General features: G+C 65.0%; 46 protein-coding genes and 1 riboswitch (1 of these 47 running past the window's edge). Of the genes, 23 read left to right on the forward strand and 23 right to left on the reverse strand.

What is annotated here, in order from left to right; all coding sequences use genetic code 11:
• A protein-coding gene (gene rlmN, locus D8Z78_RS07565) for a dual-specificity RNA methyltransferase RlmN (protein ID WP_121629528.1) crosses the window boundary here: on the forward strand, positions 1-72 show its final stretch. It extends 1,107 nt beyond the left edge of the window; only the last 72 of its 1,179 coding nucleotides appear in the window; the start codon falls outside the window, past its left edge; its stop codon occupies positions 70-72.
• A gap of 4 nt (positions 73-76) precedes the next feature.
• Here the strand turns inward: rlmN and D8Z78_RS07570 are convergent, their stop codons facing one another.
• The 3 genes from D8Z78_RS07570 to D8Z78_RS07580 are packed head-to-tail and all read right to left on the reverse strand — an operon-like array spanning position 77 to position 2,316.
• Complete coding sequence (locus D8Z78_RS07570; RefSeq protein ID WP_121629529.1) at positions 77-772, reverse strand: GntR family transcriptional regulator; 696 nt, start codon at positions 770-772, stop codon at positions 77-79.
• 42 nt (positions 773-814) lie between these two features.
• Positions 815-1,432: a 2-dehydro-3-deoxy-6-phosphogalactonate aldolase gene (locus D8Z78_RS07575; protein WP_121629530.1), complete on the reverse strand. Its 618-nt coding sequence runs from the start codon at positions 1,430-1,432 to the stop codon at positions 815-817.
• The gene (locus tag D8Z78_RS07580) at positions 1,429-2,316 is read right to left on the reverse strand and encodes a 2-dehydro-3-deoxygalactonokinase (protein WP_121629531.1); all 888 of its coding nucleotides are present in this window, start codon (positions 2,314-2,316) and stop codon (positions 1,429-1,431) included. The genes D8Z78_RS07575 and D8Z78_RS07580 overlap by 4 nt, the downstream gene beginning before the upstream one ends.
• Before the next feature lie 407 nt (positions 2,317-2,723).
• Here D8Z78_RS07580 and D8Z78_RS07585 point away from each other — a divergent pair, with 407 nt between their 5' ends.
• Positions 2,724-4,106 (forward strand): polysaccharide biosynthesis/export family protein, encoded by a 1,383-nt coding sequence (locus D8Z78_RS07585; protein ID WP_240672040.1) that lies wholly within the window; start codon positions 2,724-2,726, stop codon positions 4,104-4,106.
• 89 nt (positions 4,107-4,195) lie between these two features.
• A complete protein-coding gene (locus tag D8Z78_RS07590; RefSeq protein WP_121629532.1) occupies positions 4,196-4,972 on the forward strand; it encodes a metallophosphoesterase family protein in 777 nt (258 codons plus the stop codon).
• A gap of 18 nt (positions 4,973-4,990) precedes the next feature.
• On the opposite strand, the gene D8Z78_RS07595 is transcribed toward D8Z78_RS07590, so the two are convergent.
• Complete coding sequence (locus D8Z78_RS07595) at positions 4,991-5,563, reverse strand: sugar transferase (RefSeq protein ID WP_255446342.1); 573 nt, start codon at positions 5,561-5,563, stop codon at positions 4,991-4,993.
• A gap of 381 nt (positions 5,564-5,944) precedes the next feature.
• On the opposite strand from D8Z78_RS07595, the gene D8Z78_RS07600 reads away from it, so the two are divergent.
• The 6 genes from D8Z78_RS07600 to D8Z78_RS07625 are packed head-to-tail and all read left to right on the forward strand — an operon-like array spanning position 5,945 to position 11,376.
• On the forward strand, positions 5,945-6,700 hold the full coding sequence (locus tag D8Z78_RS07600; protein WP_206169651.1) for an HpcH/HpaI aldolase family protein: 756 nt from the start codon (positions 5,945-5,947) through the stop codon (positions 6,698-6,700).
• On the forward strand, positions 6,697-7,410 hold the full coding sequence (gene modA, locus D8Z78_RS07605; RefSeq protein ID WP_121629534.1) for a molybdate ABC transporter substrate-binding protein: 714 nt from the start codon (positions 6,697-6,699) through the stop codon (positions 7,408-7,410). Before D8Z78_RS07600 ends, modA begins: the two co-directional genes overlap by 4 nt.
• Positions 7,407-8,093, forward strand: a complete 687-nt coding sequence (gene modB / locus D8Z78_RS07610) for a molybdate ABC transporter permease subunit (protein WP_121629535.1) — start codon at positions 7,407-7,409, stop codon at positions 8,091-8,093. Before modA ends, modB begins: the two co-directional genes overlap by 4 nt.
• Complete coding sequence (gene modC / locus D8Z78_RS07615) at positions 8,090-9,163, forward strand: molybdenum ABC transporter ATP-binding protein (RefSeq protein WP_121629536.1); 1,074 nt, start codon at positions 8,090-8,092, stop codon at positions 9,161-9,163. The genes modB and modC overlap by 4 nt, the downstream gene beginning before the upstream one ends.
• A gap of 30 nt (positions 9,164-9,193) precedes the next feature.
• Positions 9,194-9,859, forward strand: coding sequence for an SDR family NAD(P)-dependent oxidoreductase (locus D8Z78_RS07620; RefSeq protein WP_121629537.1), 666 nt, complete (start codon positions 9,194-9,196; stop codon positions 9,857-9,859).
• Positions 9,853-11,376 carry a cryptochrome/photolyase family protein gene (locus tag D8Z78_RS07625; protein ID WP_121629538.1) on the forward strand — a complete coding sequence of 508 codons (1,524 nt, stop codon included), beginning with the start codon at positions 9,853-9,855 and terminating at the stop codon, positions 11,374-11,376. Before D8Z78_RS07620 ends, D8Z78_RS07625 begins: the two co-directional genes overlap by 7 nt.
• Positions 11,377-11,419: 43 nt before the next feature.
• Here the strand turns inward: D8Z78_RS07625 and D8Z78_RS07630 are convergent, their stop codons facing one another.
• Positions 11,420-12,862: an MORN repeat-containing protein gene (locus D8Z78_RS07630; protein ID WP_121629539.1), complete on the reverse strand. Its 1,443-nt coding sequence runs from the start codon at positions 12,860-12,862 to the stop codon at positions 11,420-11,422.
• A 159-nt stretch (positions 12,863-13,021) separates the two neighbouring features.
• Here D8Z78_RS07630 and D8Z78_RS07635 point away from each other — a divergent pair, with 159 nt between their 5' ends.
• Positions 13,022-14,686 carry an NAD+ synthase gene (locus tag D8Z78_RS07635; RefSeq protein ID WP_121629540.1) on the forward strand — a complete coding sequence of 555 codons (1,665 nt, stop codon included), beginning with the start codon at positions 13,022-13,024 and terminating at the stop codon, positions 14,684-14,686.
• On the forward strand, positions 14,670-15,479 hold the full coding sequence (locus D8Z78_RS07640) for a hypothetical protein (protein ID WP_121629541.1): 810 nt from the start codon (positions 14,670-14,672) through the stop codon (positions 15,477-15,479). Before D8Z78_RS07635 ends, D8Z78_RS07640 begins: the two co-directional genes overlap by 17 nt.
• A gap of 65 nt (positions 15,480-15,544) precedes the next feature.
• Here D8Z78_RS07640 and D8Z78_RS07645 read toward each other — a convergent pair whose 3' ends face one another.
• The 3 genes from D8Z78_RS07645 to D8Z78_RS07655 all read right to left on the reverse strand — a co-directional run bounded on the left by D8Z78_RS07645 (position 15,545) and on the right by D8Z78_RS07655 (position 17,469).
• Positions 15,545-15,928, reverse strand: coding sequence for a metallopeptidase family protein (locus tag D8Z78_RS07645; protein WP_121629542.1), 384 nt, complete (start codon positions 15,926-15,928; stop codon positions 15,545-15,547).
• A complete protein-coding gene (thpR, locus tag D8Z78_RS07650) occupies positions 15,925-16,461 on the reverse strand; it encodes an RNA 2',3'-cyclic phosphodiesterase (RefSeq protein ID WP_121629543.1) in 537 nt (178 codons plus the stop codon). Before thpR ends, D8Z78_RS07645 begins: the two co-directional genes overlap by 4 nt.
• Positions 16,462-16,527: 66 nt before the next feature.
• Positions 16,528-17,469: a 1-phosphofructokinase family hexose kinase gene (locus D8Z78_RS07655; RefSeq protein ID WP_121629544.1), complete on the reverse strand. Its 942-nt coding sequence runs from the start codon at positions 17,467-17,469 to the stop codon at positions 16,528-16,530.
• A gap of 121 nt (positions 17,470-17,590) precedes the next feature.
• Between D8Z78_RS07655 and gltX the strand changes: the two genes are divergently transcribed.
• Positions 17,591-18,925 carry a glutamate--tRNA ligase gene (gltX, locus tag D8Z78_RS07660; RefSeq protein WP_121629545.1) on the forward strand — a complete coding sequence of 445 codons (1,335 nt, stop codon included), beginning with the start codon at positions 17,591-17,593 and terminating at the stop codon, positions 18,923-18,925.
• A gap of 30 nt (positions 18,926-18,955) precedes the next feature.
• Here gltX and D8Z78_RS07665 read toward each other — a convergent pair whose 3' ends face one another.
• Complete coding sequence (locus D8Z78_RS07665; protein ID WP_121629546.1) at positions 18,956-20,170, reverse strand: DUF2254 domain-containing protein; 1,215 nt, start codon at positions 20,168-20,170, stop codon at positions 18,956-18,958.
• 14 nt (positions 20,171-20,184) lie between these two features.
• Positions 20,185-20,745: a gamma-glutamylcyclotransferase family protein gene (locus tag D8Z78_RS07670; RefSeq protein WP_121629547.1), complete on the reverse strand. Its 561-nt coding sequence runs from the start codon at positions 20,743-20,745 to the stop codon at positions 20,185-20,187.
• A gap of 89 nt (positions 20,746-20,834) precedes the next feature.
• Between D8Z78_RS07670 and D8Z78_RS07675 the strand changes: the two genes are divergently transcribed.
• The 4 genes from D8Z78_RS07675 to gcvP all read left to right on the forward strand — a co-directional run bounded on the left by D8Z78_RS07675 (position 20,835) and on the right by gcvP (position 25,948).
• On the forward strand, positions 20,835-21,326 hold the full coding sequence (locus D8Z78_RS07675; RefSeq protein ID WP_121629548.1) for an RrF2 family transcriptional regulator: 492 nt from the start codon (positions 20,835-20,837) through the stop codon (positions 21,324-21,326).
• 6 nt (positions 21,327-21,332) lie between these two features.
• A riboswitch (glycine riboswitch) is annotated at positions 21,333-21,419 on the forward strand.
• Between the two features lie 141 nt (positions 21,420-21,560).
• Complete coding sequence (gene gcvT, locus D8Z78_RS07680) at positions 21,561-22,664, forward strand: glycine cleavage system aminomethyltransferase GcvT (protein WP_121629549.1); 1,104 nt, start codon at positions 21,561-21,563, stop codon at positions 22,662-22,664.
• A 14-nt stretch (positions 22,665-22,678) separates the two neighbouring features.
• Positions 22,679-23,038, forward strand: a complete 360-nt coding sequence (gene gcvH / locus D8Z78_RS07685; RefSeq protein WP_240672043.1) for a glycine cleavage system protein GcvH — start codon at positions 22,679-22,681, stop codon at positions 23,036-23,038.
• Positions 23,039-23,104: 66 nt separating this feature from the next.
• Positions 23,105-25,948, forward strand: coding sequence for an aminomethyl-transferring glycine dehydrogenase (gene gcvP / locus D8Z78_RS07690; RefSeq protein ID WP_121629590.1), 2,844 nt, complete (start codon positions 23,105-23,107; stop codon positions 25,946-25,948).
• A 47-nt stretch (positions 25,949-25,995) separates the two neighbouring features.
• Here the strand turns inward: gcvP and D8Z78_RS07695 are convergent, their stop codons facing one another.
• The 6 genes from D8Z78_RS07695 to D8Z78_RS07720 all read right to left on the reverse strand — a co-directional run bounded on the left by D8Z78_RS07695 (position 25,996) and on the right by D8Z78_RS07720 (position 33,383).
• Complete coding sequence (locus D8Z78_RS07695) at positions 25,996-27,414, reverse strand: UdgX family uracil-DNA binding protein (RefSeq protein ID WP_121629551.1); 1,419 nt, start codon at positions 27,412-27,414, stop codon at positions 25,996-25,998.
• Positions 27,414-28,649, reverse strand: a complete 1,236-nt coding sequence (locus D8Z78_RS07700) for a putative DNA modification/repair radical SAM protein (RefSeq protein WP_121629552.1) — start codon at positions 28,647-28,649, stop codon at positions 27,414-27,416. Before D8Z78_RS07700 ends, D8Z78_RS07695 begins: the two co-directional genes overlap by 1 nt.
• Positions 28,650-28,760: 111 nt before the next feature.
• Entirely contained in the window at positions 28,761-29,207 is a 447-nt protein-coding gene (gene rpiB / locus D8Z78_RS07705; protein WP_121629553.1) for a ribose 5-phosphate isomerase B, read from the reverse strand.
• A gap of 18 nt (positions 29,208-29,225) precedes the next feature.
• A complete protein-coding gene (locus tag D8Z78_RS07710) occupies positions 29,226-30,155 on the reverse strand; it encodes an inositol monophosphatase family protein (RefSeq protein WP_121629554.1) in 930 nt (309 codons plus the stop codon).
• Positions 30,156-30,192: 37 nt separating this feature from the next.
• Positions 30,193-32,697, reverse strand: a complete 2,505-nt coding sequence (locus D8Z78_RS07715) for an ABC transporter permease (protein ID WP_121629555.1) — start codon at positions 32,695-32,697, stop codon at positions 30,193-30,195.
• Positions 32,694-33,383 carry an ABC transporter ATP-binding protein gene (locus D8Z78_RS07720; protein ID WP_121629556.1) on the reverse strand — a complete coding sequence of 230 codons (690 nt, stop codon included), beginning with the start codon at positions 33,381-33,383 and terminating at the stop codon, positions 32,694-32,696. Before D8Z78_RS07720 ends, D8Z78_RS07715 begins: the two co-directional genes overlap by 4 nt.
• A 13-nt stretch (positions 33,384-33,396) precedes the next feature.
• Between D8Z78_RS07720 and D8Z78_RS07725 the strand changes: the two genes are divergently transcribed.
• Entirely contained in the window at positions 33,397-34,077 is a 681-nt protein-coding gene (locus D8Z78_RS07725) for an arylesterase (RefSeq protein ID WP_240672044.1), read from the forward strand.
• Here the strand turns inward: D8Z78_RS07725 and D8Z78_RS07730 are convergent.
• The 3 genes from D8Z78_RS07730 to D8Z78_RS07740 all read right to left on the reverse strand — a co-directional run bounded on the left by D8Z78_RS07730 (position 34,066) and on the right by D8Z78_RS07740 (position 36,088).
• A complete protein-coding gene (locus tag D8Z78_RS07730; RefSeq protein WP_128910746.1) occupies positions 34,066-34,278 on the reverse strand; it encodes a hypothetical protein in 213 nt (70 codons plus the stop codon). The two genes, D8Z78_RS07725 and D8Z78_RS07730, sit on opposite strands and share 12 nt — an antisense overlap.
• 95 nt (positions 34,279-34,373) lie before the next feature.
• The gene (locus D8Z78_RS07735) at positions 34,374-35,534 is read right to left on the reverse strand and encodes a geranylgeranyl reductase family protein (RefSeq protein WP_240672046.1); all 1,161 of its coding nucleotides are present in this window, start codon (positions 35,532-35,534) and stop codon (positions 34,374-34,376) included.
• Complete coding sequence (locus D8Z78_RS07740; protein WP_121629558.1) at positions 35,531-36,088, reverse strand: L,D-transpeptidase; 558 nt, start codon at positions 36,086-36,088, stop codon at positions 35,531-35,533. The genes D8Z78_RS07735 and D8Z78_RS07740 overlap by 4 nt, the downstream gene beginning before the upstream one ends.
• Between D8Z78_RS07740 and D8Z78_RS24550 the strand changes: the two genes are divergently transcribed.
• Together D8Z78_RS24550 and trxC are read left to right on the forward strand one after the other, a co-directional pair.
• Positions 36,087-36,239, forward strand: coding sequence for a hypothetical protein (locus tag D8Z78_RS24550; RefSeq protein ID WP_164932912.1), 153 nt, complete (start codon positions 36,087-36,089; stop codon positions 36,237-36,239). The genes D8Z78_RS07740 and D8Z78_RS24550 overlap by 2 nt on opposite strands.
• A complete protein-coding gene (gene trxC / locus D8Z78_RS07745; protein WP_121629559.1) occupies positions 36,227-36,658 on the forward strand; it encodes a thioredoxin TrxC in 432 nt (143 codons plus the stop codon). Before D8Z78_RS24550 ends, trxC begins: the two co-directional genes overlap by 13 nt.
• Here trxC and D8Z78_RS07750 read toward each other — a convergent pair whose 3' ends face one another.
• The 3 genes from D8Z78_RS07750 to D8Z78_RS07760 are packed head-to-tail and all read right to left on the reverse strand — an operon-like array spanning position 36,659 to position 38,223.
• On the reverse strand, positions 36,659-37,327 hold the full coding sequence (locus tag D8Z78_RS07750; protein WP_121629560.1) for a MotE family protein: 669 nt from the start codon (positions 37,325-37,327) through the stop codon (positions 36,659-36,661).
• A gap of 3 nt (positions 37,328-37,330) precedes the next feature.
• On the reverse strand, positions 37,331-37,684 hold the full coding sequence (locus tag D8Z78_RS07755) for a hypothetical protein (RefSeq protein WP_121629561.1): 354 nt from the start codon (positions 37,682-37,684) through the stop codon (positions 37,331-37,333).
• A gap of 11 nt (positions 37,685-37,695) precedes the next feature.
• Positions 37,696-38,223 (reverse strand): flagellar basal body-associated FliL family protein, encoded by a 528-nt coding sequence (locus D8Z78_RS07760; RefSeq protein ID WP_121629562.1) that lies wholly within the window; start codon positions 38,221-38,223, stop codon positions 37,696-37,698.
• A 117-nt stretch (positions 38,224-38,340) separates the two neighbouring features.
• Here D8Z78_RS07760 and fliF point away from each other — a divergent pair, with 117 nt between their 5' ends.
• The 4 genes from fliF to fliP are packed head-to-tail and all read left to right on the forward strand — an operon-like array spanning position 38,341 to position 41,552.
• Positions 38,341-39,936 (forward strand): flagellar basal-body MS-ring/collar protein FliF, encoded by a 1,596-nt coding sequence (gene fliF, locus D8Z78_RS07765; protein WP_121629563.1) that lies wholly within the window; start codon positions 38,341-38,343, stop codon positions 39,934-39,936.
• Positions 39,933-40,544 carry a FliH/SctL family protein gene (locus D8Z78_RS07770; protein ID WP_121629564.1) on the forward strand — a complete coding sequence of 204 codons (612 nt, stop codon included), beginning with the start codon at positions 39,933-39,935 and terminating at the stop codon, positions 40,542-40,544. Before fliF ends, D8Z78_RS07770 begins: the two co-directional genes overlap by 4 nt.
• Positions 40,537-40,824: a FliM/FliN family flagellar motor switch protein gene (locus D8Z78_RS07775; protein ID WP_121629565.1), complete on the forward strand. Its 288-nt coding sequence runs from the start codon at positions 40,537-40,539 to the stop codon at positions 40,822-40,824. Before D8Z78_RS07770 ends, D8Z78_RS07775 begins: the two co-directional genes overlap by 8 nt.
• 2 nt (positions 40,825-40,826) lie before the next feature.
• Entirely contained in the window at positions 40,827-41,552 is a 726-nt protein-coding gene (gene fliP, locus D8Z78_RS07780; protein ID WP_121629566.1) for a flagellar type III secretion system pore protein FliP, read from the forward strand.
• Between the two features lie 104 nt (positions 41,553-41,656).
• Here the strand turns inward: fliP and D8Z78_RS07785 are convergent.
• A partial coding sequence (locus D8Z78_RS07785) for an aminotransferase class III-fold pyridoxal phosphate-dependent enzyme (protein WP_128910747.1) occupies positions 41,657-42,736 on the reverse strand: 1,080 nt, incomplete at its 5' end.

Consider the following 42,736-nt stretch of genomic DNA (forward strand, 5'->3'; position numbering starts at 1 on the left):
GGCCAGCTGAAATCCGCGACGGAGCGGGCGCGCAAGTCGCGCGCGGAAATCGCCGCTGAGACTGGGCTGTAAGCCGTCAGGCTGTGAGTTTTTCGGTTGGGTCCGTGGGCAACGGGTCGGGCTGAAGGGTGGAGGTCAGGCGTTCGCGCGACATCTCCCACAGGGCAAGCACGGCGTCGGCGGCCCCCTGCGCATCCTGCGCGGCGATGGCGTCGGCAACGGCCTGCTTGGCTTGCACGGTCTTCTTCAGCGCCTTCTTTTCCTTTTTGGAACCGGGCGAGAAGTGCCCCTCGTTGAGGCGCGTCATGTCCAGCGCAAGACGGGTCAGGCCCGGTGCCAGATAGGTGCTGGCGGCCAGATCGCGCAGCGCCTCCCAAAACCCATGGGCGGCCAGAGCGGTCGCTCGGCGGTCGTCCCCGTCGAAGGCCGCGCCCAACGTGGCCAGTTGCACCATCAGCGTATCGGTTTCGCCGGGGGTCGCGCGGGCGGCGGCCAGACGTGCGGCGCTGGTCAGCAGCACGGGCGCGGTCAACATGAAGTCCTGCAGCCGCGGCAGGTCAAGCGGCGTCACCTGCGCGCCCTTGTTGGGGCGCAGGTTCAGGTAGCCCTCACCGGCAAGCCCTTGGAAGACCTCGCGCAGCGGCGTGCGGGACAGGCCGAATTCGCGGGCGAGCCGGGTTTCATCCAGCTCGGCGCCGGGGACCAGATCGCAGCACAGGATGCGGGCGCGCAGGTCCTCGCGCAGGGCGGCTTTGGGTGTCGGGTTGGGCATGGCGGGCCTCCTCGTACACGCAGTGTGTACGAGAGGCGATCATCACGTCAACCGTTGGCCATGAAAGGCGGCGTCATAGGCCGCCACGATGTCGCGCGCCCGCGCCGCCGTGTCGGCGACGCTGCGCCCGGGTTTATACAGCGCCGAGCCGATGCCGAATCCGGTGATGCCCACCGCCTGCCATTGGTCGAAATTCTCCGGCCCGGCACCACCCACCGCATAAGTCCGTGTCTCGGGCGGCAGCACCGCCTTGAGCGCCGCCACGCCCGACGGTCCCAGATGCGAGGCGGGAAAGAACTTCAGCCCATCAGCGCCATTGCGCAGCGCGGTGAAGGCCTCGGTCGGGGAGAAGACACCGGGATAAGACAGCATCCCCGCCTGTTTCGTCGCGACGATCACGCGCGGATTGCAATCGGGCGAGACGACCATCTGCGCGCCCATCCCGGCCAGCCGCAGCACGTCCGCCGGGTCCAGCACGGTGCCCGCGCCGATCACCGCGCCCTCACCGACGCGCAGCATCGCGGCGATGCTGTCGAACGGGTCGGGCGAGTTCAGGGGCACCTCTATCTTGGTGATTCCGGCGTCGATCAGGGCCTCGGCCATGGCGGGGGCCTCGGGCGGGGTCAGGCCGCGCAAGATGGCAATCAGTTCACGGGTCATGTCGCGTCCTTCCATGCGGCGATGAGGCCGCGCAGGGTGATGTCTTCGACCGGGGCGGTGCGGCAGGTGGCCGACTGCGCCCGAAGTGCGGACAGATAGCTTTGCGACAGCGTCTCGGCACCGAGGATCACCACCTCCTGTCCCAGCCAATAGGGGCGGGCGGCGGCCAGTTCCATGCCGATCAGCAGGCCGGACAGGCGCGCGCGCGCGCTGTCGGTGGACTGGCCGTGCAGCAAATGCGCGGCGCGCAGGGTGAACAGGTCGGCGGCCACTTGCGCGGGGCGCCCCATGGCATCCGATACGGCAGACAGGAAGGCGTCGCCGTCCCAGCCGGTTCCGATGGAGTGACGCAGCACCGAGGCGGTGCTCAGCAGGGCAAAAAGCTCACCCGTCATGAATGTGCGGAAGGAGACGACCTCCCCGGCGCTGACATGCACCCATTTGGAATGGGTGCCGGGCAGGCAGATTATCCCGTCGAATCGCGGCTCGGTGGCCATGAAGCCCGCCACCTGTGTTTCCTCGCCGCGCATGACATCGGCGGGCGCAGCTTGTGACAGACCCGGCAGGATGCGCACGTCGAGCCGGTCATCGGCAACCAGCGGGCGCAGGGCGCGACCGATCGCAGGCGGTTTGGTGGGGACGGATAGGTAGGGCGCTTCGGCCCAGCCCTGACGCGCGCCCGCCATGCCGCAGACCAGCACCGGCAGCGGGCCGGGTCCGGGGTCGCCGATCAGCGACAGCAGGTGCGGTTCGAATTCATCCGGGGCGAGGCTGGCCATCCCCTTGTCCGAGGTCATCGCCTCGGTGACCGTGTCCCCCGACATGCGCCAGAGGCGCAGGTTCGAGGTTCCCCAGTCGACGGCAATCCAATTTTCTGGCGGCATGGTTGATCCCTGTTGGCTATCCCCAGAATTGCGTGAACCGCCATCCAAGGGCAAGGGGCCGGGATAGAGCATTGTTTTCGCGGCGGAAACCCGAGCGGGTCGGACCAGCGGTCGGATGGGGCCGTCGGCAGGCCAACACCCGAAGGGCGACGGGGCGTCGCCAATCCCGCGAAAAAGCGATGCTGATCAGGGAGTTATGTGGTTCGAGGTGGCATGGCGCTGAGCGTGCACATGTGTTGCGGATTTGCCCCAGACTGGGGCTCTCGGGGTGAGGGCCATAGCCGACTTGTGACCGCACTGATAGTGTTCGTGCAACGATCGAGGGAACTGCGTTTGCGCGGGGTCCGGGGCTGCGTATGTCCAGAAGGATGCGGCCCGCCATGCGTGCGTATTTGAGGAAGAACGATATGGGCTCCAACGGAAGTTTTGCTTTTGCGATGGTCAAACGGGCGGCAGTCATCGGCCTGCTGACGCTGGCCAGTGCCTGCGGCGTGAGCTACATCAGCCCGTCGGTTCAGAAGGAAGTCGATGGCGCGCCGGTCACGGTCGTGCCGATGACGATGAAAAGCATCGCTGCCGCAAATGCCAGCACCTATGTCCCGCGCCAGCTGCCCGCCGCCTTCTTTGCCGCGGCCGGGACGGGGGGCACGATGTACGGGGCCGGTGCCCTGCCGAGCCAGCCTTACATCCCGACCGAAGGCCGCAAGGCCATGGATTTCCGCCCGCTTCCCGATGCGGCGCGCGTGCCCTACCGGATCGGCGTCGGCGATGTCGTTCTGCTGGCGACGCGCAGCTCCGGCTCCACCATCGAGCAGCTGTCGGGCCTGTTGGCCGCGCAGAACAGCCGCCAAGGCTATACCGTGCGCGATGACGGCACGATCGCCATTCCGGAAATCGGCAGCGTCGCGCTGGCCGGTCTGACCGTGAAAGAGGCCGAGGACCAGCTGTTCGACGTGCTGGTGCGCAACCAGATCGACCCGTCCTTCAGCCTCGAAGTGGCAGAGTTCAACTCGCAGCGCGTCGCTGTTGGCGGGGCCGTCAATGCCGCGCGTCTGGTGCCGATCACTCTGAACCCAGTCACGCTGGGCGAGGCGATCACCGCCGCTGGCGGGATGGCCGTCAAGGACGAGGAATTCGCCTCGATCCGGATCTATCGCGACGGAACGCTGTACCAGATCCCGGTGGAAATCTTCAAGGATCGCCCCGACCTTCAGAAAAAGGTCCTGCTGGGGGGCGACGCGGTGTTCGTCGATACGACCTATGACCTAGACCGCGCACTGGCCTTCTACGAATCGCAGTTGTCGGTGATCGAGATGCGCAGCGCCGCCCGCGCGCAGGCGCTGACCATGTTGCAGACCGAAATCGAGATTCGCCGCTCTGCACTGGACGAGCAGCGCTCGACCTTCCAGGCGCTCGAAGACCTCGGCGCAACCGATCGTGACTATGTCTATCTGTCCGGCGAGGTGAACAATCAGGCGCGCTTTGCCCTGCCTTATGGACAGACCGCGAGCCTTGCCGATGTGCTGTATGGCGAGGGTGGCTTTGACACCACCACCGGCAACCCGCGCGAGATCTATGTGCTGCGCGGAACCAACGCGCCGGGCAAGGTCGGTCAGATCCTCGCTTACCATCTGAATGCCGAAAACGCGGCTGCGCTGATCGTGGCCACCCGCTTCGAGATGCGCCCGAACGATGTCGTCTTCATCGAAGAGCAGCCGATCACCAAGTGGGGCCGCGCGTTGCAGCAGGTCTTCCCGACGATCCTGCAGGCCGCCAGCCGCGGCATTTAACGTTAACCGGCGAAATCCGGCACAATGAGGGCGCTTCGACGTGCAGGGAGGCTTGCATTTCGGAGCGCTCTGCGCTCAAGACTTTTCCCATGAACCTCTTCAAGAAGATACTGGGGCGCAGGTCCTCAGGCGCCAGGGCCGAGGCGGCGCCCTTTGATGCGCCCTTGGCGCCCGAGAAGCCCTTTTTCGCGATCGGGGACATCCATGGCACGCTGGACCCGTTTCATGACCTGCTCCACGTGATCGAGCAGGTCGACGAATGTCCCACCGTGATCTGCGTCGGTGACTATATCGACCGGGGCGAGCGGTCTGCCGAAATTCTAGGCTTGCTGCGTCGGCTGACGCAGGAATTCCCCGACCTCGTGTTTTGCCTGCGTGGCAACCACGAACAGATGTGCATCGACTTCCTGAACGACCCCGAACGGTCGGGACCGCGCTGGATGCGCCATGGTGGCTTGCAGACGCTGGCCAGCTACGGCGTGGCCAAGACCCCGGACACGACGATGACCGATCTGCGCGACGCTCTGGCCGAGGCGATGGGCACGGGGATGATCGCTTGGTTGGAAAGCCTGCCGACGCTGTGGCAAAGTGGCAATGTCGCGGTTGTCCATGCCGGGGCGGACCCGGCCCTGCCGATCACGGAGCAGTCGGACAAGACATTGATGTGGGGGCACGCGGATTTCCATTCGGTGCCGCGTCAGGACGGGATCTGGGTGGTCCACGGCCATACGATCGTGCCGCAACCGCAGGCGCGGGATGGCCGCATCGCGATCGATACCGGCGCATACGCAACAGGCACCCTTTCGGGTGCCTATATCTGCGAGAACGATCTGGTTTTCATCGATCAGAAGCTGAAATTCGACTGACCGTAAAGGGCGGCGCGATCAGGCGCCGCCTCGCTTGACCACGACGGAGATGGTGCGCCAGACAATCCAGGCTTCCATCAGCAGGTCGGTATGGGTGATGTAGTAGAGGTCTGCGCTGACCTTGCGCTTGGTCGCCTCGACACCTTCGATATAGCCCAGTTCGGTTTGTGCCAGACCGCTGATCCCCGGACGCACCGCATGGCGCTGGCGATAGCCGCGGACCTGCTCAAGATAGTGCACCGCGTGATCGTAATAGTCCGGACGCGGGCCGATCAGGCTCATGTCACCGCGCAGAACGTTCAGGATCTGCGGCAGTTCATCGATGCGGCTTTTCCGCAGGAAGCCGCCCAAGGGCGTGATGCGATCGACTTCGAGCGGGCAATCCGCCGAGCGGCTGACCTGCGGCACGTCCGTCATCGAGCGGAACTTGATCGCTTGGAACGGCTCGCAGTTGCGACCCATGCGGCGCTGTACGAAGAACAGCGAGCCCTTGTTGTAGAACGGGTTCAGAATCAGCAGAGCAACGGCCAAAATTGCCAAGAACGGCAACAATGCCAAGCTCATGATGATGTCGAACGACCGCTTCGTCACGGCAAAGCCGAACTTTCGCAGACGGGAAACCGAAAGGAAAGCGCGTTGCCCTGGAAACTCCGGTGCGCGTGCGCTGCTACGAGTAAGCAATTGTCCCTCCAAAGGGTAAATTTTCAACTTGGATACAAAACATCCGGACACGACCAACTATACTTTCGGACAGGTACACCACTCCTTCCGGACGGGTTCTGGATAGCTATGGCCCCTGAACGTGTCAAACCAATTAACAGGAGGTTAAAAGCTTATGGCAAAAATATGATGCGTTTGGTTAAAATTGAGCCGTTCCTTGCCGATATGGCAGGGCTTTCCAGCACTTGCAGAGCGCAGTAGGGTCCGTTCGACAGGCTGCGGGACGCGGTCATGCAACAGGGACGGGAACGGATGCCAAGCTTGCCAAAGAACCGATTCAAGGACGCGATTGCCCGTATGGAGCTTCAGCACGGTTTGTGGGTCGGCCTGTCCGATCCGTTGGCGGTCGAGATGATGGCGGGCTGCGGCTATGACTGGATGCTTCTGGACACCGAACATTCGCCCACCGATGTCCGCACCGTCCTGCCGCTTTTGCAGGCGGTCGCGCCTTACCCTGTGTCGCCGATCGTGCGGCCCACCTCGTTGAACACGTCGGAAATCAAGAAGATCCTCGATATCGGCGCGCAGACGATCCTGATTCCCTATGTGCAGAACGCCGAAGAGGCCGTGCTTGCGGTGCAGGCGGTGACCTACCCGCCAGAGGGCATACGCGGGGTGGCGGGGATGACACGGGCCTCGCGCTTTGCCACGGTGCCGGGCTACCACAAGACCGCCGGGCAGGAGATCTGCCTGCTGATACAGGCCGAAACCCGCGAGGCGCTGGATCAGATCGAGGCGATGGCCGCCGTGCCCGGCATCCACGGCATCTTCATCGGGCCGGCCGATCTGGCCGCGTCGCTGGGCTATCCGGGCGAGCCGGGCCACCCGGAGGTCAAGGCGATCATCCTCGACGCGATCCGCCGGATTCGCGCCGCCGGGCTGCCGCCGGGCATCCTGACGCTGGATCACGGCTTTGCCGACGAGGCCATCGAGGCCGGGGCGGTGTTCGTCGCGCGCGACTTCGATCTGGTGGCCCTGCGCAAGGGGCTGTCCCGTCAGGGGTCATGATGCGGTTTGCGCTGGTCCTTGCCATGTGGCCGGTTGCGGCGCTTGCCGACATCACGGTCTTTGCCGCGGCCAGTCTGAAGACCGCGCTGGACGAGGCCGTCCGCCTGTACGAGGGCGAGGCGGTGACGCTGTCCTATGCGGGGTCTTCGGCGCTTGCACGGCAGATCGGATATGGCGCGCCCGCCGACCTGTTCATCTCGGCCAACCCGGACTGGATCGACTGGCTGGACGCAGAGGGGCTGGTGACGCAACAGGCCCCCCTGCTGGGCAACCGGCTGGTGTTGATCGGGCCTGCAGGCGCCGAGTCGGGCCCGCCCGAGGCGCTTTTGCCGGGGGCAGAGCGCATCGCCATGGCGCTGGTCGACGCGGTCCCGGCGGGCATCTACGGCAAACAGGCGATGACGTCGCTAGGCCTGTGGGATCAGGTCGCGCCGCGTGTGGTGCAGGCGGACAATGTGCGCGCGGCGCTGGCCTTGGTCGCGTTGGGCGAGGCGCCGTTGGGCGTGGTCTATGCCACGGACGCACAGGCCGAGCCGCGCGTGACGGTGTTGGCCGAATTTCCAGAGCACAGCCATGCGCCGATCCGCTACCCGGTGGCCTTGCTGGACGGGCACGGAACGGGCGCGCAAGCGTTCTATGACTGGTTGCAGGGCGATGAGGCCGCGCAGGTCTTTCAGACGCATGGGTTCTCCGTGCTGGGCGCGCAATGAGCTGGCTCTCGCCCGAGGAATGGCAGGCGGTGGCCCTGTCGCTGCGCGTGGCGGTCTGGGCGACGGTTGTGGCGCTGCCGCTGGGCCTGTTCACGGCCTATGCCTTGGCGCGGTGGTCCTTTCCGGGCAAGCAATTCGTCAACGGGCTGGTGCACCTGCCGCTGATCCTGCCGCCGGTGGTCACGGGCTACCTGCTGCTGATGACCTTCGGCACGCGCACGCCGGTGGGGGCGTTTCTGGCGGAGTGGGGCATCGTCTTTGCCTTTCGCTGGACGGGGGCGGCGCTGGCGGCGGGGATCATGGCCTTCCCCTTGATGGTGCGCGCCATGCGCCTGTCGATCGAGGCGGTGGACCCGAAGCTGGAAGAGGCGGCCGCGACGCTGGGGGCCTCGCGCGTGTGGGTCTTCGTCACGGTGACCTTGCCGCTGGTCTTGCCGGGGGTGCTGGCCGGGTCGGTGCTGGCCTTCGCCAAGGCGATGGGGGAATTCGGCGCGACGATCACCTTTGTCTCGAACATTCCGGGACAGACGCAGACCTTGCCCTCGGCGATCTATGCCTTCCTTCAGGTTCCGGGCGGCGAAAGCAGCGCGCTGCGGCTGGTGGTGGTGTCGGTCGTGGTGGCGATGGGTGCGCTGCTGGCGTCGGAATGGCTGGCGCGGCGGGTGCAAAGGCGCATGTCATGACGCTGTCGGTTCGGTTGCGCCACCAATTGCCGGGCTTCGCGCTGGATGTGGATTTCGAGGCTCCACCGGGGCTGACGGTGCTGTTCGGGCGATCCGGGTCGGGCAAGACGACGATCATCAACGCGGTGGCCGGGCTGATGCGCCCCGATACGGGGCGGATTGCGGTCGATGGGCGCGTTCTGTGCGACGAGGGTGTCTGGCTGCCGCCGCATCGCCGACGGCTGGGCTATGTCTTTCAGGAGGCGCGGCTGTTTCCGCATCTGACCGTGCGGCAGAACCTTCTTTATGGCCGGTTCTTTGCGCGGCGGGCGGGGGCGCGGTTGGACGATGTCGTCGAGATGCTGGGTATCGGCGCGCTGCTGGATCGCCGCCCCGGCGCGCTGTCGGGGGGCGAGCGTCAGCGCGTGGCCATCGGGCGTGCCTTGCTGGCCGCGCCGGAAATGATCTTGGCTGATGAACCGCTCGCGGCGCTGGACGAGGCCCGCAAGGCCGAGATCCTGCCCTATTTCGAGCGCCTCAGGGACGAGGCCAAGATCCCGATCCTCTATGTCTCGCACAGCCCGGTGGAGGTCGCCCGGCTGGCGACCACCGTCGTGGTGCTCCAGGACGGACGGGTCGCGCGGCAAGGCCGTGCCGCCGAGGTGCTCAGCGATCCGTCGGTGACGCCAGCGGGCGTGCGCGGCGCGGGCGCGATGCTGGAGGCGCGGGTCGTGCGTCATCACGATGATGGGCTGACAGAGTTGGACGCGGGCGGCGTGCCGCTGTTCCTGCCGCGGGTCGGCCAGCAGGCGGGCGAGGTCTTGCGCGTGCGCGTCGCCGCGTCCGAGGTCATCCTGTCGCGCGAAGCGCCGCAGGGTCTGTCGGCCCTCAACATACTGCCCGGCACGGTCGAAGCCATCCGGTCGGGCGACGGCCCCGGCGCGCTGGTGTCGCTGCGCACCCCGGCGGGGCGCATTCTCGCACGGGTGACCCGGCGCTCGGCGGACAGGTTGGGCCTGCGCGAAGGTGTGACCGCCTATGCCGTGGTCAAGTCCGTGGCGATTGCGCCGCAGGATGTCGGCGGCGCTTGAAGCAGGTCCATGTCCCGCTAAGTGCGGGTCATGAAACGCGCTTTGATCATTGGAAACAGCGGCGGAATTGGCAGTGCGGTCGAGGCCGACCTGTCCCGTCGCGGGGTAGACGTCACCGGCCTGTCACGGTCGGGTGACGGTTTGGACGTCACGGACGAGGCTTCGGTCGAGCGTGCCTTGGGCGCGCTGGAGGGGACGTATGACCTGATCTTCGTCGCAACAGGCGCGCTCGAGATCGACGGGGCCGAGCCGGAAAAGGCGCTGAGCGCGCTCACGCCCAAGGCGCTGATGAACCAATTCGCCTTGAACGCCGTCGGCCCGGCGATGGTCGTGAAACACAGCACCCGGCTGTTGCCCCGGCGCGAACGCGCGGTGTTGGCGGTGCTGTCGGCACGGGTCGGGTCGATCGGGGACAATGGCTTGGGCGGCTGGTACAGCTACCGCACGGCGAAGGCGGCGGTGAACCAGCTGGTGCATGGCGCGGCGGTCGAACTGGCGCGCACCCACAAGGCGCTGGCCTGCGTCTGCCTGCATCCGGGCACGGTGGCCACGGATTTCACCGCGAAATACGCCGGGCGGCACCCGACGGTGACACCGGAGCACGCGGCAGAACGGCTGGTCGACCTGATCGAAGGGCTGACCCCGGAGCAGACAGGCGGGTTTTACGATTACGCCGGAAAGGTCATCCCGTGGTGAAGCTGGTTCTGGTGCTGGGCGATCAGCTGTCGCCTGATATCGCCGCGCTGAAGGCGGCAGACAAGTCGCAGGACGTGGTGGTCATGGCCGAGGTCGCGGACGAGACCTCTTATGTCAAACACCACCCCAAGAAGATCGCGCTGATCCTGTCGGCGATGCGCAAGTTCGCGCAGGCCCTTCGGGACGACGGCTGGGAGGTGCGCTATACCCAGCTGGACGATACGAACAATTCCGGGTCGATCTGCGGCGAGCTGTTGCGCCGCGCCGAGGATGTGGGCGCCTCCGAGGTGATCGCCACCGAGCCGGGGGAATGGCGCCTGATCGAGGCGCTGAACCATTGCCCCTTGAAGGTGACGCAGTTGGAGGATGACCGGTTCGTCGCGTCCCACAAGGAATTCGATGACTGGGCCAAGGGGCGCAAGGCGCTGCGGATGGAGTATTTCTACCGCGAGATGCGCCGCAAGACCGGCCTGATGATGGACGGTGACCAGCCCGCCGGGGGCGAGTGGAACTATGACAGCGAGAACCGCAAGGCCCCACCGGATGGCGTGCAAAGCGCGCCGATGCAGTTCACGCCGGGTGAGGTGGTCGAAGAGGTTCTGGATCTTGTCGAGGCGCGCTTTGGCGACCATTTCGGCGACCTCCGCCCGTTTCATTTCGCCACGGATCGCGGGCAGGCACGCCGCGCGCTGAGCCATTTCGTAAAACACGCCCTGCCGGATTTCGGCCCTTATCAGGACGCGATGATGCGGGACGAACGCTTCCTCTATCACTCGCTACTGTCGGCCTATATCAACATCGGTCTTCTGGACCCGCTGGAGGTTTGCGAGGCGGTGGAGCAGGCGTGGAAAGACGGCGAGGTGCCGATCAACTCGGCTGAGGGGTTCATCCGCCAGATCATCGGCTGGCGCGATTACATGCGCGGCATCTACTTCCACGAGGGGGCGGATTACGTCACGCGCAATGGGCTGAAGCATGATCGCGATCTGCCGTGGATGTATTGGGGCGGCGAAACGAAGATGGCCTGTATCGGCGCGGCGGTGAAGCAGACCGGCGAAGAGGCCTATGCCCACCACATCCAACGGTTGATGGTGACGGGGAATTTCGCGCTGCTGGCGGGTGTGGACCCGCATCAGGTGCATGAGTGGTATCTGAGCGTCTATATCGACGCGTTCGAATGGGTCGAGGCGCCGAATACGGTAGGGATGAGCCAGTTTGCCGATGGCGGGGTGATCGCGTCGAAGCCGTATATTTCAAGCGGCAACTACATCAACAAGATGTCGGATTACTGCAAGGGCTGCGCCTATGACGTGAAGGCGAAGACGGGCGAGGGGGCGTGCCCGTTCAACCTGCTGTATTGGCACTTTCTCGACCGGCATCGGGACCGTTTCGAGGGCAATGCCCGGATGGGCAACATGTTCCGGACATGGGACCGGATGGATGAGGACAAGCGCGAGACGATCCTGAGCGAGGCGGAGGACCTGTTGAAACGCCTCGATGCCGGGGACATCGTCTAGAGGGGGCGCGTGCAAGGCGCTTCGAAGCGCCTTGCACCCGGTCTCAGTTGTCGCTCGGCGGATCGACGGGCTCTTCGCCCTCCGGCGCGGCCTGCCCACCTGACGAAAGCGCCCCGCCAATCCAGTCGCCGGTCGCCTCTTCGCCCGTGGCGTAGCGCATCGTGCCCGCACCCTGCCGCTTGCCGTTCACGAAAGTGCCCTCGTAGACGTCGCCATTGGCGTAGGTCGCAATACCCTGGCCGTTGATCTCTCCGCGCTCCCAGTCGCCTTCGTAGCGGAAGCCGTTGGCCATCACGATCGTGCCCTGCCCGTGGCGCTGGCCATCGCGGAAGTCGCCCTCGTACACAGTGCCATCGGGATAGGTGGCCTTGCCCTTGCCATGGCGCTGCCCGTCCTTCCATTGGCCTTCGTAGCGATAGCCGTCGGGATAGGTCATCACACCTGTGCCCTCGTTGCGGGCATTGACGAACTCGCCGGTATAGACCAGCCCGTTGGCATAGGTCGCGGTGCCGCGCCCCTCGATCACGCCATCGACCCAGTCACCGTCATAGGTCGAGCCATCGGGATAGGTGATCTTGCCCTTGCCATTGGCCAGATCGCCGTTGAACGCCCCGACATAGACCGAACCATCGGGATAGGTGACCTGTCCCTGACCCTCGATCTGACCCGAGACCCAGTTGCCCTCGTATTTGTAGCCATCGGTGCCGATGAACGTCCCGGTTCCATGGCGCTGGTCGTTGTTGAATTCACCCTCGTAGATGTCGCCGTTCTTGTAGGTGACCTTGCCCTGACCCTCGCGGCGGCCATCGACAAGCTCGCCCTCGTAGATGTCGCCATTCGGCTGCGTCAGCTTGCCAGAGCCATCGATCTGCCCGTCCCGCCACGTGCCTTCGTAGATCAGGCCGTCGGGCATGGTCAGCGTGCCTTGTCCGTCGCGCTCGCCATCGGCGACGCGGCCCTGATATTCAGAGCCGTCGGGATAGGTGATCGTGGCATTGCCTTCCTTCACCCCGTTGACCCATTGGCCGTCATAGACATAGCCGTTGGGGGCGGTCATCACGCCCTTGCCGTGATGCAGCGCGTTGCGGAACGATCCCTCGTAGCGCACACCGTTGCCGTATTCGGCAACGCCCTGCCCGGTGATCTTGCCATCCAGCCACGTGCCCTCGTAGGTCGATCCATCGGCAAAGATGATCTTGCCCGCACCCTCGGGTTTGCCCTTGGCGAACTGGCCCTCGTAGACCGAGCCGTTGGGGAAACGCGCGACGCCCTCGCCCCGGATCTCGCCCTCGACCCACTCGCCGGTATATTCGTAGCCATTGGGCAGGCGATACGTGCCGGTGCCGTGCTGCAACCCGTCCTGAAAGGTGCCCTCGTAGACGCCGCCATCGTCATATTGCTTGGTGACGACCTCGTCATCCGCCTGCGCGAATGCGCTGCTGGCCAGTGCCAAGGCCACGATGCCGGTGATGCCTGCAAGTTTCATGCGCGCGATTTCCCCCTAGGTCCGGGCCTGCCCGGCCCGGGGAAAACCTAATTCAGGGGCGACCGGGGGGCAATGGGTTTTGGCCGGGACGGCGGCGCGGTGCTTTTCCTTCCCGCCCGATCTGCTATGTGGGCCTTGGACAAGACCGGGAGCCGCGCCATGACCGACACCTTTCGCCTGACGATGGCACAGCTGAACCCCACCGTGGGCGACCTGACAGGCAATGCCGCCAAGGCGCGCGCGGCGTGGCAGACGGGCAAGGAGGCAGGTGCCGACCTGATCGCCCTGCCGGAAATGTTCATCACCGGCTACCAGTGTCAGGACCTGATCGTGAAGCCGGCCTTCGTCGCGGATGCTGTCCGCACGATCGAGGCGCTTGCGGCGGACTGCGCCGATGGCCCGGCGCTGGCGGTGGGTGGGCCGTGCCCCGAGGGCACGAAGCTGCACAATTCCTACTACATCTTGCAGGATGGCAAGGTCGCGGCTGTCGTCCACAAGTATTTCCTGCCGAATTTCAACGTCTTCGACGAGGTGCGCCTTTTCTCGCGCGACCAGCTTCAGGGGCCGGTCAACGTGAACGGCGTGCGCATCGGCCTGCCGATCTGCGAGGATGCGTGGTATCCCGACGTGGTCGAGGCGCTGGAGGAATCGGGGGCCGAGATCATCGTGGTCCCGAACGGCTCGCCCTATTTCCGCAACAAGCAGGAAACCCGCCTGAACAAGATGGTCGCCCGCGTGGTCGAAAGCGGCCTGCCGCTGGCCTATCTGAACATGGTCGGCGGGCAGGACGATCAGGTGTTCGACGGCGGGTCCTTTGTGCTGAACGCGCATGGGCGGCCCGCGGTGCAGATGCCGGTCTTTGACGAGGATGTGACCACCGTCACCTTCCGCCGGGGCGACGAGGGCTGGGTGGCTGACGAGGGCGAGTTCATCAAGCATCCCGAGGCGTGGGAACAGGATTACCGCGTCATGGTCGAAAGCTTACGCGACTATTGCCGCAAGACGGGGTTCGGCAAGGTGCTGCTGGGCATGTCCGGCGGCATCGACTCGGCGCTGGTGGCGACGATTGCCACCGATGCGCTGGGGCCGGACAACGTGCGCTGCGTGATGCTGCCGTCCGAGTATACGTCCAAGGCGTCGCTGGAGGATGCCGAGGCCTGCGCCAAGGCGCTGGGCGTGCGTTACGATTATGTCCCGATTGCCGAGGGGCGCGCGGCGATCACCACCACGCTGGAGCCGCTCTTCAAGGGCATGGCTCCCGACCTGACCGAAGAAAACATCCAGTCGCGCCTGCGCGGGCTGCTGTTGATGGCGCTGTCGAACAAGTTTGGCGAGATGCTGCTGACCACCGGCAACAAATCCGAGGTCGCGGTGGGCTATGCCACGATCTATGGCGACATGGCGGGCGGCTACAATCCGATCAAGGACCTTTACAAGACCCGCGTGTTCGAGACCTGCCGCTGGCGCAACGCCAATTTGCGCAACTGGATGGCGGGGCCGGGGGGTGAAGTCATCCCCGACCGGATCATCACCAAGCCGCCCTCAGCCGAGCTTCGCGAGGATCAGAAGGACAGCGATAGCCTGCCCGATTACCCGGTGCTGGATGCGATTCTGGATATCCTCGTGGATCAGGATGGCTCGGTCGCGGATTGCGTGGCAGCGGGGTACGCGCTGGAAGATGCCAAGCGGGTGCAACATCTGGTCTATATCAGCGAATACAAGCGGTTCCAGTCCGCGCCCGGCGCACGCCTGACCCCCCGCGCGTTCTGGCTTGACCGGCGCTACCCGATCGTGAACCGTTGGCGGGATGACGGACAAGCCTGACTTCCCCCTGCATGACGCGTTTTGCGCCGAAATTTCGGCGGCGATTTCGCCGGTCCGCGTGAACGCGCCAAAGGGCATCCTGCATGTCGACGGCGCCTTGCACCCGATCGACAAGATCGACAGCCCCGTCTCGGGGCGCGCCGGGTTTGCCTATTCCGTCAATCAGGCGCAGTTGGATCGGATCGGGCGGTTTGTCGATGTCGAGGCGCTGGCCTTCAAGGGGATGCGGGTCACGGACCTGTCGCCGCTGGCGGCGCTGCCCCGGTTGCAGCGTCTGCAGCTGTGGTGGGTGCAGAAGCTGACCCGCCTTGACGGGCTGCGGGATATGGCGCTGGATGTGCTGCTGCTGGAGGACTACAAGAACGCCTCTGACCTGACGCCTTTGGCATCGATTGGCGGGTTGCGGGCGCTGACCCTGCGCGGTGGCATCTGGAACAAGCAGCCCTGCGATGAGTTGGCCCCGCTGGTGGGCTTGCCGCTTGGGGAGTTGCAAATCGGTGGGCTGGTGCTGGCCGACGGCGACTTGCGGCGGTTGGCAGAGATCGAGACCTTGCGGGATCTCTGGCTGTCCTATGGCTATCCGGTCGAGTCGTATGCATGGCTGCATGCGCAGCGCCCCGACCTGCGCTGCGAGGCCTTCCAGCCCTATCTGGACGTGCCGCATGCGCATGATGGCAAGACCATCATGGTGATGGGCAAACGCAAACCCATGCTGGACCCCAATAAGGACGCGAAACGGTTGGCGAAATATGTTGCCGACTGGGAGGCGCTGGTGGAGGGGTTCCGGGTTTAGGGGCTCTGCCCCTCGCGCGTGCCGCGCTCACCCCGGGGTATTTTTGACCAAAAAGAAGCAAGGGGTCATTCCCACCAGCGGTCGATGGTGGCGATGTCGTCGTCGGACCAGCCGAAATGGTGGGCGAATTCATGCACCGTGACATGGGCCACTAGGTCCGGCAGGTCGATATCGCCACGCTCGCGCCATTCCGTCAGGATCGGTTCGCGGAACAGCCAGACCGTATCCGGGAAAGGCGCGGGGTCGGCGACGGATTTGTGTGTCATTGGGATGCCATCGTAGAGGCCGGTCAGCTCGTGCGGGTCGTCGATGTCCAGATCGGCCAGCATGTCCGGCTCTGGCCAATCCTCGACGCGGAGCAGAACGCTGGCGGCATGGGTCCGGAACGGCTCGGGGAAGCTGTCGATGGCGGTTTGCGCCATGCGGTAGAAGGTGTCGATATCGGTCATGCCAGCGGGTAGCGCGCCAGTTCTTCGTGGATCGCGCCGTCGCGATGCAGGGTCGAGGCGAATAGCGCGAAGGCCGGGCAGGTGAACGGGCCGATCTGCGCGGGCACCAGCGTTTGCAGGCTGGGGGCGGCATTGGCGTGGCCACTCAGCCGGGCGAGCGTCACATGCGGGCGAAAGCGGCGCCGTTCCGGTTGCACGCCGACGCTGCGCAGCCGCCCGCGCACCCGGTCGTGCAATTCATAAAGCGGCGCGCCGCAATCCGCCCCAAGCGCCACGGCCTGACCATGCCGCCCGCCAAAGATCTCGGCCCCCTGAAGGGTGATTTGCGGGGCAGGGGCGTTGAGCGTATCCAGCGCCTCGTGGATGTCCTCGGCGGTGTCCTGCGGTTGATCGCCCAAGAAAGCCAGCGTCAGGTGCAGGTTTTCCTGTGCCACGGGGCGCCCGGCTGGCAAGCGCGTCTGCAACGCGGCCAGATCGTGCCGGATGTCCTCCGGTAGGGGCAGGGCGATGAACAGTCGCATAATGGCCGTCATGTCAGAACTCTGGCCGTGCTGCCAGAAATCTATTGGAGAAAGACTGTTTCTCCAATTGGTTAAGCGTCAGATCCGGGTCAGCTTCGTCTGTGGCAGGAGCGTCTCGAAATCCTCGGGAAGACATAGTTGCGTGCCCTCCGACAGGCAAGCGGCCGAGGCGGCGGCGGCGCCATGGCGCAGGGCCTCTTGCGGGTCTTCGCCGCGCGACAGGGCAAGGGTGAAGCCGCCGACGAAGCTGTCACCCGCACCGATGGCGCTGACCACGCGCTGGTTGGCGGCATTCACATGCCAGTGGCCGTTCGGGCAGGCCATGACCGAGCCGTCCTTGCCGCGCGCGATGATGACGATCCGACCGGCCCCCTTGCGGCGCAGGACCTCGGCATAGGCGACGCTTTCGTCGCGGGTCGACAGGGGCTTGCCCGACAGGGTCATCGCCTCGTGGCTGTCCATGCGCAGGACATGGGGTGTGGGTGCGGGGCCGCTGGCCTGAAAAGTCAGATGCGCGCCGGACGTGTCGATGATCACGCGGCGGGTGCCGAGCGCCTCGCAGGCGCGGGGCAGGAAGCCCACCGGCGCGCCGGGCGGCATCGAGCCGGAAAAGACGACCAGCGCATCGTCGGGGGCCTCGGTCTGGATGGTTTGCAGGACGGTGGTCAGGTGAGCTTCGGTCCAGTCCGGCCCAGCCATGACAAAGCGGTACTGTTCGCCCGATTGCTCATCCGTCACGGCAAAGCTGTGGCGGGTTTCCGAGGGGGCCTCGACCCGGATCAGGTCCAGATTGCGGCCCCTAAGCAGGGTTTCCAGCGCCATGCCATTGGGCCCGGCCAAGGCCACCACGGCGCGGGCGTGCCCGCCCAGCTGGCTGATGGCGCGGGCGACATTGACGCCACCCCCGCCCGGTTCGCGCGTCTCGGAGGTGCAGCGCAGCTTGATCCCCGGCACGACACGCGGGGCGCTGGCGGCGATGTCCAGCGCGGGATTGAGGGTGACGGTCAAGATCTGCGTCATGTGTGCCTGCTCGTTATGATTGCGTTAGGGGCAACATGGCAATTGCAGCGCGCATGTGAAACCCTGAACTGGACAAAAGGGCCGCGCTATGAAACGACCCCGCCGATCAGGAGGCAATGCCATGACCGTGACCCGTTTCGCGCCCTCGCCCACCGGCTATATCCATGTGGGCAACCTGCGCACCGCGCTGTTCAACCACCTCATCGCCCGCAAGACGGGTGGTCAGTTCGTGCTGCGCATCGATGACACCGACCCGGAGCGCTCGAAGCAGGAATATGTCGACGCGATCCGCGAGGATCTGGAATGGCTGGGCCTGACATGGGACCGGATGGAGCGCCAGTCGGAGCGGCTCGACCGCTACGAGGACGCGGCGCAGCGTCTGCGCGACATGGGCCGCTTCTACGAGGCGTTCGAAACGCCGACCGAGCTGGACCTCAAGCGCAAGAAGCAGCTGAACATGGGCAAACCGCCGGTCTATGACCGGGCGGCGCTGGCGTTGAGCGATGAGGAAAAGACCAAGCTGCGCGAGGAGCGTGGGCCGGGCGTCTGGCGCTTCAAGCTGGATCACGAGCGGATCGAATGGCCCGATGGCATCCTTGGGGATGTGTCCATCGATGCGGCGTCGGTGTCTGATCCGGTGCTGATCCGCGCCGACGGGCAGTTCCTTTATACGCTGGCCTCGGTGGTGGACGATATCGACATGGGCATCACCCATATCGTGCGCGGCAATGACCACGTGACCAACACCGCGACGCAGATCCAGATGATCCGCGCGCTGGGCGGCACCGTGCCGACATTCGCGCACCATTCGCTGCTGACCGGCCCGCAGGGCGAGTCGCTGTCCAAGCGTCTGGGCACGCTGTCGTTGCGCGACCTGCGGGCGGCGGGGGTGGAACCCGAGGCGCTGCTGTCGCTGATGGCGCGGCTGGGCTCGTCGCAGCCGGTGGAATTGCGGATGTCGCTGGATGAGATTGCAGAGGGGTTCGACCTGAACACCTTCGGGTCTGCGCCGACAAAGTTCGACGTGAACGACCTGTATCCGTTGACCGCGAAGAAGCTGCATGAACTGCCGTTTGAGACGGTGCGGGAAGAGGTCGAGGCACTGGGCGTTCCCGCCGACAAGGCCGAGCTGTTCTGGAAGGTCGTGCGCGAGAACATCGTGACGCGCAAGGACATGGCGGCGTGGTGGACGCTGTTCCGCGACGGGGCCGAGCCGCTGGTCGCCGACGAGGACCGCGACTTCATCGCCGAAGCCATGGGGCTGCTGCCCGAGGGGCCGTATGATGGCGGTACATGGAAGGCGTTCACGGACGCAGTGAAGGACAAGACCGGCCGCAAGGGCAAGGGGCTGTTCATGCCGCTGCGCAAGGCGATCACCGGTCAGGAACGCGGGCCGGACATGGGCGACGTCATGCCCCTGCTTCAGGTCGTGCGGGCCCGGTCGCTGGCGCAGTGAAACATCGGGTAGGATGGGTGATCACCCATCCTACTTTCTGGAAAGTTCGGCCAATCTGTCGCGATCATCGGCCTGCGCGATCTCTGCGCGGGCGTGCTCCAGCAGATAGCGCTGTTTGCGACGCGCGCTTTCCGCCAAGTCTTTCCAAGGGCTTTTGGCCAGCCGCTGCAATCCGACCATGATCTGCGCCAGCACTTCGGGCCTGTCGCGGGCGTCGCGTATCAACGCATCGAAGGCGTCTTCGGTCAGGTCTTCAGCCCGCACCATCGGCGCGGTGATCCGGTCAAAACGCGGGGTGCCGGTGTCCGGCGCATCGCACAGGGCCAACAGGTTGGTCAGCCGATGCGTCACGTCGATCGCCGTTCCCGGATCGTTGACCCCCGGCGACAGGGCGCGGCAGCCGATCTCTGTCAGCACGATCAAGCCAAAGCGCGCGTCCTGTTCCAGAGACCGGGTCTTGCCGATGGTGAAGGCCGCATTGACCTTGGCTTTCAGGTCATCCGATCCGTTCATATGCGCCAGGGTGTCGCCCTCGATCATGTATCCGCCGGGCTGATCGACCAGCCACAGATGTGCATCCGCCTCCACCATCAAGGCCTGCAACCGTGGCATGTCGACGAATTGCACATAGCCCGACCTTTTGGCCCGGATTGCCTGTGCATCGAGGGGCGGGCCAGCCCCGGCATGGGCGGGATGTCCCCCCAGCGCGGGACGTTCGAGAATGCCCCGCAGGGGGGGCTTGGCGGCCTCTTCGACAAGGTGCAGGACGTGGTCCATGCTGCCCAACTGGCTCAGTTGCCCGATCCAACGCAGGATCGCGCCGATGATCGCGGCGATCACCAGCACTGTCAGGCCGAACACCACGACCGACGCCGTGCCATCGTAATACCCCGCCCGGAACATGGCGATGGCAGTCAGCGAGAAAAGGAAGCTGCCGACGAATGTCGCCAGAACCGTCTGGCTGGTGCCGTCCTGCATCATCAGCCGGTAGGCGCGCGGCGTGGCAAGGCTGCTGGCCGATTGCGAGGCCTGCACCATCACCCCCAGCGAAAACGTCGTCACCGTCAGCATCGAGGCGGCGAGGATGTTGAGCACCGGCAAGGTGGCGTCGGCGTCGAACCGGTCCTTCAGGCCTTCGGGGATCAGCGGCTCGGCCAAGGGCGCGACGAAGGCTGCGACAAGCGCAAGCACGGTCATCAGGGCGACGCGGACCGACAGTTTGCGCGCCAGCCGCAGCGCCCACATGAGCCAACGCGAGCTCAAGCAAGCACCCGGCTGCCAAAGTCCCTGAGGGCCGCATCGACGGTGGCGCGTTCCTCTTCGGTCAGCGATTGCGCGCGCGGATAGCGTGGCGCGGCGCGGTCATTGAGGATGGGGGCGTCCCACCCGTCGGTGGTGTCGAGGAAATGCCGGGCCCCTTCGGCGCCGTATTCCGTCAGGTACCCTTGGATCACCACGTCGAGATAGCTCAGCAGGATCGGGTTCTGCGGACCGGGCACGCTGACGCGTCCGGGGGCGATGGCATAGACGGCGATCTGCGCGGCGTCGCTGTCATGCAGCACGGCATCCGTTCCGTCGAGCCGTTCATAGGCGGCTTCGCGCAGGTCGAGCGTGGCCCAGCCCTCGGCGGGGACGGGGGCGATGAGGCCAAGGATTTCCTCCCCCGGCGCGGGCACGGCCGTCAAAAAGCACAGGTCGCGTTCCGGCACCGCGCGCCAAGCGCGGCGCCAGCCCTTGAGCCGGGCAGGACGGGTGGGGGTGTATCCATGGGTGAGCCGGTTGACCAGCGAGCCGTAGCCAAAGAAATATGCATTCGTCATACGGCAAATATCGCGCGGGATTGATGCAGGTCAAACCTCTCGGCACGGGGAAGTGGCATAAATCCTCAACTTTGCCGCAGGAGGCCCCTATGCGAGTCACGAAACGGACCAATATCGCGATGCGTGTGCTGATGTATTGCGCGGGCAATACCGGGCGGCTGGTCACCAAGCACGAGATCGCCAAGGTCTGCAACGCATCCGAGAATCACTTGGCGCAGGTCATCAACCAATTGGCGCAATTGGGCTACCTGCACACCCAGCGCGGACGCAATGGCGGGCTGGAACTGGCGCGACCCGCCTCGCAGATCGTGATCGGCGATATCTTTCGCGCGCTCGAGGCCCCGGTGCCGCTGGCGGAATGCTTTGCCGATGTGGACAACACCTGCCCGCTGACCGATGCCTGCCTGCTGCGCGAGGCGCTGACCAAGGCGGCGAATTCGTTCTACGAGACGCTCGACCCGATCACGCTGGACTCTCTGGTCTGTGGCAACACCCAGCTTTTGGGCATCATTGCGCCCGCGGCCTGCAACGGGCCGAACCCCTGCGATGTGCCCCTTGTCAACGCACGGGCCACCGGCTAACCATAGGGCATCGCAGCGGGAGAACCGGTTCATCCGGTGCCGAAGGCGCAACCGCCCCGGAAACGCTCAGGCCAAACGGACCGTCGCGATGTGAACACTCTGGAGAGTGGCGTATCTTGCGCCCGCCGAAGGGATAACGATCTCAGGCAACCGGACAGAGGGGGCAGCATTGGGTGCGGTTTTCGCCGTACCGTTTGACTGCCCGCCGATATGCGCGGGGGACCGGAGAGGCGCATGACGGATTTGAGACGGATTTTCCTGCACGACTTGCATGTGGAACTGGGCGCCAAGATGGTGCCCTTTGCCGGGTATGAAATGCCCGTGCAATATCCGATGGGCGTGATGAAGGAGCATCTTCACACGCGCAGCAAGGCCGGGTTGTTCGACGTCAGCCATATGGGTCAGGTGATCCTGCGCGGGCCGGAGGCGGCTGCCGAGCTGGAACGGCTGGTGCCGGTCGACGTGATCGGCCTGCCCGAAGGGCGGCAGCGTTACGGGTTCTTCACGAACAAGGCCGGGGGCATCGAGGATGACATGATGATCGCCAATCGCGGCGATCACCTGTTCGTCGTGGTCAACGCTGCCTGCAAGGAGGCGGATTTCGAGCGGCTCTCGACCTTGGGTCTGGGCGCCGAGATGGTCGAGGGCCGCTGCCTGCTGGCGCTGCAGGGGCCGGGGGCCGAGGCGGCCTTGGCCCGGCTGGCGTCCGAGGTCGCGGACATGGCCTTCATGGATGTGGCGACGGTGTCGATCATGGGGGCAGAGTGCTGGGTCTCCCGGTCGGGCTATACCGGCGAGGACGGATTTGAGATTTCGGTGCCTGATGCGCAGGCGCGTGGCTTGGCCGAGGCGCTGCTGGCTGATGAGACGGTGGAACCGATTGGCCTTGGCGCACGGGATTCGCTGCGGCTGGAGGGCGGGTTGTGCCTGTATGGCCACGACATCGACACGGAAACGACCCCGGTCGAGGCGGGCCTGCAATGGGCCATTCAAAAGGTGCGCCGGGTTGGCGGCACGCGCGCCGGGGGCTTCCCCGGCGAGGAAGCGATCCTTGGTCAACTGGAAAGTGGCGCGGCGCGCAAACGCGTGGGCCTGCGCCCCGAAGGACGTGCGCCGATGCGCGAGGGCGTGACGTTGCACGCCACTGAAGACGGGCCAGCCATCGGGCAGGTGACATCCGGCGGATTTGGTCCCAGCGTGAACGGGCCGGTGGCGATGGGCTATGTGCCCAGCGAATTCGCGTCGGTCGGAACGAAGGTCTTTGGCGAGGTGCGGGGCAAGCGGATGCCGGTCGAGGTGGTCAAGCTGCCCTTCGTCCCCGCAGGCTTCAAGAGATGAACAGGAGAGGTGACATGAAATACACCGAGGAACATGAATGGCTGGACGTCGATGGCGACATCGTCACGGTCGGCATCACCGCCCATGCGGCGGAACAGTTGGGCGACGTGGTGTTCGTCGAACTGCCCGAAGAGGGCGCCGAGGTCAGCAAGGATGACGAGATCGTGGTGATCGAGTCGGTCAAGGCCGCGTCGGACATCCTCGCGCCGCTGGATGGCGAGATCACCGAGGTGAACAGCGCCTTGGTCGAGGACCCGGGCAAGGTGAACGAGGACCCGGAGGGCGATGCGTGGTTCTTCAAGATGAAGGTCTCGGACATGTCGCCGATGGACGACTACATGGATGAAGCCGCCTACAAGGACTTCATTTCCTGATCCTCAAGGTAGGATGGGTGATCACCCATCCTACGTGACGTTCCCTGCAATCCCCGAGGGGTGATGATGACCTACGATCCGATCGACTACCTGCCGTATGACTTCGCCAATCGCCGCCACATCGGCCCCTCGCCCGAGGAAATGGCGCAGATGTTCGCCACGCTCGGCGTCAAGGATCTGGACGAGTTGATCGGCCAGACCGTGCCCGAGGCCATCCGTCAGGCCGAGCCGCTGGATTTCGGTAAAGCTCTGTCCGAGCGCGAGATGCTGCACCGGATGCGGGTCGTGGCGTCCAAGAACAAGGTGCTGACCTCGCTCATCGGCCAAGGTTATCACGGCACGGTCACGCCCCCGGCGATCCAGCGCAACATCCTCGAAAACCCCGCCTGGTACACCGCCTACACGCCCTACCAGCCCGAGATTTCCCAAGGTCGCCTCGAGGCGCTGCTGAACTACCAGACGATGGTCTGCGACCTGACCGGGCTTGAGGTGGCGAATGCCTCGCTGCTGGACGAGGCCACCGCCTGCGCCGAGGCGATGACCATGGCGCAGCGCGTCGCCAAATCCAAAGCCAAGGCGTTTTTCGTCGATCAGAACTGCCACCCGCAAAACATCGCGGTGATGAAGACGCGGGCCGAGCCGCTGGGCATCGAGATCATCGTCGATAGCCCCGACAACCTTGACCCGACGCTCGTCTTCGGCGCGATCTTCCAATACCCCGGCACCCATGGCCACGTCCGCGACTTCACCCCGCAGATGACCGCGCTACACGCGGCGCAGGCCATCGGCATCGTCAGCGCCGACCCGATGGCCCTGTGCTTGCTCAAGGAACCCGCCGCGATGGGCGCCGACATCGCGGTTGGCAGCACCCAGCGCTTCGGCATCCCCGAGGGCTATGGCGGCCCGCACGCCGCCTACATGGCCTGCCGCGACGACTACAAGCGCGCCATGCCGGGGCGGATCGTCGGCATCTCGATCGACAGCCACGGCAACAAGGCCTACCGCCTCGCCCTGCAAACCCGCGAGCAGCACATCCGCCGCGAAAAGGCCACGTCGAACGTATGCACCGCGCAGGCTTTGCTGGCGGTGATGGCCGGGTTCTACGCCGTCTTCCACGGCCCAAAGGGCCTGCGCGCCATCGCACAGCGCATCCATCGCAAGACCGTGCGTCTGGCCAAGGGGCTGGAGGCGGCGGGCTTCAAGGTGGAACCCAAAGCCTATTTCGACACGATCACCGTGGATGTGGGCCTGCTGCAACGCGGTGTCCTACAGGCAGCGGTGCGCGAGGGCATCAACCTGCGCCGCGTCGGCAAGACCAAGGTCGGCATCACGCTGGACGAACGCACCCGCCCCGCCACCATCGAGGCGGTCTGGCGCGCCTTTGGCCTTGTCCGCAAGGATGACGACCTGACCGCAGAGTATCGCCTGCCCGAGGCGCTGATCCGCCAGACAGACTACCTGCAACATGACGTTTTCCACATGAATCGGGCCGAGACCGAGATGATGCGCTACATGCGCCGCCTCGCGGACCGTGATCTGGCGCTGGACCGCGCGATGATCCCGCTGGGGTCGTGTACGATGAAGTTGAACGCCGCCGCCGAGATGATGCCCGTCTCGTGGCGGGAATTCTCGATGATCCACCCCTACGCCCCCGCCGATCAGGCGCGCGGCTATGCCGAGTTGATCGACGACCTGTCGCAGAAACTCTGCACGATCACCGGCTATGACGCGTTTTCCATGCAGCCCAATTCCGGCGCGCAGGGCGAATATGCGGGCCTGCTGACGATCCGCGACTGGCAAACCGCGCGCGGCCAAGGCCACCGCAATGTCTGCCTGATCCCGGTCAACGCCCACGGCACCAATCCCGCCAGCGCCCATATGGTCGACTGGAAGGTGGTCGCGGTGAAATGCGACGCCAATGGCTCGATCGACGTGGACGACTTCCGCACCAAGGCGGAAAAGCACTCCGACAATCTCGCCGCCTGCATGATCACCTATCCGTCAACGCATGGCGTGTTCGAGGAAACGGTGAAGGAGGTCTGCCAGATCACCCATGACCACGGTGGCCAAGTCTATATCGACGGGGCGAATATGAACGCCATGGTCGGCCTCTCGCGCCCCGGCGATCTGGGCGGCGATGTCAGCCACCTGAATCTGCACAAGACCTTCTGCATCCCGCATGGCGGCGGCGGCCCTGGCATGGGCCCCATCGGCGTCAAGGCACACCTCGCCCCCCATTTGCCCGGCAACCCCAATGGCGGCAACGCGGCGGTGTCGGCGGCGGCCTATGGCTCGCCCTCGCTGCTGCCGATCTCGTGGGGCTATATCCTGATGATGGGCGGCGCGGGCCTGACCCAAGCCACACGCGTCGCGATCCTGAACGCCAACTACATCGCCAAGCGGTTGGAGGGCGCCTATGACGTGCTCTATCGCGGCGGCAAGGGGCGCGTGGCGCATGAATGCATCATCGACACGCGGCCTTTCGAGAAAACCGCCGGCGTCATGGTCGAGGATATCGCGAAACGGCTGATCGATTGCGGTTTCCACGCGCCCACCATGAGCTGGCCGGTCGCGGGCACGCTGATGGTCGAGCCGACGGAATCGGAGACCAAGGCCGAGCTGGACCGCTTCTGCGACGCCATGCTTGCCATCCGCGCCGAAATCCGCGCCATCGAGGACGGCGAGGCGGACAAGGACACCAACCCGTTGAAACTCGCCCCCCACACGATGGAGGATCTGGTGAAGGATTGGGACCGCCCCTACACCCGCGAACAGGGCTGCTTCCCGCCGGGGGCGTTCCGGGTCGACAAATACTGGCCGCCGGTCAACCGGGTGGACAACGTCTATGGCGACCGCCACCTGATCTGCACCTGCCCGCCGATGGAGGAGATCGCCGAAGCGGCCGAATGACCGCCGCAGGGTTTCTTCTGGCCAAAAATACCGCAGGGGGAGGCGCGTCAGCGCCGGGGGGCAGCGCCCCCCATCTCCCCGATCCTCTCCCGCGCGAGGGTCAGATCGGCGCGAAACAGCGCCTCTGCCTCCGGGCGCGCGGCATCCGGCAGGCGCAGCAGGTAACTCGGATGCACCGTGACCAGCACGGGCACGCCCTCGGGCGTCTGTTCAACCGTGCCGCGCCGCTTCATCAACCCCTGACCGGTTCCGATCAGACTGGCCAAGGCCGTCGCGCCCAAAGCCACGATCAGCTTCGGGCGCACCCGCTCCACCTCCAGATCGAGCCACCATTTGCAGGCCATCACCTCGCCCCGATCCGGGCTTTGGTGGATGCGGGCCTTGCCGCGCGGCCTGAATTTGAAGTGCTTCACGGCATTCGTCAGATAAAGCGCCTCGCGCACCAGCCCGACCGCCTCCAACGCCCGATCCAACACCTGCCCTGCAGGCCCGACAAAAGGCCGCCCGGTCAGGTCCTCCCTGTCCCCCGGCTGCTCTCCAACCAGCATCAAGGGGGCGTCCAGCGGCCCCTCGCCGGGCACCGCCTGCGTCGCACTGGACCACAGCGCGCAGCGGCGACAGGCGCCTAGCGCGTCCTCCACCCGGTCCTGTCCGGACCGCAGCCGCTCCGTCACCCGCGCGGCGCGGGCAGGGGCCATTGTCGGTGCCGCCTCGGCCATCGCCGAGGCACGGGCCTGCGCGGTGGCGATCATTTCGGGGATCAGCGAGGCCTCTGGCAGGTTCTTCCAGTATTTCTTCGGCATCTCGGATTGCATCGCGCTGACCTTCACCCGCGCGGGGTTGAAGATCGAGCGGAAGTAGGTGCGCCAAAGGTCCTCGGTCGCGTCCTCGGGCAAGGGCGGCTTTGCCGCGCCATCATCGAACCGCACCGTCCCGTCGAAATGCGCCGACAGGTCGGGGGTGAAGATCGACCAATCCATGTCCCCGAACCGCTTGGCAAAGAACGGCGCTGACGGCTCCATGATGAAATGCGACGGCTCGAACCACGCGGCAAAGCGGCGGCGAGGGCCGTCGCTGTCCACCTCGCGAAAGCGGACAAAGGCGGTCATCTTGTGCTTGTCGCGCCCGACCTCCTTGGCCATCGCATTCAAGCGCGCCACACGCGGATCGGCGCGGTCTTCGATCAGGCGTTTGTCGGTTTGAAGGACGTCGAGCAAGGCATAGAGCCGCGCGAATCGCTCCGGATCGCTGTGCCAGATCGCCATCCGCGCCAAATCCAGAAACCCGCGTGGCACTGTCAGGGGCGCATCCCCCTCGGGGGGCAGGCTGTCCGCAAACAGATCACCCGCAGGCTCCCCTCGTGTCCACAGAACCTCATGTGACTTCACCCCGGCGGCGCGTAGGGCGCGGGCTTTGCCCCGCCACGCCTCGAAGGTGCCGATGCGGGGCAGATCGACGTGATACATCAGAAGAGCGACAGCTGTTCTGGCGGCGGCGCGAAACGCGCGCGCAGATCGGCGGTGTCGGTCAGGGTGCGCGGCGACCAGTCCAGCGCGTGGATGAAGGGGCGGGCGTTCTTCAGGTTGGCCCCCATCCGGCGCAGGTCGTCATAGCGCAGCGTCCTGTGGCGGCGCGTCACCAAAATACGCCCCACCGTCTTTGTCCCGAAACCGGGCACCCGCAGCAGCGTCTCTCGGTCGGCGCGGTTCACATCGACGGGAAAGATATGCCGGTTCGCCAGCGCCCAGGCCAGTTTCGGGTCGATCTCCAGATCGAGGTTGCCGTCGGTGCGGTTCGCCACGATCTCGGTCACGTCGAACCCGTAAAACCGCATCAGCCAATCCGCCTGATATAAGCGGTGCTCGCGGATCAGCGGCGGCTTGACCAAGGGCAGCACGGCGCTGGCATCGGGGATCGGCGAAAAGGCCGAGTAATAGACCCGTTTCAGCTTGTACGAACTATACAGCCGGGTCGAGCTGGTCAGGATCGTCGCGTCATTGGCCCCGTCCGCGCCGACGATCATCTGGGTCGATTGCCCGGCGGGGGCAAACTTGCGCGCGCGTTTGCCGGTATGGGTCTTGTCCTTCGCCGCCTCCTTCAGCACGCGCACATCTGCCATCGCTTTACGGATCTGGTCGGGGTTCTTTTCCGGGGCGTAGTCGCGGACGGACGCATCTGTGGGCAGTTCCACGTTGATCGACAGACGGTCGGCATAGAGCCCGGCCTCTTCGATCAGCTTGGGGTCGGCGTCGGGGATCGTCTTCAGATGCACATAGCCACGAAAGCGATGCACCTGCCGCAACTCGCGCGCGATGCGGACCATGTCGGCCATGGTGTCATCGGGGCTGCGGATGATGCCGGAGGATAGGAACAGCCCCTCGATATAGTTGCGGCGGTAGAATTCCAGCGTGAGGTGGATGACCTCTTCAGGCGTGAAGCGGGCGCGCTCGACATTGGACGACACGCGGTTCACGCAATAGGCGCAATCGTAGATGCAGAAATTGGTCATCAGGATCTTGAGCAGGCTGATGCAGCGCCCGTCCGGCGTGTAGGCATGGCAGATGCCCGAGCCAGTGGTGGAGCCGATCCCATTGCCGTCGCGCGAATCGCGCCGTTGCCCCCCGCTGGAGGCGCAGGAGGCGTCGTATTTGGCGGCATCCGACAGGATCGCCAGTTTCTGCTCAAGGGTTCGTGCGACCATACGTTCATCTTACGTTCACGTTTAAGCGTGAACAAGAGGGGAACGTCGGGTCGCGCAGATGTGAGGTGGATCGGCTGGGAGGCCCCGGGTCTTTGCCCGGGGCAGGTGGGCTTACGCCTCGATCGCCGTGATCATGTCGACGCGGGTGCCGTGGCGGCCGCCCTCGAATTCGGTCGACAGGAAGGCATCGACGATCTCGATGGCCTTGTCCTGATCGATCACGCGCGCGCCCATGGACAGCATGTTGGCGTCATTGTGGGCGCGGATCATCTCGGCCGAGAAGGTGTCAGAGCAGACGCCGCAGCGGATGCCCTTGACCTTGTTCGCGGCCATCATGATGCCCTGCCCGGTGCCACACAGGATGATGCCGAACCGGCAATCGCCCGAGGCGACCTTGTTCGCGGCGGCCTCGCCATGCTGCGGGTAATGCGTGCTTTCCGGGGTCACGGGGCCGATATCGACCGGCTCCCAGCCCTTGGCCTTGATATGCTCGGCGATGGCTTGCCGCAGTTCGATGGCGGCATGGTCGCTGGACAGGACGATGCGTGTGTTGGTCATTTCGGGGTCCTCAAAGGGTCAGGCGTCGTTGTCCACGGCTTCTTCGCCGGGAAAGCTGTTTTTCTCTGGCGCAGGGGTGCTCTCGGCCTCCGTCACCGGGACGAGGAAGGCAAAGTGATCGCGCAGCTTGGTCCATGTCGCCTCGTTGCAGGCGGCCAGCAGGTAGCCGGTTGAATCGCCCAGATATTCGGACCCGTCCAGCATGGCGACGTGCCCGCCGGCCTGCCGCACGGCGACGGCGCCTGCGGGCTGGTCCCACGGTGTCAGCTTGGAATAGAGCGCAAAGTCCATCGCCCCCTGCGCGACCATGCGCATTTCGTGGCAGGCGCAGCGCAGCGACAGGATGCGGGTGAAATCGGGGAAGGTCGCGGCCATCGGGGCCTGATGTTCTTTCGGCATCAGGTTGATCCCGATGAACCCCTGAAGGTCGGCGATCTCGCCGCCTTTGGACGTCGACATGCGGCGGCGGATGCCACGGGGCATGACCTGTTCGGTGGGGCTTTCGGTATCGGCCACGACGAAATCGTTCATGATCGGATCGTAAAGCAGACCATAGGCCGGGCGGCCAAAGCGCAGCACGGACACCATCACACCGAACACGGTCAGCCCGTGGGCGTAGTTCCACGTGCCGTCGACCGGGTCGATGGTAAAGCACAGCTCGGCCTCGGGGATCTTTTTGACGAGATCGGGATTGGCGGCGGTCGCTTCCTCGCCCACGATCAGGGCGTGGGGGAACATGGCTTGGAGGCCACGGGTGATCATCGCCTCGGCCGCCTTGTCCGCATCGGTCACAAGATCCTGCGGGCCGGTCTTTTGATCGATCTGGTGGCTGCCCAGCTGGCGGAAACGCGGCAGGATCTCGGCCCGGGCGGCGCGCCGGACAAGGGTGAGCAGCTGCGCGCGCTGGGCCTTGGTCAAGGGGGCGGTGACGGCGATGGGCAGGGACATGATGTGCCTTCCGTTGGTGAGTCTCGCGCGCTGTTTATCACTCTCTCGCGCGAAGCACACCCGCCGGTCGTGCGGCCAAGGGACGCCACGCAAAGCCAAGGCCCGCCAGAAGCGTGGCGATCACGCCGCCCGTGACGATGGACAGGGCGTTGGGCCAGATCACGGCGAACTCGGTCTCCATGACAAAGGTCGCGATGGCCCATGCGCCCGCAATGCCCGCCGCGATGGCGACGATGCCCGCGCCTGCGCCCAGTAGGGCGGATCGCAGGGCAAAGCTGCGCAGGATGCGCGCGCGACTGGCCCCGAGGGTTTTCAGCAAAGCGGCCTCGTAGGTGCGCGCCCCTTCACCCGCCGCCGCAGCGCCGATCAGCACCAGAAAGCCGGTCAACAAGGTCGCCGCCGCACCCCAACGGATCGCCGCCCCGATCCCTTCGAGCAGTTCCGAGACGCGGTCGATGGCGTCGCGCACGCGGATCGCGGTGATGTTGGGGTATTGGCTGGCCAGATCGCGGAGGATCTGCGCCTCGGCCTCAGGCTCGGCGTAGACGGTCGAGATGAAGGTATGCGGTGCTGCCTCCAGCGCGGCGGGGTTCATCGTCAGGACGAAGCCGATCCCGGCGGTCGAGAAATCGACTTCGCGGAAGCTTGTGATCGTGCCGGTGATGTCGCGGCCAAGGACGTTGATCGTCAGGGTATCGCCCAGCTTTAGGCCCATTTCCTCGGCCTCCTCAGCGGCAAAGCTGATCTGCGGCGGGCCGGTATAGTCCTCGGGCCACCATTCGCCCTCGGTCACGATGGTGCGGTCGTCGGGTTTGGCGGCATAGGTCACGCCCCGGTCGCCGCGCACCACCCAATGCGGGCCAACGACGTCTTGGGCGGGTTCGCCGTTGATCCGGCTGACCACGCCGCGCAGCATCGGCGCACTGTCGATGCGGCTGACGGCGGGGTCGTTTTCCAGCCGTTCCAGATAGCCCGGCATCTGGTCCTTCTGGATGTCGACGAAGAAATAGCTGGGCGCCACATCGGGCAGGTCGCGCTGGATCGCGGCGCGCAGGTTGCCGTCGATCTGGCCCACGGCGGCAAGCACCGACAGGCCAAGGCCCAGCGACAGCACCACCGATGCGGCGCTTTCGCCCGGCCCGCCGATGGCCCCCAAAGCCCAACGCAGGATGGGACGACCGCGCGCCAGGGGTGTCGCCCTGCGCGCCAGCCAGCGGATCAGCGCGGCGGTCAGCACCAGCAGGATCAGCGCGCCAAAGATGCCGCCCGCCGTCCACAAGGTCAGCTGTGCGCTGCCCGACAGCCACGCGGCGGACCCGACCAGCATGGCCAGCAGCACCCCGATGGCGAGCAGGTAGCGCGGGGCGGGCAGCAGCTTGGCGCTGCCCAAAGCGTCGCGGAACAGGGTCGCGGCGCGGACTTCCTCGGCGCGGGCCAGCGGCCAAAGGGTGAATACCAAGGCCGTCAGGATGCCGTACAGCGCGGCCTCGCCCAGCGGGCCGGGATGCAGGGTGAAGACAGCTGGAACGGGCAGGGCCTCGTTCAGGACCGGACCCAGCGCGATTGGAATCGCGGCACCCAAGGCAAGCCCGATGGCAATGCCGACGAGGGACAAGAAACCAATTTGCAGGAAGTAGGTGCGGAAGATCACGGCCCGGGTGGCCCCCAGCGTGCGCAAGGTCGCGATCACGGATGTCTTGCGCGCCAGATAGGCCCGCACCGCTGCGGATACGCCGACACCGCCGACCGCCAGCCCGGACAGGCCGACCAGAACCAGAAACGCGCCGAGCCGCTCGACAAAGCGCGAAATTCCCGGTGCGCCGTTACGGGCGTCGCGCCAAGACAATCCCGTGGCCTCGAACCGCGCCAGCGCATCGGCCTTGGCGGCGTCCAGTTCGGTGCCTTCGGGCAGAAGCAGGCGGTACTCGGTCTCGTAGATCGAGCCGGTGGCGAGCAGGCCCGACCCCTCCAGATCCGTGGTCCGGACCATGGTGCGGGGGCCAAGGCCAAAACCGTCGCCAGCGTCGTCGGGTTCGACCTCGATCACCGCGCGCAGGGTGAATTCCGCGCTGCCCAGCTTGAACGTATCGCCCGGTTGCAGGCCCAGCCGGTCGGCCAGAACCGGGGCCATGACGCCGCCCTTGTCGGCCAAGGCTTCGGCCAGTGGCATGGCGGGGTCCAGCACCATCTCGCCCAACAGGGGGTAGGCGCTGTCGACGGATTTGACCTGCGTCAGGGCGCGTTCATCGCCGACCACGGCCATGGACCGGAAATCGGTGATCTCTGACACGGCGGTTGCGGTTTCCGCCATCCACGCGCGTTCCTCGTCAGAGGCAAAGCGATAGGTGAATTCCACCTGCGCATCGCCGCCCAGCAGCACCGCGCCCTGTTCGCTCAGCCCCTGTTCGATCGAGGCGCGGACCGAGCCGACCCCGGCAATCGCCGCGACACCCAGCGCGAGGCAGGCCAGAAAGATGCGAAAGCCGCTCAGCCCCCCGCGCAATTCCCTGCGCGCAAACCGCGCCGCGACCGGCCAGCTCATTCCGCTGCCTTCCGCGCCGCGTCGATCCCGCCATCGCGCAGGCCGATCACGCGGGTACAACGCGCCGCCAGTTCCGGCGCGTGGGTGACCAGCACAAGGGTCGAGCCGCGCTTTTCCGACAGGCCAAAGAGCAGGTCCATGATCGCCTCGCCGTTGACGCCATCAAGGTTCCCGGTCGGCTCATCCGCCAGCAGGATGTCAGGCTGCGGGGCCAGCGCCCGGGCGAGCGCCACGCGCTGCTGTTCGCCGCCGGACATCTGGGCGGGGTAATGGTCGGCGCGATGCTTCAGCCCGACGGCCTCCAACTCGGCTGCGGCAATGTCAAACGCGTCGCGCTTGCCCGCCAGTTCCAGAGGGGTGGCGACGTTTTCCAGCGCGGTCATGGTCGGGATCAGGTGAAAGCTTTGAAACACGACACCCATGTGATCGCGGCGGAACCGCGCCAGAGCGTCCTCATTCAGCGTGGTCAGGTCCTGCCCCAAGGCGGTAACGGTGCCGCCGGTGGCGCGCTCCAGCCCGCCCATGACCATCAGCAGGGAGGATTTCCCCGAGCCGGACGGCCCGATCAGCCCCATGGCCTCGCCCTTTTGCACATCCATCGTGATACCGTGAAGGATATCGACATTTCCGGCATTGCCCTTGAGGCTGAGGGTGACATCCTTAAGTGACAAGACGGGATCGGGCATGAGGCAACCTGTGATGAAACATTTTCTGACATATGGGCCTTTCTGCGGGTGCAGCAAGGCATTGGCCGCAGCCTTGGTTGCGGCATCGTTACCCGCGCAGGCGGCCGAGGTCGACATCTACGCCCTTGGTGACAGCCTGACGCAGGGCTACGGGTTGATCGAGCAAGAGGCCTTGATCCCGCAACTGCGGGTCTGGCTGGCAGAGCGCGGGCACGACGTGCGCGTAGTGAATGGCGGCGTGTCCGGCGATACGACGGCAGGCGGGCTGGCCCGGATCGACTGGGCGCTGACGCCGGAGATCGATGCGATGATCGTCGCCTTGGGGGGCAATGACCTGCTGCGGGGCATCGACCCAGCCGCAGCCCGTGCCAACCTCGACGGTATCCTGCAAAAGGCCGAAGCGGCCGGAATCGAGGTTCTGCTGGTCGGAATGTCGGCCCCCGGCAATTACGGGCCGGATTACAAAGCGGCCTTCGATGCCATTTATCCCGATCTGGCGCAGGAATACGGCACGCTTTACATGGAAGACTTCTTTGAAGGTCTGCGCAGCGAGGGCGAAAGCCCGGCGGATTTGGGTAGATTCATGCAGCCCGATGGCATTCACCCCAACGGACAGGGCGTGCAACGGATCATTGAGGCCCTCGGGCCGAATGTCGAAGAATTGATCGAGCGGGTGACCGCGTCAGGCCTCTGAGCTTAGCTCATGCGAATAGCTTTCGGAGCGGCGCAGGATGGCTGTCGCCGCACCCAGCGCACCGCAGCCCAAGCTGGCGAGCAGGTACAGGGTCAGCGATTCCAAAACGCTGAAGTCCAAGGCAAGCCAGCAGAAGACCGCTGCAAAAAAGCCCAAAACACTACCCATGACAACTGAGATGACTGCCATTTCATCCTCCACGCGTAAAGAGTAGCGCACTTCGCCACGTCCTACAAATGACTTAAGCGGTCAATTCAGGCAAGAATTGGGCATGGCTTGGGCAGGAATCTGCTTGGTTAGCGCCGTGTTAAGGCGCGCAGGGCAAAGCTGGGCAGCCGCAACGCCATCTTGCGCATCAATGGGCCGTATTCCGTCTCGCCTGCCAGAAGGCGCAGGTATTCGTCTCGCAAGGTGCGGGAATTGCGAAAACTCTTGATGAAGGTGCGCCGCAGGCTGTCGCGGAACATCAAGTGACGCAGGCGTCCTGCATGACGCAAACCGCCATGGATCGGCCGGAGCGCGCGGGTGTAATCCGCCAGCGCCATATCCGGCATGCCGCGGCGCAGCGCATCGGCGGCGGCACGCGCGGCCAGCTCGCCGGAATGCAAGGCGTGGGCGATGCCCTCGCCTGTGATCGGATCGACCAGCCCGGCAGCATCCCCGGCCAGCAGGATGCGTCCCTTGCCCGGCGTTTCGCGGAAGTCGCCAAACGGCAGGAACTGGCCCTTCACCGGGAGGTCGGGGTTTATACCGAGTGCGTCGAGATACTTGGCCAGATGCCCTTTCATGTCGGCATTGCGTGCCATGACGCCGCCGACACCAATGGTGGTGCCGCAAGCCTTGGGAAACTGCCAGCCATAGCCCCAATCGGCGGCGCCAAAATCGATCCGAAGCGGTCGCGTAGCATCTGCGCCGGGACTCTCGACCTCCAGCGCAAAGCCGATCTTGTCGCGGTCGAATGCGCTGCCGAAGAGTTGCTTGGCGGTCGCGCTATTGACCCCGTCTGCCGCAATGAGCAGCGGTGCGTCGATCTTGCCGTCGCCGATCCGCAGCGACGGGCCATCCGGGTCCAACTGCGCCATGCTTCCGGTCAGGTCCGTCGCGCCCGCCTCCAGCGCCCGTTCCAGAAGGTGGGCATCGAGATCGCGTCGCATCGCAAGATGCAAGGGCGGCGCGTCGCAACTCAGGCCCAGATCTTCGCCAAAGGCATGGAACGCGATGTCGCTGCGACGTTCCAGCGGGATGTCCGGCAGGGGTGCATCGAAGATGCGCCGGTAATAATCTATCGCCCGCCCGGTCAGCCCGCCGCCGCACAGCTTGTCGCGGGGAAAGCTTTTTTTGTCGACAAGGGCGACGCGCAGGCCAAGGTCCGCCGCAACCTTGGCCGCGGACGCGCCAGCCGGGCCCGCGCCCAGAACGATCAGATCAAAGGCGCGGGCGCCGCGAGGGGAATTCACAGGACGGTGACTTTGGTTCCCACGTCGACGCGCGGATAGAGGTCGGTGACATGTTCATTGATCATGCGCACGCAGCCATTGGACACCGATTGGCCGATGGACCGAGGCGCGGTCGTGCCGTGGATGGCGTTGAAGGTGTAGCGCCCGTCACGGTACAGATAAAGCGCACGCGCGCCCAACGGGTTGCCGGGCCCGCCGGGCTGAACGTAATCGTTATCCTTGAACTTTCCGTAGGCGGCCGGGTCCCGCTCGATCATCGCATCGGTCGGACGCCACGTCGGCCATTCCTTCTTGCTGCCGACATAGAACGTTCCCGAAATGGCCTGACCGGCCTTGCCGAACCCGACGCCATACCGCATCGCGGTGCCCGGACCGTCGATGAAATACAGGAAATGCGCCGCCGGAAGGATCAGGATCTGGTTGGGTTCGAGATCCCCCTTGATGGTCACGCGCTGGGGGCGGAACTTAGTGTCAAGCGTGAAGGCCCCGGCAGGCATGGCGGTGCTCGCGGCGGTGGCGACCGTTGCGGCGATGAAGGAACGACGAGAGATCATGGCAGCACTCTTTCTGGCGTATCAGGGTGAATATCTTGCCGATGGCGGCGCGAAAATCAATCCCGCCTGCGGGACAAGGCTTGTCACGATGGCGTGCGAAACACATATTCATTTTCGAAGATATTCAGGAGACATGAGATGGCGGGATTGAAGCTTGTCTGTCTGGAATGCGCCCAGACCAATCGGGTTCCCGAGGATCGGTTGGCGGCGGGCGCGAAATGCGGCACTTGCGGTGCCGCTTTGGTGCCCGACAGGCCGATCGAGGTCGATTCTGCGACCTTGGCCAAGGCGGCGCGGACCGACGATCTGCCGTTGATCGTGGATTTCTGGGCGCCTTGGTGCGGGCCATGCCGCATGATGGCTCCGGAATTCGGCAAGGCGGCCGCCGGGCTGCAAGGCCGCGCGCGGCTGGTCAAGCTGAACACGCAGGACCATCAGGATGCCGGATCGAAATATGCGATTCGCGGCATCCCGACCTTGGTCGGTTTTGCCGGGGGCAGGGAGCGTGCCCGGCAGTCCGGGGCCATGCCTGCCGCCCAGATCGAGGCCTTTGCGGCGCAGGTGCGGTGATCAGTTCTTTGGCACATCGGCATTGCGGCCTGCCAAAACCACGCTGATCAGATAGGCCGCCTCGGGGCTGAGCCCGGCCATGATCGCCGCCGCCGACGAAGGCTTCATCCGCGACAGGAACCCGGCGGAGAATTCCGGATCCATTTCCTCGAACAGGGCGGCGGCCTGTTTCGGCTTCATGTTTGCGTAAACATTGGTCAATTGCGCCAGATCGTCCTCTGCGGCGGTCTGGGCAAGCGCAAGGGTCGCCTTGATATCCGCCTCGGCCTGCTCGAGCGCGGCAAGCTTGCGGTCGATTTCCTGCTCGGCAACGGCAAGGGCCTGCATCCGGATGTCGATCTGCGATTCGCGTTTCTTCAGCCGCGCTTCGCGCGCCTCCAGCGCCTTGATCAGAGGCAGAAGTTCCGATTCCTCGACCATCATCGTCGGGGCGGCGTGCCCGTCGGGCGCATGATCCTCGGCAGGCTTTTCGGCGGCATGATCTTCGCCCCCGGGCACCTGTGCCTGAGGAACGGGCTCGCTGGCGATTGCTTCGCTTGCGCCGACAGCCCCTCGGACCACCGCCGAGGCCAGTAGCAAAGCCCCGATCGCGGTCAGTGCCCCCGTCCTGCGGCGCGGCGTCTTCACCTTTTTGGGCTTGGGAGCCTTGGGTTGCTTCGCTTTGGCCATGGGTCAGTTCCTCGGATGGCGGACAAAGACAGGGTCGGCATGTTCGGTCGGTCCCGGCGCGGGCGGCTTTTCCCCGGGCAGGTCGTGCATCGACGCCACCATCAGCTCGAGTCTTCGGGCGACATCCTCGGCCCGTTCCGTCAGTTCGGCGAGGGACTTCGACGAGTCGCCCGCCGTTGTCTGCGCCGCCGTCAGTGTCTTTGTCAGGTCGTCGACCTGCGCCGACAGCACGGCAACGGCGCCGCCGACACCGTTTTCCAGATCGGTAAAGCGGGTCAGTCGACGCGCGAGGATGAAACAGTAGAATCCAGCGCCCAGAGCCCCGGCCACCAGTAGAATATCCGCAATCAGCTCCATGCCAGTTTCCTTCAGTTCAGTACGAATTCCAGGACGAGGAGGTCGCGCACGCGTCCCTCTCCGGCCACGAGTTTGACCCGTCGCAGCATCTGTCCGCGCAGGCGGACGAGCGAGCCGGGATCTTCGATGTCACGGGGTTCCAGCGCCCGCAGATAGCTGTTCAGCACGTCCTGAATCCGAGGCAGAATTCCCTCGACCTCGGCCGTGTACTGCTGTGGCACCTCTAGACTGGCGCGAAAGCGCAGGTGCCGGGCGTTGGAATTGGGGCCAAGCGAGATCGTCAGTTGCGGCACCTCGATGAAGGCGACCTTGGGCAGCGCCTCGGTCGGCAGCTCGACCTCGCCATCGTCGGCAGAGGCGGCATCGGCATGCCCGTCCTCTGCGTGATTCGCCGCGGGTGCGCCGCCCAAGAGCCCGGACTGGACCGCGTAGAATCCGCCGCCGCCACCAGCCAAAGCAAGAACGACGCCGATGATCAGCGGCAGCTTCGATGGTTTCTTTTCCTCGGCCTCCTGGCCGTCGGCAGTGGCATCCGTCATATCGAACCTCTTTTCAGCCTCGGGGTCGTTATAGGCACAGAGGGGCTAACTGATTGTTAAGTCGGATCGGTCAAAGATCGCTTCAGCCAAGCAGAACGTTTGGAGCGGAGGCCGATCTTGCAACAACTCATCACCAGTTGGACCGCCCTGGGCGCGCGTCAGCGCCTTGTCGTCATAGGGGCAACCCTTGCCATGATTCTCGCGGTGTTCGGGCTGACCCGGCTCGCGACGCAGCCGAATCTGTCCTTGCTTTACGCGGGGCTGGAAAACGGCGCCGCCGGCGAGGTCGTATCTGCGCTCGAGGCGCGCAATGTCCCGTTCGAGGTGCGGGGCGGCGCGATCTTCGTGCCCGATACGGAGCGGGACGAGTTGCGCCTGACCCTCGCGAGCGAGGGGTTGCCGGCAAATGGGGGGCAGGGATACGAGCTGCTCGACGGCCTGTCGGGATTCGGGACGACATCGCAGATGTTCGACGCGGCCTATTGGCGCGCGAAAGAGGGCGAATTGGCCCGCACCATTGTCTCGAACCCGCAAATTTCCACCGCGCGTGTCCATATTGCCAACAGCAGCGCCAATCCGTTTCAGCGCGACGTGACGCCGACCGCGTCGATTTCGGTGACGACCAACGGCGGCGTTCTGAATGCGCAGCAAGCCCGCGCACTGAAATTCCTCGTCGCTTCGGCCGTGCCGGGACTGGTTCCGGAAGACGTCGCGGTGATCGACGGCAAGGGCGGCTTGATCGGGGCCGAGTCCGAGGGCGGCGGCGCAGCAACCGCCGATGACAAGGCCGCGCAATTGCGTGATCGCGTCCAGCGCCTGATGGAGGCACGTGTGGGGGTTGGCAATGCCGTGGTCGAGGTCAGTGTCGACACGATCACTGACAGCGAGACGATTCGCGAACGCAGTTTCGACCCCGAAGGCCGCGTGATCATTTCGACGGATACCGAGGAACTTAGCGACAAGGCCGAAAACTCCGGTGGCGGTGCGGTCAGTGTCGCCTCGAACCTGCCCGCAGGGGGTGGCCAAGGCGCCCCTGACAACTCGTCGTCGCAAAAGGCCGAAACCCGTGAGCGCGTGAATTACGAAGTGTCTGAAACCATGCGGGAAATCACCCGCTCCCCCGGCGCGATCCGTCGTCTGACCGTGGCGGTTCTCGTAAATGGCACCTACGAAACCGCAGCAGATGGCACGCAGACCTTCATCCCCTTGCCGGAGGATCAACTCAGCGCCCTCAACGACCTCGTCTCTTCTGCGGTCGGCTACGATGCAGAGCGCGGCGACCAGATCACCATCCGGTCCCTGCCGTTCGAGCGGCCGGAGGGGCTGGGCACCGGCCCCATCGAGCCGAGCCTGTTCGCCGGTCCGATCGACACCATGCGCTTGATCCAAATGGGTGTTCTGGCCGTGGTCGCGCTGATCCTTGGGCTGTTTGTCGTCCGCCCGGTTCTGGCGCGGGGCACGGCCAGCGAGGCGGCTGCGCTTCCGGCGCCGGATGGTGACTATCTCGATGGCGAGATCGAGCCTGCCGGTGGCTTTGCCGACTTGCCGATGATGGGGGACGGGCCTGATTTCGGCGGTATGGGCATGGTCGATTTCGACTCCCCGCCCGAAGAGGACCCGGTCGACCGCCTGCGCGGCCTGATCGAAGAGCGCAAGACCGAGACCGTCGAAATTCTTCGCAGCTGGCTTGAGGACAAGGAGGAGGCACGTTGAGCGCTTTACAGAAACTCCTGGAGGATTTCAGTTCACCTGAACCCTCTGCACCAGCCCTCTCGGAAGGGCCCGTCTTCAACGAATCCGAGCTGGAAGGCCAGAAGCTCGAGGCGTTCGAGAACGGATACCGGGCGGGCTGGGACGATGCGGTCAAGGCTCAGTCAGAGGACAAGGCGAGGATTTCCAGCGCATTTGCCCAGCATTTGCAGGACCTCTCCTTCACCTATCACGAGGCGTACAGCCAGGTGATGAACGGTATGACGCCGCTGCTCAACGAGATGGTCAGCGTGCTGCTGCCATCGATGGCGCGCGCGACACTCGGACTGCACGTTGTGGAACAGCTTCACGCCATGGCCAAGGAGATCGGGACAATGGATGTCCAGATCCTTGTTGCGCCGACCAATATCGACGCGATCGCACCGTTGATCGAGGGAGATTTCGGTTTTCCCATCGAATTGATCCCCGACGACACCGTCGCAGAAGAACAGGCCGACATAAAGTTCGGCTCGAGCGAAAGACAGATCGACCTGGGCGACCTGATCGCCTCGGTGACAGAAGCCGTTGCAGGCTTCGCCCATGACAACCGGAGGAAACTGGCAAATGGATAACATGCAGACAGCCCATCGCAGCGATGCCGGCACCCCCTTCACCTCGGTTCCGATCGAGATCACGGTCTCCGTCGGGCGGGCCCGCCCGCTGGTCCGAGAACTGTTGCAACTGGCCGAAGGGTCGGTCCTGCCGCTGGACAAGCAGTTGGATGACCCGGTCGAGCTTTATGTCGGCGAAAAACTGATTGGAATTGGCGTATTGGAAGTCGTCGAGGGTGACGGCCCAAGCCAACTGGCCGTGCGCCTGACCGAAGTGGTCGACCTGCAATCTCCATCGTGATCATGCGCGCCCTTCTCATCGCGGTCAGCCTGCTGGTCCTGTGCACAGGATTCGCCGAGGCGCAGTCGCTTTCCATCGACCTCGGCGAAGGCGGCTCGATCACGGCGACCTCCGTCCAGTTGATCGTCTTGATCACATTGCTCAGCCTCGCACCGGGCATCGCGATCATGGTGACCTGCTTTCCGTTCATGGTGACCACACTGGCAATCCTCCGGCAGGCCGTTGGGTTGCAGCAGTCACCACCCAACATGCTGATCGTCAGCCTCGCCCTCTTCCTGACCTATTTCGTCATGGAACCGGTGTTCACGGAGGCGTGGGACACAGGGGTTCAACCTCTGGTCAACGAACAGATCGAGATCGAAGAAGCGGCGGAATTGACGTTGAAGCCGTTTCGGGTCTTCATGGCCGGCCGCGTCGACCCGGACACCTTCGGTGCGATGGCGGAGCTTCGGCCCGATGCCCGGGGCACCGCGTTGTCGGCGGACGCGCCGCTGTCGGTCCTGATCCCGAGTTTCATGTTGTCCGAGGTGGCCCGGGCTTTTCAGGTTGGATTTCTGATCTTCCTGCCGTTTCTGATCATCGATCTGGTCGTCGCTGCGGTCCTGATGTCGATGGGCATGATGATGGTGCCACCGGCCATAGTGTCCCTGCCGTTCAAGCTCGCCTTCTTTGTCATTGCCGATGGTTGGGCCCTGCTGGCAGGCAGCCTTGTGCGCGGCTATTTTTGACGCGGGCATTAAGGTTAATGTCAGTTGGGCAAGATTTTGTTAGCCATGAAGAAGGCCGGGCGGATCTGCCCGGCCTAATATGAATGTTCATTCGGTTCGTTGGCTTACCCCAAAACCTCTTTCACCGCCTGCGCGGTCTTGCCGACGACTTCGTCGGCTTCCGCGCGCGTCAGGCAGAAGGGCGGGGCGAAGCCCAGAATGTCGCCCTGCGGCATCGCCCGCGCGATCACGCCGCGCTCCAGCAAGGCCGCCGCCACCCGCGGGCCGACCTTGTCGTTCGCGTCGAAGAAGACACGCCCCTCGCGGCCCTTCACGAATTCCACCGCGCAGATCATGCCCTCGCCGCGCACCTCGCCGACATTCACATGCCCGCCCACGGCATCGCGCATCGCGGCGTTGAAGTAGCCGCCGATCTCGCCGGCCGCATCGACCAGACCCAGCGCGTCGATCAGCTTCAGGTTCGCGACCCCCGCCGCCGCCCCGATCGGATGCGCCGAGTAGGTCCAGCCGTGGCCAATCGGGCCGTTTTCGTCGGTGCCCTGCTCCAGCACTTTCCACATCTTGTCCGACACGATCGACCCGGACAACGGCGCATAGGCCGAGGTCAAGCCCTTGGCAATCGTGATCAAATCCGGCTTCAGCCCGTAATGCTCCGAGCCGAACATGGACCCAAGCCGCCCGAACCCGGTGACAACCTCGTCGGCGATCAGCAGGATGTCGTGGCGCGCCAGCACCTCCTGGATGGCGGCCCAATAGCCCGCCGGCGGCGGCACGATGCCCCCGGTGCCCAGCACTGGCTCACCGATGAAGGCCGCGATCGTGTCGGCCCCTTCGCGGGCGATCAGCGATTCCAGTTCCGCCACGCAATGGGCGACGAAGCCGGCCTCGTCGAGGTCCAGATCATCGCGGCGGAAATAATACGGCGCCTCGGTGTGGATCACCTGGCTCAGCGGCAGGTCGAACTTCTTGTGGAACAGGTCGAGCCCGGTGAGCGACCCGGTCATCAGGCCCGAGCCGTGATAGCCGCGCCAGCGCGAGATGATCTTCTTCTTCTGCGGCAGGCCGCGGATATTGTTGTAATACCAGACCAATTTGATGTTGGTCTCGTTCGCGTCGGACCCGGACAGGCCGAAATAGACCTTGGACATGTGGTCGGGCGCGCGGTCCAGCACCATCTTGGCCAG

Origin of the sequence: Tropicibacter alexandrii, assembly GCF_003667315.2 — a bacterium.
GTDB classification, from domain to species: domain Bacteria; phylum Pseudomonadota; class Alphaproteobacteria; order Rhodobacterales; family Rhodobacteraceae; genus Tropicibacter; species Tropicibacter alexandrii.

Excerpts from the sequence above, each read along its gene's own strand:
- gcvH (WP_240672043.1), top strand. The coding sequence starts at position 22,679 with ATGAAATACACCGAGGAACATGAATGGCTGGACGTCGATGGCGACATC.
- D8Z78_RS07760 (WP_121629562.1), bottom strand. The coding sequence starts at position 38,223 with ATGACGGATGCCACTGCCGACGGCCAGGAGGCCGAGGAAAAGAAACCA.
- D8Z78_RS07740 (WP_121629558.1), bottom strand. The coding sequence starts at position 36,088 with ATGATCTCTCGTCGTTCCTTCATCGCCGCAACGGTCGCCACCGCCGCG.
- D8Z78_RS07575 (WP_121629530.1), bottom strand. The coding sequence starts at position 1,432 with ATGACCCGTGAACTGATTGCCATCTTGCGCGGCCTGACCCCGCCCGAG.
- D8Z78_RS07755 (WP_121629561.1), bottom strand. The coding sequence starts at position 37,684 with ATGGAGCTGATTGCGGATATTCTACTGGTGGCCGGGGCTCTGGGCGCT.
- D8Z78_RS07750 (WP_121629560.1), bottom strand. The coding sequence starts at position 37,327 with ATGGCCAAAGCGAAGCAACCCAAGGCTCCCAAGCCCAAAAAGGTGAAG.
- D8Z78_RS07710 (WP_121629554.1), bottom strand. The coding sequence starts at position 30,155 with ATGTCCCTGCCCATCGCCGTCACCGCCCCCTTGACCAAGGCCCAGCGC.
- trxC (WP_121629559.1), top strand. The coding sequence starts at position 36,227 with ATGGCGGGATTGAAGCTTGTCTGTCTGGAATGCGCCCAGACCAATCGG.
- fliP (WP_121629566.1), top strand. The coding sequence starts at position 40,827 with ATGCGCGCCCTTCTCATCGCGGTCAGCCTGCTGGTCCTGTGCACAGGA.
- D8Z78_RS07640 (WP_121629541.1), top strand. The coding sequence starts at position 14,670 with ATGACGGACAAGCCTGACTTCCCCCTGCATGACGCGTTTTGCGCCGAA.
- gltX (WP_121629545.1), top strand. The coding sequence starts at position 17,591 with ATGACCGTGACCCGTTTCGCGCCCTCGCCCACCGGCTATATCCATGTG.
- D8Z78_RS07600 (WP_206169651.1), top strand. The coding sequence starts at position 5,945 with ATGCCAAGCTTGCCAAAGAACCGATTCAAGGACGCGATTGCCCGTATG.
- D8Z78_RS07725 (WP_240672044.1), top strand. The coding sequence starts at position 33,397 with ATGAAACATTTTCTGACATATGGGCCTTTCTGCGGGTGCAGCAAGGCA.
- rpiB (WP_121629553.1), bottom strand. The coding sequence starts at position 29,207 with ATGACCAACACACGCATCGTCCTGTCCAGCGACCATGCCGCCATCGAA.
- D8Z78_RS07635 (WP_121629540.1), top strand. The coding sequence starts at position 13,022 with ATGACCGACACCTTTCGCCTGACGATGGCACAGCTGAACCCCACCGTG.
- D8Z78_RS07695 (WP_121629551.1), bottom strand. The coding sequence starts at position 27,414 with ATGTATCACGTCGATCTGCCCCGCATCGGCACCTTCGAGGCGTGGCGG.
- D8Z78_RS07570 (WP_121629529.1), bottom strand. The coding sequence starts at position 772 with ATGCCCAACCCGACACCCAAAGCCGCCCTGCGCGAGGACCTGCGCGCC.
- thpR (WP_121629543.1), bottom strand. The coding sequence starts at position 16,461 with ATGACGGCCATTATGCGACTGTTCATCGCCCTGCCCCTACCGGAGGAC.
- D8Z78_RS07630 (WP_121629539.1), bottom strand. The coding sequence starts at position 12,862 with ATGAAACTTGCAGGCATCACCGGCATCGTGGCCTTGGCACTGGCCAGC.
- D8Z78_RS07620 (WP_121629537.1), top strand. The coding sequence starts at position 9,194 with ATGAAACGCGCTTTGATCATTGGAAACAGCGGCGGAATTGGCAGTGCG.
- D8Z78_RS24550 (WP_164932912.1), top strand. The coding sequence starts at position 36,087 with ATGGCAGCACTCTTTCTGGCGTATCAGGGTGAATATCTTGCCGATGGC.
- D8Z78_RS07720 (WP_121629556.1), bottom strand. The coding sequence starts at position 33,383 with ATGCCCGATCCCGTCTTGTCACTTAAGGATGTCACCCTCAGCCTCAAG.
- modC (WP_121629536.1), top strand. The coding sequence starts at position 8,090 with ATGACGCTGTCGGTTCGGTTGCGCCACCAATTGCCGGGCTTCGCGCTG.
- D8Z78_RS07715 (WP_121629555.1), bottom strand. The coding sequence starts at position 32,697 with ATGAGCTGGCCGGTCGCGGCGCGGTTTGCGCGCAGGGAATTGCGCGGG.
- D8Z78_RS07670 (WP_121629547.1), bottom strand. The coding sequence starts at position 20,745 with ATGACGAATGCATATTTCTTTGGCTACGGCTCGCTGGTCAACCGGCTC.
- D8Z78_RS07700 (WP_121629552.1), bottom strand. The coding sequence starts at position 28,649 with ATGGTCGCACGAACCCTTGAGCAGAAACTGGCGATCCTGTCGGATGCC.
- gcvT (WP_121629549.1), top strand. The coding sequence starts at position 21,561 with ATGACGGATTTGAGACGGATTTTCCTGCACGACTTGCATGTGGAACTG.
- modB (WP_121629535.1), top strand. The coding sequence starts at position 7,407 with ATGAGCTGGCTCTCGCCCGAGGAATGGCAGGCGGTGGCCCTGTCGCTG.
- D8Z78_RS07675 (WP_121629548.1), top strand. The coding sequence starts at position 20,835 with ATGCGAGTCACGAAACGGACCAATATCGCGATGCGTGTGCTGATGTAT.
- D8Z78_RS07665 (WP_121629546.1), bottom strand. The coding sequence starts at position 20,170 with ATGTGGGCGCTGCGGCTGGCGCGCAAACTGTCGGTCCGCGTCGCCCTG.
- D8Z78_RS07655 (WP_121629544.1), bottom strand. The coding sequence starts at position 17,469 with ATGACGCAGATCTTGACCGTCACCCTCAATCCCGCGCTGGACATCGCC.
- D8Z78_RS07580 (WP_121629531.1), bottom strand. The coding sequence starts at position 2,316 with ATGCCGCCAGAAAATTGGATTGCCGTCGACTGGGGAACCTCGAACCTG.
- D8Z78_RS07775 (WP_121629565.1), top strand. The coding sequence starts at position 40,537 with ATGGATAACATGCAGACAGCCCATCGCAGCGATGCCGGCACCCCCTTC.
- D8Z78_RS07645 (WP_121629542.1), bottom strand. The coding sequence starts at position 15,928 with ATGACCGATATCGACACCTTCTACCGCATGGCGCAAACCGCCATCGAC.
- D8Z78_RS07590 (WP_121629532.1), top strand. The coding sequence starts at position 4,196 with ATGAACCTCTTCAAGAAGATACTGGGGCGCAGGTCCTCAGGCGCCAGG.
- modA (WP_121629534.1), top strand. The coding sequence starts at position 6,697 with ATGATGCGGTTTGCGCTGGTCCTTGCCATGTGGCCGGTTGCGGCGCTT.
- D8Z78_RS07585 (WP_240672040.1), top strand. The coding sequence starts at position 2,724 with ATGGGCTCCAACGGAAGTTTTGCTTTTGCGATGGTCAAACGGGCGGCA.
- gcvP (WP_121629590.1), top strand. The coding sequence starts at position 23,105 with ATGACCTACGATCCGATCGACTACCTGCCGTATGACTTCGCCAATCGC.